At 63.5% G+C, this 40,814-nt stretch carries 39 protein-coding genes; 28 read left to right on the top strand and 11 right to left on the bottom strand.

The genetic code is table 11. The features are described 5' to 3' along the window. Positions 1-40 precede the first annotated feature (40 nt). Complete coding sequence (locus tag PYV00_RS22445) at positions 41-367, bottom strand: GntR family transcriptional regulator (protein ID WP_275230561.1); 327 nt, start codon at positions 365-367, stop codon at positions 41-43. A 366-nt stretch (positions 368-733) separates the two neighbouring features. On the opposite strand from PYV00_RS22445, the gene PYV00_RS22450 reads away from it, so the two are divergent. The 3 genes from PYV00_RS22450 (at position 734) to PYV00_RS22460 (ending at position 2,770) form a co-directional block, all read left to right on the top strand. After that, complete coding sequence (locus tag PYV00_RS22450; RefSeq protein ID WP_275230562.1) at positions 734-1,111, top strand: hypothetical protein; 378 nt, start codon at positions 734-736, stop codon at positions 1,109-1,111. Positions 1,112-1,317: 206 nt separating this feature from the next. After that, a complete protein-coding gene (locus PYV00_RS22455; RefSeq protein WP_275230563.1) occupies positions 1,318-2,442 on the top strand; it encodes an alpha/beta fold hydrolase in 1,125 nt (374 codons plus the stop codon). A 37-nt stretch (positions 2,443-2,479) separates the two neighbouring features. Continuing rightward, the gene (locus PYV00_RS22460; RefSeq protein WP_275230564.1) at positions 2,480-2,770 is read left to right on the top strand and encodes a putative quinol monooxygenase; all 291 of its coding nucleotides are present in this window, start codon (positions 2,480-2,482) and stop codon (positions 2,768-2,770) included. Between the two features lie 153 nt (positions 2,771-2,923). On the opposite strand, the gene PYV00_RS22465 is transcribed toward PYV00_RS22460, so the two are convergent. Then, positions 2,924-3,610 (bottom strand): SDR family oxidoreductase, encoded by a 687-nt coding sequence (locus tag PYV00_RS22465; protein ID WP_275230565.1) that lies wholly within the window; start codon positions 3,608-3,610, stop codon positions 2,924-2,926. A gap of 661 nt (positions 3,611-4,271) precedes the next feature. Beyond that, on the bottom strand, positions 4,272-4,622 hold the full coding sequence (locus tag PYV00_RS22470) for a transcriptional regulator (RefSeq protein ID WP_275230566.1): 351 nt from the start codon (positions 4,620-4,622) through the stop codon (positions 4,272-4,274). Between the two features lie 482 nt (positions 4,623-5,104). Between PYV00_RS22470 and PYV00_RS22475 the strand changes: the two genes are divergently transcribed. The 15 genes from PYV00_RS22475 to traN all read left to right on the top strand — a co-directional run bounded on the left by PYV00_RS22475 (position 5,105) and on the right by traN (position 18,962). After that, positions 5,105-5,404 (top strand): hypothetical protein, encoded by a 300-nt coding sequence (locus tag PYV00_RS22475; RefSeq protein ID WP_275230567.1) that lies wholly within the window; start codon positions 5,105-5,107, stop codon positions 5,402-5,404. Beyond that, a complete protein-coding gene (locus PYV00_RS22480) occupies positions 5,401-6,234 on the top strand; it encodes a DsbC family protein (protein WP_275230568.1) in 834 nt (277 codons plus the stop codon). Before PYV00_RS22475 ends, PYV00_RS22480 begins: the two co-directional genes overlap by 4 nt. Before the next feature lie 196 nt (positions 6,235-6,430). Beyond that, positions 6,431-6,745 carry a hypothetical protein gene (locus PYV00_RS22485; protein WP_428981676.1) on the top strand — a complete coding sequence of 105 codons (315 nt, stop codon included), beginning with the start codon at positions 6,431-6,433 and terminating at the stop codon, positions 6,743-6,745. A gap of 123 nt (positions 6,746-6,868) precedes the next feature. Continuing rightward, complete coding sequence (locus tag PYV00_RS22490) at positions 6,869-7,135, top strand: type IV conjugative transfer system protein TraL (protein ID WP_275230570.1); 267 nt, start codon at positions 6,869-6,871, stop codon at positions 7,133-7,135. A 9-nt stretch (positions 7,136-7,144) separates the two neighbouring features. After that, a complete protein-coding gene (locus PYV00_RS22495) occupies positions 7,145-7,783 on the top strand; it encodes a TraE/TraK family type IV conjugative transfer system protein (protein WP_275230571.1) in 639 nt (212 codons plus the stop codon). After that, the gene (locus tag PYV00_RS22500; protein WP_275230572.1) at positions 7,767-8,594 is read left to right on the top strand and encodes a type-F conjugative transfer system secretin TraK; all 828 of its coding nucleotides are present in this window, start codon (positions 7,767-7,769) and stop codon (positions 8,592-8,594) included. Before PYV00_RS22495 ends, PYV00_RS22500 begins: the two co-directional genes overlap by 17 nt. Then, positions 8,591-9,997 (top strand): TraB/VirB10 family protein, encoded by a 1,407-nt coding sequence (locus tag PYV00_RS22505; RefSeq protein ID WP_275230573.1) that lies wholly within the window; start codon positions 8,591-8,593, stop codon positions 9,995-9,997. The genes PYV00_RS22500 and PYV00_RS22505 overlap by 4 nt, the downstream gene beginning before the upstream one ends. A 38-nt stretch (positions 9,998-10,035) precedes the next feature. Continuing rightward, entirely contained in the window at positions 10,036-10,683 is a 648-nt protein-coding gene (locus tag PYV00_RS22510) for a TraV family lipoprotein (protein WP_275230574.1), read from the top strand. After that, positions 10,680-13,190 (top strand): TraC family protein, encoded by a 2,511-nt coding sequence (locus PYV00_RS22515; RefSeq protein ID WP_275230575.1) that lies wholly within the window; start codon positions 10,680-10,682, stop codon positions 13,188-13,190. The genes PYV00_RS22510 and PYV00_RS22515 overlap by 4 nt, the downstream gene beginning before the upstream one ends. A gap of 34 nt (positions 13,191-13,224) precedes the next feature. Further along, on the top strand, positions 13,225-13,539 hold the full coding sequence (locus PYV00_RS22520) for a hypothetical protein (RefSeq protein ID WP_275230576.1): 315 nt from the start codon (positions 13,225-13,227) through the stop codon (positions 13,537-13,539). Then, complete coding sequence (locus PYV00_RS22525; RefSeq protein WP_275230577.1) at positions 13,536-13,958, top strand: hypothetical protein; 423 nt, start codon at positions 13,536-13,538, stop codon at positions 13,956-13,958. Before PYV00_RS22520 ends, PYV00_RS22525 begins: the two co-directional genes overlap by 4 nt. Beyond that, the gene (locus tag PYV00_RS22530; protein ID WP_428981674.1) at positions 13,951-14,580 is read left to right on the top strand and encodes a conjugal transfer protein TraW; all 630 of its coding nucleotides are present in this window, start codon (positions 13,951-13,953) and stop codon (positions 14,578-14,580) included. Before PYV00_RS22525 ends, PYV00_RS22530 begins: the two co-directional genes overlap by 8 nt. 56 nt (positions 14,581-14,636) lie before the next feature. Next, positions 14,637-15,590 carry a TraU family protein gene (locus tag PYV00_RS22535; RefSeq protein ID WP_428981677.1) on the top strand — a complete coding sequence of 318 codons (954 nt, stop codon included), beginning with the start codon at positions 14,637-14,639 and terminating at the stop codon, positions 15,588-15,590. Positions 15,591-15,918: 328 nt separating this feature from the next. Further along, the gene (locus PYV00_RS22540; RefSeq protein ID WP_275230580.1) at positions 15,919-17,859 is read left to right on the top strand and encodes a hypothetical protein; all 1,941 of its coding nucleotides are present in this window, start codon (positions 15,919-15,921) and stop codon (positions 17,857-17,859) included. Then, positions 17,859-18,962 carry a conjugal transfer protein TraN gene (gene traN / locus PYV00_RS22545; RefSeq protein WP_428981675.1) on the top strand — a complete coding sequence of 368 codons (1,104 nt, stop codon included), beginning with the start codon at positions 17,859-17,861 and terminating at the stop codon, positions 18,960-18,962. Before PYV00_RS22540 ends, traN begins: the two co-directional genes overlap by 1 nt. Here traN and PYV00_RS22550 read toward each other — a convergent pair. Then, on the bottom strand, positions 18,952-19,209 hold the full coding sequence (locus PYV00_RS22550; protein WP_275230599.1) for a hypothetical protein: 258 nt from the start codon (positions 19,207-19,209) through the stop codon (positions 18,952-18,954). The genes traN and PYV00_RS22550 overlap by 11 nt on opposite strands. Positions 19,210-19,230: 21 nt before the next feature. Between PYV00_RS22550 and PYV00_RS22555 the strand changes: the two genes are divergently transcribed. The 6 genes from PYV00_RS22555 (at position 19,231) to PYV00_RS22580 (ending at position 27,155) form a co-directional block, all read left to right on the top strand. Then, complete coding sequence (locus tag PYV00_RS22555) at positions 19,231-19,827, top strand: type-F conjugative transfer system pilin assembly protein TrbC (RefSeq protein ID WP_342803834.1); 597 nt, start codon at positions 19,231-19,233, stop codon at positions 19,825-19,827. Continuing rightward, positions 19,799-20,410 (top strand): S26 family signal peptidase, encoded by a 612-nt coding sequence (locus PYV00_RS22560; RefSeq protein ID WP_275230581.1) that lies wholly within the window; start codon positions 19,799-19,801, stop codon positions 20,408-20,410. The genes PYV00_RS22555 and PYV00_RS22560 overlap by 29 nt, the downstream gene beginning before the upstream one ends. A gap of 26 nt (positions 20,411-20,436) precedes the next feature. Further along, a complete protein-coding gene (locus PYV00_RS22565) occupies positions 20,437-21,294 on the top strand; it encodes a conjugal transfer protein TraF (protein ID WP_275230582.1) in 858 nt (285 codons plus the stop codon). Next, positions 21,291-21,866 carry a hypothetical protein gene (locus PYV00_RS22570; RefSeq protein ID WP_275230583.1) on the top strand — a complete coding sequence of 192 codons (576 nt, stop codon included), beginning with the start codon at positions 21,291-21,293 and terminating at the stop codon, positions 21,864-21,866. The genes PYV00_RS22565 and PYV00_RS22570 overlap by 4 nt, the downstream gene beginning before the upstream one ends. An 85-nt stretch (positions 21,867-21,951) precedes the next feature. After that, on the top strand, positions 21,952-23,373 hold the full coding sequence (locus tag PYV00_RS22575) for a conjugal transfer protein TraH (protein WP_275230584.1): 1,422 nt from the start codon (positions 21,952-21,954) through the stop codon (positions 23,371-23,373). A gap of 17 nt (positions 23,374-23,390) precedes the next feature. Continuing rightward, entirely contained in the window at positions 23,391-27,155 is a 3,765-nt protein-coding gene (locus tag PYV00_RS22580) for a conjugal transfer protein TraG N-terminal domain-containing protein (RefSeq protein ID WP_275230598.1), read from the top strand. Positions 27,156-27,157: 2 nt separating this feature from the next. Here PYV00_RS22580 and PYV00_RS22585 read toward each other — a convergent pair whose 3' ends face one another. From PYV00_RS22585 to PYV00_RS22600, 4 genes are all read right to left on the bottom strand, one after another. Next, positions 27,158-27,583 carry a hypothetical protein gene (locus PYV00_RS22585; protein WP_275230585.1) on the bottom strand — a complete coding sequence of 142 codons (426 nt, stop codon included), beginning with the start codon at positions 27,581-27,583 and terminating at the stop codon, positions 27,158-27,160. Between the two features lie 670 nt (positions 27,584-28,253). Further along, positions 28,254-29,276 (bottom strand): phosphonate ABC transporter, permease protein PhnE, encoded by a 1,023-nt coding sequence (phnE, locus tag PYV00_RS22590; RefSeq protein WP_275230586.1) that lies wholly within the window; start codon positions 29,274-29,276, stop codon positions 28,254-28,256. Beyond that, positions 29,273-30,046, bottom strand: coding sequence for a phosphonate ABC transporter ATP-binding protein (locus tag PYV00_RS22595; protein WP_275230587.1), 774 nt, complete (start codon positions 30,044-30,046; stop codon positions 29,273-29,275). Before PYV00_RS22595 ends, phnE begins: the two co-directional genes overlap by 4 nt. Further along, on the bottom strand, positions 30,043-30,933 hold the full coding sequence (locus PYV00_RS22600; RefSeq protein ID WP_275230588.1) for a phosphate/phosphite/phosphonate ABC transporter substrate-binding protein: 891 nt from the start codon (positions 30,931-30,933) through the stop codon (positions 30,043-30,045). The genes PYV00_RS22595 and PYV00_RS22600 overlap by 4 nt, the downstream gene beginning before the upstream one ends. A gap of 150 nt (positions 30,934-31,083) precedes the next feature. Between PYV00_RS22600 and PYV00_RS22605 the strand changes: the two genes are divergently transcribed. Further along, positions 31,084-31,923: an HAD-IIA family hydrolase gene (locus PYV00_RS22605; protein WP_275230589.1), complete on the top strand. Its 840-nt coding sequence runs from the start codon at positions 31,084-31,086 to the stop codon at positions 31,921-31,923. Here the strand turns inward: PYV00_RS22605 and PYV00_RS22610 are convergent. Further along, positions 31,917-32,792 carry a MurR/RpiR family transcriptional regulator gene (locus PYV00_RS22610; RefSeq protein ID WP_275230590.1) on the bottom strand — a complete coding sequence of 292 codons (876 nt, stop codon included), beginning with the start codon at positions 32,790-32,792 and terminating at the stop codon, positions 31,917-31,919. The genes PYV00_RS22605 and PYV00_RS22610 overlap by 7 nt on opposite strands. Positions 32,793-33,043: 251 nt before the next feature. On the opposite strand from PYV00_RS22610, the gene PYV00_RS22615 reads away from it, so the two are divergent. Together PYV00_RS22615 and PYV00_RS22620 are read left to right on the top strand one after the other, a co-directional pair. After that, complete coding sequence (locus tag PYV00_RS22615) at positions 33,044-35,902, top strand: TonB-dependent receptor plug domain-containing protein (RefSeq protein WP_275230591.1); 2,859 nt, start codon at positions 33,044-33,046, stop codon at positions 35,900-35,902. A gap of 182 nt (positions 35,903-36,084) precedes the next feature. Next, on the top strand, positions 36,085-38,178 hold the full coding sequence (locus PYV00_RS22620) for a phosphocholine-specific phospholipase C (RefSeq protein WP_275230592.1): 2,094 nt from the start codon (positions 36,085-36,087) through the stop codon (positions 38,176-38,178). Between the two features lie 111 nt (positions 38,179-38,289). Here the strand turns inward: PYV00_RS22620 and PYV00_RS22625 are convergent, their stop codons facing one another. Beyond that, complete coding sequence (locus PYV00_RS22625; protein ID WP_275230593.1) at positions 38,290-38,475, bottom strand: hypothetical protein; 186 nt, start codon at positions 38,473-38,475, stop codon at positions 38,290-38,292. 70 nt (positions 38,476-38,545) lie between these two features. On the opposite strand from PYV00_RS22625, the gene PYV00_RS22630 reads away from it, so the two are divergent. Beyond that, positions 38,546-39,592 carry a phosphoesterase gene (locus PYV00_RS22630; protein ID WP_275230594.1) on the top strand — a complete coding sequence of 349 codons (1,047 nt, stop codon included), beginning with the start codon at positions 38,546-38,548 and terminating at the stop codon, positions 39,590-39,592. A gap of 117 nt (positions 39,593-39,709) precedes the next feature. On the opposite strand, the gene PYV00_RS22635 is transcribed toward PYV00_RS22630, so the two are convergent. Then, on the bottom strand, positions 39,710-40,621 hold the full coding sequence (locus PYV00_RS22635) for a fructose bisphosphate aldolase (RefSeq protein ID WP_275230595.1): 912 nt from the start codon (positions 40,619-40,621) through the stop codon (positions 39,710-39,712). Positions 40,622-40,814 lie beyond the last annotated feature (193 nt).

Here is a 40,814-nt window from a genome sequence, read left to right on the forward strand (position 1 = left end):
CATGCCCCACCACCTGCGGCACCTCAATCTACACCGGAAATTACACCACGACCGCGGACGCTAACATGAGCTCGGCAAGGCGCGGTTCAAGCAACCACTTGACCTCGAAGCAGCGAGTAATGTCTTGTGTAGTGATTGATGGTGCTGCGAAGCCCCGTTCGATATCGACCAGCATACCGTCACGGCTCAGTTGCACCAACGCCTGTCGCACAGGCGTGCGGGAAACCTGATAACGCGCCGCCAGTTCCTGCTCGACGAGGCGTTCGCCGGGCTCAAACTCTCCGCAAAGCAAATCATTTCGAAGCAGGCTATAGACCTGGTCGCTCAGTCGATCGGCATGGATAATGGCTCGAGAGGCCGTGGCCATGAAAGATTCTCCTTCTAGTCATATCGGCGAACCTCTCCACGGACCTGCCCATTTTTTAGGCAACAAATGCACGAGTGATGATAATTTGGGCGGATAAAAGCTGCAAGCCTCCGTTCCAGTCCTTGACAAAATTGAATGAGCGCCATCCAGACCCACAGCCCCTAGCCTGCTGCGACAGCACTATGAGGCGCTTTGCCACCACTGAACCACGAAAAACTTCTATCGGGCCAGCAAACCTGGCTTCTATTAATCAAAATCGATCGAATAGAAACGAGGGCTCGCAGGAAAAATTTGGCTTAGACAACTAGAGAGATAAGGAAATAATCAAGCGCGATTCGACATCGAAACTCTTTCAAGGATGAGGAAATGACCGAGACCATTGACCTTGCGATATTTGCCGCTTCCGCTCCATTGAACGGCGCAATCCCGCCAATAGCCCGAATAAATGACCTGGAAGCTTATGTCTGGCGTTTTTCAGAGCTTCCACGCTGGGAGGTCAATCCTCAAAGTGATAAGTTGCTCCTTGTGATTGGCGGCACCATGAGGATCAAAATCCAGAGTGCAGATGGCCTGGATGTTCACATGGTCGGGCCCGGCCAGATGATCAGAATACCGCGAGACCATTGGCATTCTCCCGAACCGCTGGGCGAGGTTTCAACGCTCACCATCGCGAATTATGAGGGCACGAAGACCGCAGACGCGCCGGATCGCGCCAACCCAAAGGATGAGCCGACTGACCAATAAGGCGATGAAGTGGACCTCTCCCGCTTCTTGAGCCTCCCGCCCGCGTGAGCCACAGCCTCCCTTTTGTCGAAGCAAATTGGCCTTAGCGAGTGAATTGATAATGTCCGACCGTCATTGCCAGTTAAGATTGACGCGGAGTTATGTACCCCGTATCCAGTAACGCTGCGGGCTGTTCTGACGGCCGCTTCAACATAGGGAGGCATCGGGTGAAACAATTTCATTTCGCCGCAGGTAACTGGACTCGCTGGCGCAGACGCTCGAAATCAGGTTTGGCAACAGCACTGGGCGCCTTGTGCCTTGTGATGCCTGTGACTTCAGGCCTTGCCCAGGACTTCAAGGACCTGCAGCAACCTGACAGGCCCCTGTCGCTTCGAGCCCGGGGGTCATTCTATGTGGGTGGGAAAGATGTCCCTCAGACTCCGACGCAGCAAGGAGGCTTTGCAAGCGGCCGGACAGACCAGCCCGGAAATGTGGCGATCGACCAAACCTACGTTGAATATATGATCCCAACCGGGCGTTTGCAAACGCCGCTGGTCCTTATCCATGGCTCCACCCTTACAGGCAAGACATGGGACACGACGCCTGACGGGCGGATGGGTTGGTATGAATATCTGGTCCGGCGCGGCTATCCTACTTATGTCGTTGACTATGTCGGTCGTGGCCGCTCGGGGTTCGATCAATCCATCTTCAATGATGTTCGTGCCGGCGTCACGACGCCACAATCCTTGCCTGAAATCCGACGCTTCAGCGATGCCGTCGGCTGGACCAATTTTCGGTTCGGGCCGCAGCTTGGGACCGCTTTCCCCGGTGAACGATTCCCGGTCCAATATGCAAATCGCCTTGCCAAACAAAGCATCGCCGATCTCGACGCGGCTTATCAAACCACCAACTTCACCATCCAGACCGAGGGGCTGGCCAGGCTAGCAGGCGATCTCGGCGGCGCTGTGCTGATCGGCCACTCCCAGGGAGCATTGTTTCCGACGGAGGTTGCACTGAAAAACCCGGCAGGTGTCAAAGCGATCGTGCTGCTGGAAAGCTGTTCAAACGAATATTCCGATGCGCAAATCAAGGTTCTGGCAAAGATCCCTCTTCTCTCGATCTGGGGAGACAATCTCGACAACCCGACCGGCATTGCCGGGTGGAGTTGGCGCTTTGCATACGATCAATGCCAGGCGTTGACCAAGCGGCTCAAAGCAGCTGGCGGCGTTGCTGAAAATATCTATTTGCCCGATCAGGGTATCCACGGAAACAGCCACATGCTGATGATGGACGACAACAGCCTGGGCCTGGCCGACATGGTCATCAAATGGCTCAAGAACAACGTGAAATAGAAAAACCTGTGAATTCGCTCAACCGAGGAAAATAGAATTGATCATCTACAGCTACGAAATGACCGCCCAAGTGGGCAAGGCATCCGATTTGGTTCAGGCTCTGCGAGACATGCGTTCCGCAATGTCGGGGTACAATGGCCTGCACAGCTGCAAGATCTTGCGCAAATCCAAGAACGAGAATGAATTTCGTTTCACCGAAGATTGGCAATCGATAGATGATCATGACAAAAGCAGCGGATCGGTGCCGAAAGAGGTGATGGAACGCCTCAGGGCCGCGCTTGCCGGAAAGCCACAACTGAACATTTTTGAAGTTCTGGAAGAGGCGTAGGCACTCAATCAGAACCTTATCCGGTGCCTGCGTGAGAGCTGCATCGTTTATCACGAGGCAGCTCTCCGTTTCACCCTTCTATCTCGCCAGAAATGATCGGCATCCGACAGGTAGCTCTCGTTCATCCATTTCGGGGCCGGCACCTGGCAGCGTTCAAGCTGATCCACCTCCGCGAGACACGGGGATAAGGGCACCGGAAATGGCACGGGCGGCCGGTGATGCGAGGAACAGGATAATCTGCGCCAGCGCCTCTGGCCGCACCCACTGAGAAAAGTCGGCCTGCGGCATGTCGACCCGATTTGCCGGCGTGTCTATAACGCTCGGCAGCACGGCGTTGATGGTGCAATCCGAGCCGTTCAACTCCGCGGCGAGACTTTCGGTCAACCTGTGTATTGCACTCTTTGCCGCCGCATAGGCCCCCATGCCTGCGCCTGCCACAAGAGCGCCCCCGGCGCCAATGTTGATGATCGCCGCCCGCTTCGTAGATGACAATGTCGGAAGTGCGGCTTTGGTGATAGCAACGCATGTCGCTACGTTCATTGAATACATGCGCGACCAGACGTCCGGACCGCCGTCCTCGAGCGTCTGCCAGGCGAAACCACCCGCCGCGTTTACAAGCACATCGATTCCGCCAAACGTATCGAGAATCCTGGCGACTGCCGCATCGGCCATTAGAAAATCGCTTAGATCAACTCCACCCAGATCCAGACCCCCGGGATTGGAATCCGGGGCCTGGGGAGAAAAATCAACCCTGGCGACACGGCCACCGGCACTTCGAAAGGCATCGCTGACGGCCTTCCCAAGAATCCCGAAGCCTCCAGTAACGACGACATTTCGCATTAAGTTCCACTCCTCATATGGCTGAAATTAAAACAAATCATAGCAACTCCCTCAATTCAATGGCCCTCGTGCCAAGCATAAATCTAGGAATACGGGAACTTACGTCACCATCCACAAAAGGGCTAACGCACTAACCATAGATACACGGAAACATGTTTGAACCTTGGGCACTGCATACGGTATGGTGAACTGGTAGTGGTGCAAGCACATGCTTGCAAATTTTTTCTCTGTCGGCGGTTCCGAAAGGAACATTGAATGTCCAACAGAAGGCCCAAGTCAGAAGGGATCGTCGACAAGCTGCGAGAAGTTCAGATCGAGTTGGCGCAGGGAGGCACGATGGCCGAAGCGCAATGTCGTACCTGCCACTTGACGCATTCGATCGAAATGGCGAGCTTTTGGCTCGACAGACTAATGATGACGATATCGCAGGGCTTGAGTCCGGAGATGAGCGCCTACGTGACGTTGTGCCCCCGCCGCGCGATCCGTCGCATAGACCTGAAAGCTGCGCTTCGTCAGGCTGATCGACAGCATATACATGTTCGCCATCTCCTCCTCCTTCGCGCGCCACCGCGGTGCTGGTCCGCACCATACGATGCCGGTCGAAGGGACGCATCCACCGCATCAATTGGAAACTACACCCGACAAGAATTCCGACCGCGATTCACACCGGTCCAAAGCGTTCAATCAACTCCCCTTCTATCTCGTGCATGTGATCAATGAAAAACATCGAGGGAATGGGTTTTTCATGCTCGAGAAGCAATAGTGGAATGAATACCTGCCCTGATGATAGTCCAACGCCATGAGCACAGCGTAGATAGTCATCAAGGCGCGCGCGAGTCCCTCCCATCTCAATTTCACGCAGCCAGCGGACGCCGATCCCGACTTTGGCGGCGAGCTTTGCTTGTGTCATGCGCTGAAGCAACCGTTGATCCTCGATCCGTCGACCGACAATCTTCTTCAGCTCAGCGATGACAGCGGCATGATCAACCGGAGTATTGCTCTGAGAGGTCATCACCAGGGTCTCCCCGTAGTTTTCTCAAAGCTCCCAAAAACCACATTCCAGCGTTCCAAATCTGGCATGCTCTTCCACGCGCCATCAACAGCTTTCGTTCTCATTTTGAGAAGTAGAGGGGCAATTTGAAACCTCGACTACATGTACGTGATGGAAGTTTTGGAAGCTCGTTCGCGTGGAATCACCCGCCTCAAGAGATCACCCAGTCGAGCAAAAAACGAATCGTCATCGAGATTCGATTTTGATCAAATCGGCACTTCGATGCCGACTTCCGGCATGACAAGTATTGCGATCGTCACGTCAGGGATTCCCTCCGGCACGTCGCTGCCCTACCTGTTGTAACATTTCCGAAGACATGCCCATCCCTTGTCCATCGCGATGAGGGTTGGCCCATTTCCGGCATCCACCCGACAGGGCTCCCGGCCTGATCCTCGTCGCACCAGCAGCCATTTCGGTGGCGGTTTCGATGAGGACTTGCAGCAATGCGATACGCACAAGCGCCAACTTTCACTTTGCTGACATTGCTGGCAACTGGCCCCGCGATCGCGAGCATATCGTCACCTTCTGTGACCGAAAGCTCCACTGAAGTTCTCGCTGTCGTCAATGAAGGCGCGGATTTCGTCATCGTCAAACGCATGGCGCAGGAAACCCCATCGCCCACGCCGGTTAAGCAGGCCGCCATGCAGCGCATCGGATCCAGCGTCCAACTCGACGCTGCCGTCGCCTACCTGGCTACCCTCCCCTCAGCACTTCCGACAGAACGCAAGGATCATGCACAATGAAAACCGTTTCTTCATCCCGAAGCCTGTTTGCGGGCGCATTGCTCCTTGCTATTCCCGGACTTGCCAGCGCGCAAACCGCCAATGCCGGGCAGGCCGATGCAGATGTGCTCGGCATCGCCGCTGCGGAGGCGGAAAGCCAACTCCACCAGACCTTCACAAACCTGAAGTTCGAGGATTTCGGCCCGTCGCCGGTAAAGGGGCCGATCTATCAGGCCAGCGCAGGCGGGCGGATCGTCTATTACGCGCCGAAGAGCGAACATATCCTGTTCGCCACCGTCTATGACAAGAACGGCATCAACGTCACCGCACTGGCGCAAAGCACGCGGGCGCAAAAGCAGCTATCCGCGATCGACCCTGCAAAGGCGCTGGTGATCGGACCGGCAGGCGCACCGACGGTAATCGAGTTCACCGATCCCGATTGCCCCTATTGCCGCGCGCTCGACCGCTTCTGGGCCGCCAAAGCGGCGGAGGGCAAACCGGTACGCCGTCTCGTCTATTTCGTGTCGGGCACCCATCCGACCGCCGCCGCCAAGGCCGAGCATATCTTGTGCTCGCCCGATCCCGCCGCCGCCTTCAAGGCGATCTACAGCGGGATGGCGCCGGCCAAACTTGTCGTCTGCGATAAGGGTCGCGCCAAAGTCGAGGCCGACGCCGCGCTGGTCGCTAAAGTGGGCGTCTCCGGAACCCCGACCCTTATCGTGGATGGCAAGCTCATCTCAGGCTTCCAGCAGGGTGAACTCGAAGAGTTCCTCGTCGAGCATTCGGCGCCTGCTGTCAAACCGGTTGCGGTCATAGCGCCCGCGACCGGACACCAGCCCCGTGGGCTTTGACCTCCCTTTCTCATTTCTGGCGGCCACCGGGCTCCAAGCGGTCGATCCCGCTGCCCCGGTGGATCAGAACGCCGACGCCCGCGGCCCTCTGGAGCCGTCCGACACGGGCACCGGCCGCCAACGGGACACCTCGACGGCAAGCGCTTGCGGACGGCTTCATTCTCGACGGAGTACATCCATGATCAAGATTCTCGACATGAACCCTTTTGGTCGCAAGGCGCTGGTAGCGTCCGACTATGCGGTAGGGGCGCTGGTCGCTCTCGTCGCCATGACCAGCGCCGCGCACGCCTTCCAGGCCCCGGCGCAGGGCGACCTTGGCTACGACATTTACGACATCGTCGTGAACAAGGGCGTCAAGGGACCGCTGGGCTTTGTGGGCGGCGTCGCTGCCTTCCTGTTCGGCGTGTCGCGCCTGTTTTCCAACATCATGATCGGCATCCCGACGATCGTGGCGGCGGTCTGCCTGATCAAGGCGGATTCGATCCTCCAGACCTTCGGCATGGTCATCTGACACGTCTGCCCTGTCGGGGCTGACCGGCCCCGAAACGGCATCACGAGAAACCGGCCCTCGCGCATGGGGACCGGTCAACCCCCGGGCTTTGCCTGGGTTGGAAGCGGGAAGGAGAAGAGACCCGTGGACGAACGCCTGCCCCAGTATCTCCACCGCCCGGTGCAGATCCTCTGGTTTGCCTCGGACGAATTCGTGCTGGTGCTATCGACCGTGTTCGTTGCCGCGATCGTCGGCGGCATGCTCGGTTGGGGCCTCGTCGCGGCTCTTCTCCTTTTCATCCCCTGGAAGCGCTCGAAGCCGCGCGGCTTCCTGCCGCACCTCGCCTGGCGCTGGGGACTGATCGCCTTCCGTCATTATCCGGGTCCGACCCAGACCCGTTTCTTCGAGTGAGGTAAACCCATGTCGTTCCTCAAGCGTAAGTCTGGCAGCGAGGCCGATCCGCTGATCGGCAAACCCGGCAGCTTCGGCATCCATCGCTATCTGCAGGGCTCGGCGAACCTCTTCGAGGAAAACCGGCTCCTCAAGTTCGCGATTCTGGGCCTGTTTGGCATCACCGCGGTGCTTGGCGCCGAGATATATTCCTCCGACCAGAACCGGCGCACGGTGATCGTGCCCTTCGGTGCGGGCGGCGACCTCTATGTGACCGGCACCAAGCCGTCGGTCGGTTACATGAGCGCGATGACGCGCAATGTGGTCGCTCTCGCGGGCACCTATTCGGCCTATTCGGCCGACCAGCAATTCCAGGCGCTGCTCGGTATCGCGCATCCGTCCGCCTACAACGCGATGCGCGACAGCCTCAACGCGATCCTCGACGAACTCGCCGACAATCCGACGCTGTCGATCGCGACCTATATCCGGGGCGATCAGCCCGTCACCTGGACCAACACCGAGATCACCGTGCCGGTCGAGAAGGTCCGCGTGATCGGCGGTGTCATCCGCAAGTTCCGCGGCAATCTTCGCATTGGCTACGCCATCGAGAACGGCCGCTTCTGGCTCACCCATCTCATCGAGGACAAGTTCGATGGCGAAAACCGCTGACCGCGCGCCCACGGCGCGCGCCTGCCTCCATGGCCTCATCGCCTCCATCATGCTGACCGGAACAGGCGCCAGCCTCGCCCAGGCGCAAACCCAAGCCGGGGCCCAGAGCTTCAGCACGTCAGCGATCACGGCATTGCCCGATCAGACCAGCGCGATCCGGCTGTCGAACCGCGACGTCAACCATGTGATCTGCGTCGGCGGCGAAATCGAGGACGTGAAGTTCTCTGCGGAAAAGGCGATCGCCGTCGAGAAGGCGGGCTCGGACGCCTGGATCAAGTTCCTGGTCAGGGAAAGCGACGACGCGGGCCAAGTGACGCGCAGCTACGTCACCGTGCCGTCGGAGTTTTTCATCTCGTGCAACGGCGCGATCTATCCGCTCTATGCCGAGCCCTCCAACATTCCCGCCCAGACCGTGACGCTGGCGCCGGGCAAGGCGCAGCGCGCCAAGGCCAACGACGATCTCCTGGGACCGCTGGTCGAAGAGGAGCGCGCCGTCTCGGTGACCCTCGCCATGCTGCAGGATCGGATTCCGGCGAGCTTCACCGTCGTTGCGCCGCGGCTCGGCACGATCCCCCTCACTGGCCTGCCCGCTGCGTATGTCAGCGAACGGCGCCGCGTGGCCATCGAGGGGTCAGGCCTCTCGGCTTCCGAATATCGGGTGGACGTCACCGCCGACACCATGATCGACGAACGCGCCTTTCTCGACCGCACCCTGGGCGCACGCATTTTCGCGGTGAGCGCCGACCGACTGTCGCTCAAGGCCGGAGAAGCCGCGCGCGTCATCGTCGTGCGCCGGGAGACGGGAGAATGAGCCCCGCCGACACCCCGATCGATTCCTCCATGGATCCCATGCACGAGAGCAGCGAGCCGCAGCGATCGGCATCGGCCGGCGCGGGCGATCCCAGCCCCTATCAGGCGCACCTCAATCGGGTCGCCGATGCGGAACGCCAGGCCGAGGCGAAGGAGCGGATGGTCCGCCCGTCCTCGCTGCTCGACGTCAAGGCCTGGTGGCGCGCGCTTTCGGCCAAGCAGCAGCTGCGCTGCAAACAGGCCGGCATCGGCCTCGCCATCGCGCTGCTGGGCTATGGTCTTTACACCGCCTCGTCCGCTTCGAAAAGTCCCGATGCCACGCCCGCCGGCACGACCAAGCTCGACATGGGCGCTGGCCTGCGCGGCGACAGCCTCGAGACCAAGCTGCACGGCGACCTGCAGGCGATCCGCGACGGCCAGCAGCAGATCGCCGATCGCGTGACCGCGATCGAAGAAGGCAAGGTCACACCCGGCTCGAAGGCAGGGAGCACACCGCAAGACATGGGCGAATTGCCCGCGGCACTTCCCGATCCGGACATTCCCGGATCCCCGCCGGTTTCCACGCGCGACCATCGCCGTTCGGGCGACAGCGAAATCGACAGCCTGCCCGTGCCGCCGACCGGCGCCAGTGCAGCGGCGCCCGCCGCGCCCCCTGCTCCTCCGGTCGAAAAGACCGTCGGCGCGATCGGCGCGGCGACCAGCAGCGTGGCCATGGCGGCCGGCGGCAAGGACAGCCCGCCCGACTCCAAAAAAAAGATCAGGACGATCTTTTTGCCGCCTGGTTTCATGAAGGCGCGGCTGCTGACCGGGATCGACGCGCTCGCCAGCAAGGACGCGACGCAGAACCCGGAACCCTTGATCGCCCGCGTGCAGGCGCCCGCCGTGCTGCCCAATGACGTGAAGGCGAACCTCGCCGGCTGCTTCGTCATCGGCAACGCCACCGGCAGCCTCGCCAAGGAGCGCGTCGAGGTCCAGCTCGTGTCGCTTTCCTGTGTCGATTTCGACGAGCATTCGGTGGTCGATCAACCGATCAAGGGCTTCTTCGTCGATACCGACGGCAAGAAGGGGCTTTCGGGCAAGGTCGTCACCCGAGCCGGAGCCGCGCTGGCCCGCTCTTTCATCGCCGGCACCGTCTCCGGCTTCGCCAGTGCGGTTGAAGGCAGTTTCGGGTCGACCTCGACCTCGGCGCTGGGCTCGGTGCGCACGCTCGATGCCGGCGACGCCGCCAAGACCAGCATCGCTGGCGGGCTCTCCAAATCCTCCGACAAACTCACCGACTTCTACCTCGATCTTGCCCGCCAGGCTGGCCCCATCGTCGAGGTCGGCGCGGCCAAGGATGTCGTAGTGGTGATCCAGGAGGGCGTGACGCTCGAGATCAAGCCCACTGCGGGCGTGAAGTTCTGATGCCCCGTGCTTCGCTTCCCCAACCAGGAGATCGTCCCATGTCGCATGCCGCTCATTCCGCACGGCGGATAGCAAGACGCCTTGCCGCCCCTTGTCTTTCCGTCGCTGCCCTGGCCCTGCTGTCAGGCTGCGCGACGCTCGGCTCGATGATGTCGCCTTACAGCGAGAAATTCTCCTGCAAGAACCGCGACCACGGGCAATGCATCCATCCCGAGGAGGCCTATGCCGATGCGGTCGCCGGCGTGCCCTCGCATTCCGACCCCGCCGTCACCCATGACAAGGCGATGCTCAAGGGCACTCCGGACGGCACGCCGGCACCCAGGGACGCGAAGTCCGCAAAGCAGGCGGCGTCGCCCTATTACGCCTATCGCGACAGTGTCTATCGCGAGATGCAGGGGCTGATCGACGCGCCAACGACGCCGATGCTGCGCGCAGGGCGCACCGTGCGTACGCTCATCATGCCCTATGCCGACCGCGAGCGGCCCGACCGGCTCTACATGCCGCGCTACGTTTATTCGATTCTCGAGCGGCCGCAGTGGGTGGTGGGCGACTATCTCGTGAACCCGGTCGAGCCCGCTGGCCGCGTGCCGGTGCTCGAGCAGATGAAGGACAAGGGCCACGCCGATCCGGCGGTCGATGGCGAGCCCGCGCCGGTCCCGGCCATGCCTGAGGAGCGCCGCAAATGAGCCTGCCTGGCCATGAAGGCGCGGGCGGCCTCAGCTTCGCCCGCCTCCAGCGCGCCGTCGCCCGCGACGCCTATTCCGAATATCTCCCGCTGGTCGCCTGGGACGCGGAGGAAGAAGGTTTCCTCTGCATCGACGATGGCTGGGGCTACGCCTGGGAGCTGGTGCCGGCGGCCTATATGTTCCTCCATGTCCATCAGGCGCTGACCGGGCTCCTCAACATCCATTTCCCCGAAGGCACGGTGCTGCAGCTTCATTGCTTCGCCGATCCCATCATCGACGCGGCGCTCGACGCCTTCCTCGATCTCAAAACCCGGCCCGATCCGCTGATCCAGGCCTCGGCGCGGCGCATGGCCGACTATCTGCGCGCCGGCACGGCCGGACTCGCGGCCATGCACGATATTCCCTTGCGCGATTTCCGGCTGTTCCTCTCGGTCAAGACGCGCGTACCGCTCGGGCAGGACCTGCGCCGCCAGGTCGAGGAGCAGCTCGCCAAGCTCGCGATCCGGCGCATGGAGCCCGAAGAGGTCGTGGCTTTCTACCGGCGCGTGTTCAACGGCCTGTTTCACCCCGCATCCGGCCATTTTGCCGACGGCAGCGATGGCACGCGGGCGCGGCCGATCCGCAAGCAGATCATCGATGCCGGGCCGGACCTGCTGTTCGAAGGGCCGGAAGTCTTCCTGGGCGACCAGGTCGCTCGCTGCCTGACACCGCGCAGCCCGGCCCGACGTATCACCGCCGAGCGTGCCAACCGGCTGCTTGGCGGCATGCGCGGCAGCGCCGAGGACAGTGACCAGATCGGCGGACCGTTTCTCGTCACCCTGAACGTCCTGTTCGATCACTCGCAGTTCGAGATCCACCGCCGCGCGCAGATCCTCTCCGCGCAGAAGGCCGCGGGCTCGTTCGCGGTCGAGGTCGGCAAGCAGATCGACGAGATCAGCTGGGTGCTCGACGAGGTCGGCAACAGCCGGTTTCTGACGATCATCCCCTGCGTCTGGGTGTTCGCCCAGACGCGGTCCCAGGCGCGCGAGATGGCCGCGCGCGCCAAGCGGCTATGGGAATCGGAGCCCCTCCCCTGGATGATGCAGGAGGAAAGCTACCTCAATCCGGTCTTGCTGCCGATGAGCCTGCCTTTCGGGCTCTATCCTGAAAAGCGCACCCTGCGCCTGCTCGAACGCGATTTTCGCATGCCGGCCAAGGCCGCCGTGCTGCTCAGCCCGGTCCAGACCGACTTTCGCGGGGGCGGGCGCCCTGCCCTGCTCTATGCCGGGCGCAAGGGCCAGCTCGTCACCCTCGACCTCTTCGATCCGCGCATCAACAATTACAATTTCATCGTCTCCGCCGAGAGCGGCGCGGGCAAGAGTTTCCTCCTCAACAATCTCTGCCAGCAATATTATGCCCAAGGCGCGCTGATCCGCGTGATCGATATCGGCGGCTCCTACCGCAAGCTCTGCACGCTGTGCTCGGGCCGCTATATCGACATCGGCGAAGAGCGGCTCGTCCTCAACCCGTTCGACATGGGCTTCGCGCTCGATGGCGAGGACAAGCAGTCGGCGATCTCGATGGCGGTCGCCATCGTCGCCGAGATGGCCAATGCCGCGACGAGGAAGGGCGTCTCCACCTCGGAGTGGAATCTGCTCAAGTCCGCGGTGCAGTGGACGATCGACACCGGCCGCGCCGAACTAGGCATCGATGCCGTGCGCGAATGGCTGGGCAGTTATCCCGCCGGCGCGGTGACCGATCTCGACCGGGTCGAACATCTGGTGCCGGTGGCGCGCGAGTTGGCGTTCAACCTGCGGGATTTTGGGTCGGACGGCGCATACGGCCATTTCTTCAACGGGCCGTCGAGCTTCGACATCTCCCGCGACGAATTCGTCGTGCTCGAACTCGAGCGCCTCAAGGCCATGCCCGACCTGTTCAACGTCATCGTCATGGTGGTGGTGAACGCGGTGACGCAGGAACTCTACCTCTCGGCGCGTGACAAGCCCCGCTTCGTCCTCTGCGACGAAGCCGCCCAGTTCATGACCCGCACCGATGGGCAGGACCTCTCGCGGCTCGCCGAAGCCTTCGGCCAGGGCTATCGCCGTGCGCGCAAATATCAGGGCAGCTTCGGCGTCGTGCTGCAGAGCATGAACGACCTGCTGCTGTTCGGCGGCACCGGCCAGGTCATCCTCGAAAACGCCGCGACCCGCTTCCTGCTGCAGGGTTCGACCTACGAGCAGGCCGCGCAGAACAAGATCCTCGATTATTCGCCCTTCGTCCTCGACCTCGTGAAGTCGGTGCGCAACGCCAAGCCGCATTACAGCGAGGTCTTCATCGACAGCCCGCTCGGGATCGGCATCGCCCGACTCGTCGTCGATCCTTTCTCCTACTGGATCAACACCTCGGCCCCCAACGAGGTCGCCGCCTTCGAGGCGCTGCTGCGCCAGGGCGCGAGCCCGCTCGAAGCGGTGTGCTGGCTCGCCGGTGTCGATCCCGCCACCATCCTTCCCCAGCCCCAGGAGTCCTGACCCCATGAACAGGCATAGTTCCGACCAAAATCCGGTGCCGATCGTCTTCGGCCAGAACGAGGCCACCGAGCGCATGATCGAGGCGCGCGTCGCGATCCGCGCCGAGAATGAAGCTGTCCGTTGGCGTCTGCGTCTGATCGTCACCGAAAGCATCCTGATGACCGCGCTGGTGCTCGGTGGGGGTCTGGCGATGAATCTGCCGACCCTCGTCGCGGTGCGCAGCAGCGCGCTCATCGGCATCGCCTGCCTTGCCACCGGCGTTCTGCTGATCGGGCTTTCCGTGGTGGCCGGCCATCTCATCTCCCGCGTCAGAGTGAAGCTCACCCAGTGGCGGGGGCAGCGCTCATGAGCGACTGCGCAAGTCCGTTCGACCGCGAACTCGGCGCTTGGCCGGACGATGCGGATTGGCCCGATCATCGTGTGCGTGTCACCCGGGACTGGGACCGGGAGCCGTGGCGGCTGCTCTACGACCGCACCCGGCATGGCAGCCACGACGGCCCCACCTATCACGACGACCTCGACAACCGGATGATCGTCGAGATTACCAGCGCCGGCGGCTTCGACCTGCTGGTGCCTCGGCATCTCGAGGCCATTTCCCTGTTCGCAGGATTCGCCGCGGCGCTGCTTTGCACCGCGCAGCAACTGCCACCGATCGTCGCGGCCTGCGGCGGAATGATTTCCGCCTGCTTGGTCGGCTTCGCCGGCGTGGAGCGCGTGCTTCAGCGGCGGATCAACTATCGCACGCATCGGGATGACATTTATGGCTAGGGCAGCGCTCATTCCCTTGGCTCTGCTTGCCGCCCTGCCGGCGGCTGCACAGGCCGGACCTTCGACCGCGGGCCACGCATCAACGATTGGCCGAACCTGGCCGATCGCCGAGCCCGATGCCCTCGCGGAAATCGAGGCGCGCGTCGCCGGTCAGCCTACCAGCATCAGCGGCAAATTCGGTCCGCGCCAGAACTGGACCGCCATGCGCTCGGCAACGCTTACGCGCGCGGCCGTAACCCGGACGCGCTATGTCGTGCCCTTCTATACGCTGGATCAGGACATCAGCCTCCCCGGCGGCAGATTGCTCTACGCCAAAGGCTATACCTTCAACCCGCTGAGCTACGTTACGCTCCCCCAGCGGCTGATCGTCGTTCAACCGCGCGATCTTGATTGGGCACTGCGGCAGGCGCGCTCCGCCGACTTCATCCTGCTGGCCGCGGGCGGTCCCCGCGATGCCGACGCGATCACGCTCGGCGAGCGGCATGCCCGCGCGCTCTTCATCCTCGAGGATCGGGTCAAGGATCGTCTTGGCCTCACCGCCGCGCCGGTCATCGTCCATCAGGTCGGCCAGCGGCTTCAGCTGGACGAGGTCCGCCTCGATAGCGGGAGGCCCCGGTCATGAAGGTCCTAAAGCTCGCCCGCATCGGCGCCGCCACCCTCCTCGCCGCGCTTTGCGCCATGGCGAGCCCCGCCCATGCATCGAAGTGCGAAGCGGGGACGATATTCAACCCCATCACCAAGGTTCGATGGAACTGCATCTTCCCGATCACCATCGGCGGCGTGCGGGTCGGATCCTACGACAAGCTCGACAAGGCGCTCGACGCCGAGAGCGCATCGAAGCCGCTATGCGCCTGCCGCAAGGGCGCGACGTTCTGGTTCGGCGTCAAGGTCAGCTTCTGGTCGCCCAACCGCATGGTCGACGTGGTGACCGAGCCAGGTTGCATGATGGCATTGGGCGCCGATCTCATGTCCACCGGCGGCAAGCTCCAGGGCAGCCAGTCCTCCATCGCCGACGGCACCAACACCAGGAAAATGTTCGCGCAGACCCATTATTACATCTCGCCGGTCTGGAAGATGCTCGACATGTTCACCGATCTGCCGTGCATCGAGGACAACGGCTTCGATGTCGCGATGATCACCGAGGTGCTGCCGACCTGGCAGTCGGGCACTCTAGGCGCGATCATCCAGCCCGAGGGCATCCTGTTTGGCAATCCCGCCGCCGGTCTTGCCTGCATGGCCGACAGCGCCGCGGCCGCCGCTGGCAAGACGCTCGATCCGCTGTTCTGGTGCATGGGCTCCTGGGGCGCGACCTATCCGGTCGCCGGCGACATCCATTTCGACGACAGTGTAGAAGCCTGGGCGGGCCTTGCCGCGCGCTCGACCTTCATGATGGGACGCCTCGGCCTTCTCACCATCAGCTCGGTCGACGGCTGCTCATTCAAGCCGCAGCCGATCTGGACCAAGAGCCGCTACAAGTTCCAGATCATGGAGCCCGTCAAGGGCGGCAAATGCGTCAACGTAGGCCGTCCGGGGGTACTCTGGTCCAGCGCCAAACATGCGCCGGGCAAGGACAACGCCCAGTTCATGCTTTTCGAGAAGGTGATCTGCTGCGCGGGCGTATCCGTGCCATGAGCAACCTTACTCCCCCATTCTCCGCGTCAAAACCGGACGACGCACGGTCTGCCCGCCACAGTACCCATGGCGACCCGGTTAGGCGCGGAGACGGAGCGACGCCGCCACCCCCTCCCCGCGGCGTCGCTCCAACCTCGGTCAGCGCGGTCGCATTGCCCCCGCCGGAACAGGCATTCGCCCCAATTGCCACGGCTCCGGTCGCGGCCGCGCTGACCACCTTCGAAGGACAGGCCGTATTTCGCGTGGCTGCACCCGGCACGGCAGCGTTCAGAGCCGGTGCATTGTTCCGGCTGCGGATCGGCTCGCGCACCATCGAGGAGCGCCCATCATGAAGCTTCGCCTCCTTCTCCTTCTGGCCGCCGCGTGTTTGCCGGCAGCCGCCCAGGCGCAGAGCGTCGAAGACCGCGCCCGTGCCGCTGCCGCAGCCTCGCGCGCCAAGACCTCGGACAGCGATGCGCTGCAGCAGAACTACCTGACGCCGGGCCTTGCCGGAGAGCCGATCACCACGATCGACAACAAGACTTCGTTCAATCCCAATATCGCCTGCCAGAAGACCGCAACGCTGCTCGAACTGCTGGCGCAGCCCGCCGGCACCGGCGACATCGGTACGCTTCGCATCTTGCGCGACAAGGATCTCGACGGCGCGGTCGACCAGACACTCACCCTGCCATTCGCGGTATCGGGCATCTGCGCCAACGGGGTGATCGGCTGTCAGCCGGGCACCTGGAACCAGTGCCATTTCTACAAATGGGATGTGGGCTCGTCCGGCGATCTCAAGCTCAGCGAAGTCAGCCAGACCGAAGTTTCGGGCTGCTACTGCATCAACAACAGCTGCGGCTCCAACCTCGCCTGGGGCAACCTCGGCTCGTTGCTGACGGATCTGGGCGGCGGCGTGATCGGTGCGCTCACCACCGCCGATCCGCGCATCGGCGTGGCGCAGGCGGTGATCGACGGCCCGGTCATCCGCTATACCGGCGCGCAAAGCACCGCCTGTTCCTCCAGCCCCGCGCTGCCGCAGACGGCCTATCGCGGCAATCCAACCGCGCTCGCCGGTGACGCCAGCGTCGCGGCCGCGTCGAGCAGCATCTTCCAGACATTGAAAAGCTCGCCCGCAGGCGTCGGCAAGGCCGTGCAGACCCGTTCCTGCTCGATCACCCGCGAGGTGTCGCTGAATGCGGTCAAAGCCGAGGATGTCATCGCGCGCAGCGCGGGCGGCTACGCCACCTATGACTATGGCAACGGCACGGTCGCCTTCCTGATGGGCTCACCCGCCGACAACAGCCTGGGCGGCAGCTGCACCTTCTTCGACTATCGCATGACGCTCCATGTCGAGGATCCCGACCGGCTCACCGATGTGCGGCTTCCCTATTGGTTCGCCGACGACTGGGGGCAGGTCCGCATCGACGGCGAGCTGATATCCTCCGGCCCGTCGACATGGACCGGGACGGGCTATCCGCCGGGCAACTGCGAGCGCAAGGGCACCTTCTACGCCTATCCGAACCTCGACCTCAAACCCTGGCTGACCAAGGGCGATCATGAGATCTGGCTGCGCGTGGCCGTGTCGGGCGGCGGGGAAGCCTTCGCGATGGTGCAGGCGAGCGTCGATCTGTCGTGCAAGCCGACCGAGAAGCTGCTCGATCTGTGCGCCGCCAATGCCGCCGACAGCAAGTGCCAACTCTATGACGAAACAGTCGATGGCGTCACCACCGTTACATCCGGTTTGGCGACCGGGCTCACGCCCTTGCCGCAGACCCGGCTGTTCAAGAGCGGGACCTGTTCGCTGAGCCTCACCCGGCCGTGGTTCGAGCGGCAGCGGCGCTATCGCTGCACGTTCGACAATGGCGCGCTGCCCGAGCCCGACCTCAGCCGCGGTGCCTATATCATCGACCATTCGACCGAGACGCTGCTGGCCGACCGGGTGACCAACAAGGACGGCAGCACGTCGACCTCGAGCCGGAGCTTCACGCTCCCTGATCGTGGCTCCGTCCCGGCCTGCGAGGCGATCTGCAAGACCCGTGCGCCCAAGGCCAACAGCGAGGCCGCGATCGATGGCGTCGTCGGCGCCAAGCAGAATGCGCCGGTCGGCTACGACACCTTCTATCATAGCTGCACCACGACCAGCGGGGGCATCAGCCAATGTCCGCTGGGCGCAGGCGAGGAACTGGTCTCCGATTGCGGCTGCCTCGACGATTTTCCCGAAGCCGTGGTGATGATGCAGACCGTGCGGCTCGGGGGCGCGGACATGATCTGCACTTCGGAGGTACGCTGATGGCCGTCCGTTCTCCCCAAAGCCGCCTGTGGCGAGGGCTTCCGCTCGCTGCTCTAGCCTTCCTCACCCTGGCCAGCACCGCGCAAGCGCAATCGATGTGCGCCGCCGATCTCAACGGCAATGGCGACGCCTCCGAGGCCGGCGAGACGGCGAGTTGCACGCTTGCCGCCGACGCGACCTGGCAATGCCCGCTCCAGACGGTCGCCTGCACGGGTGATGCGACAGCGGGTTATAGCTGCCCGCTCGGGACCAGCTATGCCTGCAAGGCGCCCGCGAGCGGCGGCACGCCCACCTGTTCGCCGAACGCCTGCACCGATCCGGTCGCAACGCCGATCGAGGACGAACCCGTGACCGACGATCCGGGCGTTCCCGCCGATGGCGCGGTGGACACGACCGGCGCATGCCTTGGCAATATCGAGATCTTCTCCGGCCGCGCGATGCGCTGCCGTCCGCCGGGCCTCAAGACGACGTTCTCGAACTGCTGCAAGGACAAGGGCAAGATCGTTAAGGACGGCATGGGCGGATCGATCTCGTCGATCGGCACCAAGATCGCCGTCACCAAGGGCGTCTTCACCGGCATGAAGGCGGCTTACACCGCGTTCAAGGCGGGGGCGACCGCAAGCCAGGCGGCGAGCGCCGGGGCCAATGCGATCATCGTCGGCATCGATCCCACCTCGATCGCGATCAGCCTCGCCATCAATTTCATGATGGATTTCCTGCTGTCGGGTTGTGACCAACAGGACATGGAAGTGGGCATGCTCAAGGGTTCGGGCATGTGCCATGAGGTCGGCAGCTATTGCAGCTCGAAGATTCTGGGCATCTGCATCCAGAAATCGCGCGGCCATTGCTGTTTCAACACCAAGCTTGGCCGCATCATCCAGGAGCAGGGCCGCCCGCAATTGAAGTCGTTCAACGGCATGGGCTGGGGAACGCCGAAGAACCCCTATTGCCGCGGTTTCACGCCTGAAGAATTCCAGGCGCTCGACTTCAGCAAGATGGACCTCTCCGAATACTATGCGGAGGTCGAGGCCCGCACCCAATCCGACATCCAGATCGACATGAAGGGAAAGATCGATGCCTATATGCAGACGATCAAGCCTTGAGCGCCCGCTCCTCCTGGCCGCCGTGTGCCTCGCAGCGTGCCCGGTACTGGCGCAGGACAACGCTCCGCCCGCGGCAAAACCCGCCGACGCGCGCACCGCGGCACAGGGCCAGGGCGACGCAGCCATGGAGCGCCTCAAAGCCGCCATTGCTGCGCAGCAAAAGCAGGATGGGAAAGCCGCCGAGGTGACGCCGACCCTGCCAGATCTCCCCGATGCGCAGCGCCGCCGGGCCTTCGAAGGCCTGCATCGCCGCGCTCCGGCACCCGCGATGGAAGCGCGTGCCCGCAAGGCGCTCAACAAGGGCCAGGTCGGGCTTGCCGAGCAGCGCGAGGCGATGGCCAAGCGCGTCGCGCAGGCGCTAGGCCTGGAAGCGCCCGACACCGCAGCCCTTGCTGGCGCTGCCGCGCCCGCAACGCCGAAGACCCGCGTACCGGTGATCTTCGCGTCCTCCTCGATGCCGCTCGATGAGCTGCGCGCCTATGCCGTCCAGTTGGAGCCGGTCGGCGGCGTCATCGCCTTTCGCGGGGTTCCGGGCGGGATGACGAAGATCGGCCCGATGGCGAAGCTGACCGCGCAGATGCTGCGGCTCGATCCCGGCTGCGAAGGACCGGCCTGCATGATGCGCAAGGTCCAGATCATCGTCGATCCGCTGGTGTTCCGCCAGCACGGCGTCACGCGCGTACCCGCGCTGACGCTGATCCCCGGCGATCCCACCCAGCCCTATTGCGAGCGCGACGATGACGCCCCGCACGGGAGCCACGTCGTCTATGGCGACGCCGCGCTCTCCGGATTGCTCGAAGAATATGCCCGCCTCGGCGGGAAAGAGGAGGTGCGCGATGTTCAGACTCGCCTGGAACGCCGCTAGGGCCGCCTGGCCCGAGGTGAAGCTGCTGCCACTCAAAGCCGCCGTCGCCCTCGGCAGCGCGGGTCTCGGCAGCCCGCCGAGACCCGAACAGCTGTGGAAGGCGTTCGGCATCGTGCTGCCAATCGGCCTGCTCACCTTCTGGGCCATCCCGCAGGTGACGCTGGTCGCCAGCCCGTCGATCGACGCCTGGCTGGTGCGCGCCGCGCCCGGTCCTATCGCGCGCGGCAATCTCGTCTCGTTCAAGCTCTCGCATCCGCTCGCCGGGCCCAAGCCCGTCGATGTCACCAAATATGCGCTGTGCCTGCCCGGCGACCGGATCGACATGATCGAGAAGCCGTCGTCAGCATCTGGACCGATGCGGCCCGGCTCCTGGGATGGCTGGTACTATTGCAACGACAAGCTCGTCGGCGTGAGCAAGCCCATCGGACGCGGCGGCCAGAAACTCGATCACTGGCGCCCTGACCTGGCCGTCATTCCCGCAGGCTACGCCTATGTCGGCTCGTCGCATACCGACAGCTTCGACAGCCGCTATTATGGCCCGGTCGCGATCGCGCGGCTGCGCCGGATGGAGAAGGTGCTGTGAGGCGGCCCGCGCTTGCTGCGCTCGCCATGCTGATCGCATTCCCGCCTGCCGCCCATGCACAGGATGGCGCCTTCTCGCCTCCCAGCGACGGCCGGCAAGGCTACTGGTGGTATCAGGCCCCGCCCAAACCCGCCGACGACAAGCCCGATCCCGATGCACTGGTCAAACCCGCGATCCCGCCGATGGCCGAGCTGGCGACGTGGACACCGCCCAAAATCCGTAAGCTGATCGAGGCCCAGCGCGACTATGCCGCCACGGTGCTGACCGTCGATGCGGTCGCCAATTTCTGGAAGCTCGAGGATTTCGCGCGGCGCAAGGCCCGCGCTTTCGCCGGCGTGACCCAGATCGCCATGCTCCAGCATCCCGAACTCAATTCCAGATCCGCCAATCCGATGGTTGGCGACGCGCGCGACCAGTTGCTGGCTCAGAAGGATGCGGTGCGGCGGCAATATCTGCGCGCCCATGCCGGAGAATTCGCGCTCGTCATGTTCGGCCGCCAGACCTGCGGCTATTGCCGCGTGCAATGGCCGATCGTCCAGCGCTTCCAGGACGAGATGGGCTGGCAGGTAACCCTGATGGACCTCGACCGGCGCCCCGATCTCGGCCAGCGTTTCGGGGTCGAGGTGACGCCGACCACCATGCTCATCCGCCGCAATTCACAGCAGCGCATGGTCATCGCCAATGGCGTCGAAGCGTACCCTAACCTTATCCAGACCGCCTATAACGCGGTCCGGCTGCTGTCGGGCGATATCCGGCCCGAGCAGTTCCTCACCGGCGCGGGCGAGGAGGACGGTTTCTTCGACGCGCTCGCCAACGGACCGGTCTCTTCCACCGACCCGCGTGTGATCGGCGGCGATCTCGTCAATACGGGAGGGCGGCCATGAAGAGCAGCCTGGCTTCCGTCATCGTGATCGCCATGGCCGTTGTGCCACTCGCAGCGTCGGCCCGGCCCGCCACCCGCGAGGACGCGGCACGCGCCGCCATCCATCCGGTTGCGACCAGCGAAGACATGCGGACCTGGCTCGCGCGCGTTCCCATGACCCGCGAGTTTCCACCGGACTTTGCCGAAACGCTGACCAGCGCCGCGCCCTACAGCGTAATCGAGATGACCACGGCGCCAGGCTGTGTGCCTTGCGCCGATCTCTGGACCAAGCTTGCCGTCTTCCGCGCCCGCTATCACTGGCAGATCCGCACTATCAGCGGCGAGGAAGCCCTGCTGCGTTCGGGCCGTCTCGGCCTGCCCTGGGTCGGCCATCCGGTCGCCTGGGTGCGGCCGGCCAGCGACCAGGGTCGCACGATCCCGATCGCCGTCGGCACCGACCATTTCGTCAATATCGCGCGCAATACCTATCTCGGCGCCAAGATGCTGGGCGGTGTCAGGCCCGAGGTAGGATTGCGCGCCATGGCCAAATATACCGGCATCGTCGGCTCGGCGCTAAGGCGGCCGCGCTCATGATCCCCTCCCCTAATCCTTTCCCCACGAAGCTGCCGCGCATGGCGGGCCGGCGGTTTCGTCTCCTTGTCCCAAGAAGAGGCCTGCCATGCCCAAGCTCTCCCGTGCGCTGAACCTGCCCGCCATCGCCCTGATCGCCACCTGCGCGAGCACCGAGCCCGCCCATGCCCAGAGCTGGGCGGAAAGCTGGTTCGACAATGTCACCTATACCTCGCCCGGCAGCTTCTCCGATCAGACCCGCGGCTATGTGACCGCAGGGGGCATGTCGGGGCGCGTTGATGTCCACGACGACTATCTGATGTCGCTGTCACTGCCCAAGGTGAAGGCGGGCTGCGGCGGGATCGACATGTTCCTCGGCGGCATGTCGTTCCTCGATCCCGACTATCTCGTCCAGAAGCTCGAGAGCATCCTCCAGGCCGCGCCGGCAGTGGCCTTTCAATACCTGCTCGAAACGCTCGACGAGAAGATGGGCAACATCATCTCGAAGATGGAAGCGGCCACCAATTACCTGAACTCGATCCAGGTCAACGACTGCCGGCTCGCCAACCGCATGGTCCAGATCGCCAAGGGCGACGACAATATGTCGGGCGTCATCGAGGAGATGACCGGCTCCAAATCGGTGAAGGAAGGCTTCGCCAAGAGCTATCAGCAGAGCCGCGAGAAGATCCAGTCGAACAAGGGCAACCCGACCGAGGATCTCAAGGAGGCTCTGGAAAACTGCCCGTCGGAAGTGACCGACATCTTCCGCACCGGTTCGCTCCTCGCCCATGCCGCGAGCCGCGTCGGCGCGGGCGACTGGGCCGGTGTGATGCGCGCCCGTGTCGGCGACGTCTATATGCGCTGGGATTCCACCGACAAGGTGCCGATCTTCTCGGCGATCCCAGCCTGCCCGCATCAGGACACCGAGTCCTCCGACGATTTCCTGACCGGCCGGGTCCAGACCCGCGCGCTCAACGTACCGCCGACCGCAGCCGACTGCGCGAAGGATAATGGCAAGGGCGCGCTCGAACTGGCGCGCACGCGCATGCAGTCGATCACCACCAAGATCCGCACCCGCTCGGCGCTCTCGGCCGAAGAAAAGCAGTTCGTCGCCAATGTGCGGACCATGCCCGTCTATCGCCTGCTCGAATGGGGCGTGCGCCAGGGCGTGCCGGATTCGGTGATCGGCGATACCGACGAACTGGTGGCATTGAGCCTCGGCTATCAGATGCTGAACGACCTCACGCGCTCGATCGACTTCGCGGTGACCAATGCGGAGCGCGGAGCGACCGTCGCCGGCGCTGCCAGTGCCGACAGCTCCAATATCTGCCAGACCAGAATCCTCACCAAGGGCATCGAGCAGCTTCGCGATCTGCGCGAGGAAGTGCTGCGCCAGCGCGCGCAGATGCGCCAGTCCTATATGGCCGCGCTCACCCAGGCCAATCTCTCGGCAAACTATGCGGGGCTCTTGCGCCAGCGCGACCGCGATGCGCGCGATGCCGCCGGCGCCGCCGCTTACCGCAACCACTGATCATCGAGGCCACCACTATGCCTATCGCTGTCCCGCGCATTCTCCGTTCGTTCCTCGCCTTCCTCACTGCGGGTCCGCTCGCGCTCGGCGCCACCCCCGCGCTGGCGGTCGATACCAGCTATTATACCTATGACGGCTTCGCCGAGACGGTGGACGCCTTCCACCTCATCGCGCTGATCTTCGCCGACGCGCGCTACGAGACGCTGGTGGTGATCTGCGCGGTGGCGGGCATTGCATTGGGCGCGGTGCTCGCGAGCGTGCGCGGACAAGGAATGGGTCTGGTCGCCTTCGGCTTCCAGATGCTGATCGGCATCGGTCTCTTCGTCGGGCTGGTCTCCACCACGGGCACGGTCCATGTCTATGACAAGGTGCGCAACGCCTATCAGCCGGTCGGCGGCGTCCCCAATCTCATCGTCGTGGTGGCAGGCGCGACCAATCTCATGGAACGCGCGCTCGCCGAGGTGATCGACGACAACACCACCGACCCCAATGCTAAGCTGGAATTCGGTGCGGGGGGACATGCGTTCGACCTCTTCCTCAACGCCGTTAGCCCACGCGGCCCGATGACCGACACCTTCCTCGATGCGACGACCAAGGATTATGTCCGCCAGTGCTACCCAGTGGCGCGGACCTCGGCCGCCTACAATGTCGATGACGACCAACTCTTCCGCACCTCGACCGACCTGCCCGCGACATTCGCGGCGATGGCGGGGCCGGCAACCTATTCCACCGTCTATACCGCTGCCGACAAGGCCGGGACGACGATGACCTGTTCGGAAAGCTGGGACGCCATCCAGACACGGCTCTCCGATCCCACCCTGTTCGACGACTATGCCAAACAGGTCTGCCAGCGCACCGGCTATGACGTCGCCGATGCGAACCAGCTCTCGCGCTGCCGCAGCCGGCTTGGGGATATGGGCGACATGATGACCGGCGCGCCGCTGACGATGCAGGCTTTCCTCACCGACGTCATGCTCGGTAATGCCGTGGGGGACGTGCTGTTCGAGGACAGCCCAGCCACCGCCTCAAGGGTCATGGCGAATCGGGCGGTGATCTCAGGCGGGCTCGCCACGATGTCGGTCGCCAACGAATGGATGCCGACGATCCGCGCCACCGTCTTCGGTATCATGCTGTTCATGACGACGGTCGCGCTTCTGTTCATCCTGACACCGATCAACTTGCGTGTGGCAAGTTTCGCCTTCGGGCTCTTCGTCTTCGTCGCGCTCTGGGGGGTGATCGACGCCGGCATCTACCAGCTGACCCTCGGCCGGGCGATGGATGCCCTCGCCGAGATGCGATCCAACCATGTCGCCGCCAATGCCTGGATGCTCGCGTCTTCCTCGGCGATGAAGGCGCTCGCCATCTTCGGCTCGTTCCGCACCGCCGCCGCCGGGCTTGCCGGGGCGTTCGTGTTCACGGTGTTCCGCTTCTCGGGCAACGTCTTCACCGCTTTCACCGGCGAAGCCTTGCAGACGCAGGGCCTCGGCACGGCCGCCGCCGCTCCGCTGATGACGAAGGAAGGCTATGCCTCGGCATTGGAAGCCCAGGCTTCGGCGACCGGCACAATGGCGCGGGGCAGTGCATCCGCAAGCTTCGGAGACTTTGGCGAACGCAGCAATTTCGCGGCCAATCGCGGCTTCGGTATGGCGGGCAGCGTAATCGGTGAACATGGCGGCGGGCCTGCCGGGCAATCGGCCTTCGCGCTGGGCGGCATTGATGCCGCGCGCGAATTGGGAGGCCTCTCGGCGGCGCTCACCGGGCGCGATCTCAGCGATCCCGCGGTCGCGCAGGCGGTGCGGGCCAACGCCACGACCAGCGCGATCCACAACTTCGCCGAAAAGGACGCGCTCCGCACGCTCGGCACCAGCTATTTCGGACAGGGTCAGGCTGGCGAGCGCGCCTTTGCCGCCTTCAGCCAGAACATGGTGCAGTGGAAGGCCTTCGGCGACACCCGCGCCTACGACATGATGCTGTCGGGTGCGCAGCGGCACTTCGAGCGCAGCGGCTATGACGCCAAGGACGCGGCGCTCAAGGCCTCGACCGTCATCGCCCAGGCCGCGGTGGACCCGACCTTCGCCAAGCTGACGGCAAACGCCTTCGATCAGGAGCAGATGCTGCGAAACGACATCACCGGCGCCGAGGTACAGGTCGGCGCCATGGAGGGGCGCCGCGACTTTGCCGGAAACCACGTCGCCGCGACCGAACGCGGCAACGTTGCGACCGAACAGGCCTGGCGCACCGGCAGCAACGCCGGTCAGCGTCATGCCGCCGCCATGCTGGGGCTCTCGCTCGGCGAGACCAGCAAGCGCATCTCCTTCATCAATGGCCTCTCCGGCGAGGCGCGTTCTTCCGCGATCACGCAATTGTCCCGATCGACTGGGCGCAACGAAGCGCAGGTCATGCGCGCCCTCGAGACCTACAACGCTGCCAGCCAGGTCGGCACTGCCGATGGCGCAACTGCGGAAGCAGGCCGTGAGCACACCAGCGTCTATGGCCGCACGCGCGAGGCCGCCGGCTACGATTTTGCCGAAAGATCGGGCAAACTCGACGCTCAGCGCGAGGTCGGCACCGCTGGCACCCGTGCCTCCGCGCGCATCGGCGAGCAGCGGCGCCAGGCCGACAATGCCGGATTTGCCGAAGGTGCGGCGGCGGCCGGCGTCTCGGTGCGCGAGGCGGCGCAGCTCGACAGCTTCATGCAGGCCCTCACCCATACCGTCGGCAACCAGACAGACATGGCCGAAGGCGGCGCGGCCGGAGTTGCCGATCGTGCCCGCAACGAGCGGATCGGCCGGATCGTCGAGAACGAGCGGCTGACCCGCATGCAGGAGCTGCTCGCCGACCATGGCGTCAACCTGTCGAAGCGGCAGATCGCCATGGATCAGAATGGCGACCTCAATCTCAACCTGACGCCGGCGACCGCCGCGGCCTTGTGGAAAGGCGGGCTCATCAACGAAAGCCAGCTCGGCGCTGTCGCAAATGGTGGGCACGCACGGTTCTCGTTCGCCCACAACGACCTGCTCGTCTCGAGCAGCACCGGCTACAGCCAGTCGGCGCGCTCGGACACCAGCACGCGGTTCGAGGCGGGCAAGCAGGCCGGACCCGATACCGTCGAGCATTTCCTGGGCGGTGGTCAGCAGGGCCAGGCGATGATGGCGAACTGGCTCCGGGGCGGGTTCGAGATGGACCGCAAGGGACACTGGCGGCTGAAGCCACAGGTCGCCGATACGCTACAGCGCGATGTGCAGGCGATCATGACCCAGACTGGATGGACGCGAAACCTCTCGCGTTTGGCACAGGATCAGACGTCGATGGGCACCGACATCGATGCCGGAATTTCTGCATCCGCTAGCAGTCAGGGAAGCGGCAAGTCTAACAAGTCAGGTGGAAAGCCTTCGAGAAGTTCTGCCTCTGCGGGGATCAGCGGCGGCCTTGCCTTTCAAAGTTCAGATCGAGGGATGACCTCTGAAAATGCTGAGGCAAGCTTGGACATCGTAAACTACGACGTGCGCAATGCCATTGCCGCAGCCGAGCGCAAAGCTGCCCATTCCCACAACCCCGCCCAAACATTTACGCAGGAGCTGCATAACCAGATCCTCGGCCAAGATGGGTTGCGTAACCGCTACCTCGACCAGGCGGATTCAGGACGAGGAACGTTCGATATCACCGGCCCACTGACATCGATCGAGCAACACTCGGTTCTGAAGTCCGGCACATTCTCCACAGATCCCGATCATGGTTCAGGCGATGGGGACAGCAGCGTTAAAAATCGTAGCGACAAATAGCATCATTTGCGGTGACGGTGATGACGCAGCAATCGCCAATGGAGCACGCCAGAACGCGGATCCAGGGGGTCGGAGGCGGGATCGTGCATCCCGCCCACGGACCGGGGCGGAAACATCTGTTCATGTGTCGGCGCGGTCATCACCCAGTCGCTGCGATCCAGTTTGGCCCGGGCGAACGACACGCCGAGCACCGCGACGATGGTCATCGGGTAGAACAGGACGTTGAGGTAACCCGCGGTCGCCGTCTCGTAGAATTCGAGAAGCCAGCCGGTTTGCTGCGCAAGGGCGAAACCGGCCCACCAGACGAGCGATCCGGTCCACCAGATTTTGGCGATCCGGGGACGCCAGAGATAGTCGCGCAGGCGAACGCACGGCGCGGAAAAAGCAGCGTCGATCTGCGGGTCCTCTGGCTCATCGACCGCGCTCATTACCCTATCCTTTCTGGTTCTGATGTAGCCTTTTTCACAGCGTGCGGAAATGCAGTTCTGGCGAAGCAACGAAGAATTGCTCGGTCGATCGTCGCCCCCGCTTTCCTCCTGACCCTCTTCCCTCCCCCAACTTCAAAGGAGACATTTTCTGATCGCATCGGATAATTCCGACCATGGCTCGCGGCATTGAAAGAACGAACTGGGAAGCAAGCAGCGCCACAGGACCGATAGGATTCTGAACCTGCTTGGCCCATGCCACGAAACTTCGATACGCGCGTCGAACCGGAATTTTGTGACCGTGCACCAAGAGTGGTTGGTTGGACGAACCGGAATGCGTGCAGTGCTACATGCTCCGAGCGGGGTATTTGAACCTGCATGATGACGTGCCTACGTCTTCCGCCATCCTTGACGTTGGACGGGAAAACTCGACGGGCAGCTTCGAGCGACTCGAATCCGCCACGGAAATTTCCGCACCGCACCTTCACGCCGCGTCCCTGAACGCGGCGCGAAAACGCGCAATCAACTGCCGAGCTTCAAGCGTCGGGATTAGGAAGAAGTTCGAAATGTAGTCTATCTCGCCGACCATTTCTCGTTCAGGACAGGCCCGGTTCCGGCATCAAGCCGGGAAAAGCGGCGATCGCGTTCCGTCGCGGCGCGATGGGCCTGAGCTTCAGATCAAACGGCGGCGGAACCAGCTCGAAAGCTGGTCGAGCGCGAACACGAGGATGAAGATCGCGATCAGGATCGTGCCGACATGGGCATACTGATAGAGGTCATAGCGTCCCTTCAGTTCCAGCCCGATACCGCCGGCACCGACCAGGCCGATGACGGTCGCCATCCGCACGTTGCGGTCGAGAATGTAGAGGGTGTAGGCCACGTATTGCGGCAGCACTTGCGGCAGGATGGCATAGCGCAGCAGTTTCAGCCGATTGGCGCCAATCGCCCGCAGCGCTTCCTGCGGGCCGGGATCGGCATTCTCGATGTCCTCCGCATAGAACTTGCCGAGGAAGCCGGCGGCGTGGAGCGCCAGCGCCAGCACGCCCGCGGCGGGTCCGAAACCATAAGCGAGCACGAAGAAGAGCGCGCTGATCAGTTCGGGAATCGCGCGCAGCAGGCTGACCATGCCGCGGCTCAGCGCGACCAGCAGCGGATGAGGCGAGAGGTTGCGCGCGCCGAAAAAGGCCAGCGGCGCGCCGATCAGCACCGCGAGCAGCGTGCCCCAGAGCGCGATCTCGAGCGTCTCGACAAGCTTGGCCACAACCTGCCGCAGATAGCCGAACGGTTCGACCAGCACCTCGCGTTGCGTGGTGCTGGCGACCATGCGCATGGTTTCGGGGTCCAGCGACTGAACCGTTACCGTTTGCATCTCCACATGCGCGAACCAGGGCAGCCGGTCGCGGTCGAAGCCCGCGATTCGCCCGGTCTCGGTGACTTCGGCCAGTTGCGGCGGAAACATCCTGCCCAGTATCGCCCCGAAGCCGCGCGCCACTTGCGAATCCTCGGCAAGGCCGGCCCCGGCCGCGATGCCCTTCCCCGATTGCAGCAGGGCCCGGCCGATCTCGACATCGGCGCCCGTGCGAAACAGGATCAGGAACGCGACGATGGCGACAAGCACGCCGCGCCATCCGAACGCCGTGGGAAAGCGCCATTCGCCGGACGGGCCGCCGACGGTCCGGTTGGCAATGCCGCTCACGCGCCGACCGCCTCTGGCAGCGGACAGGGTTCGGGCCAGCTTGCGTCATAGATGCGGCCAAGCCGGCTCTGCGCGAGCGCATCCGGCGCGCCATCGAACACGATCCGCCCGTCCCTCAGCGCGAGCACGCGGTCCGCGAAGCGCATGGTCAGATCGATCTGGTGAAGGCTGCACAGCACGGCCGCGCCGCGTTCCTTCGCTTCGCGCCGGATCAGCGTGAGGATGTCCGCGCTCGTTTGCGGATCGAGGCTGGCGACGGGCTCGTCCGCCAGCACATAGGCGGGATCGAGCATGAAGGCGCGGGCAATGCCGACGCGCTGCTGCTGTCCGCCCGACAGGGCCGCGACCCGGCGCGGCAGATGTTCCTGGCCAAGGCCGACATCGGCGATGAGCGCGCACGCCTTGTCACGCAGTGCCCGGGGAAACAGGCCCAGCAACGCGCGGCCGGTCGAGACCGCCGGCAGCGCGCCGGCGATGACATTGGCCGCGACGCTGGCGCGCGGCACCAGATTGAAGGACTGGTGGATCATGCCGATGCGCGGACGCAGTTGCCGCAGCGTTGCCGGCGTCACTTCCACGCCGTCCACCACCACGCGCCCGCTGCTGGGGCTGGCAAGACCGTTCACGCAGCGCAAAAGCGTCGATTTGCCCGCTCCCGAGCGGCCGAGGATGACGCAGAACTGGCCGGGCGGCACTTCGAAGCTGACATCGCCCAGGGCGATCGTTCCGTCCGGGTAACGCTTGCCGACATGCTCGAACCGCAAGCTCACCGTTCCGACGCCTTCTTGAGAATGGCTTCCTTGAGGCCATCGTCGAGCTTTGCCATGACAGCGCCGGCCACGTTGAACTGTTCGGGCGCGAACGCGGTATCGTAGCGGTCAATCTTCTTGCCGCCGTAGCCGCGAATCATATCGGGAGTGACGCCCGGCGCCTTGTCCACCCGGGCGAAGGCATCGCGCAGCCGGGCCTTGAGGCCGGGGGCCAGCCGGGCGTTCATGATGAGCGGCGGATAGGGAATCGGCGGGCTCTTGGCGATGACGCGGATGGTCGCGGGATCGACCGCATGTTCGCCCACCGCCTTTTCGAAGCTGTCGAAGGACAAGGCGGCGGCATCGGCCTGACCGTGCACGAGCGCGGCCAGGCTGTCGGCATGGCTGCCGGTCATGCGGATCGCGCCCAGATCGCGCACCGGATCAAGGCCGGCATCGACGATCATCGCCATCGGATAGATGAAGGACGACGTCGAGTTGACATCGCCGAACGCCACCCGCTTGCCCTTGAGATCGGCGATGGTGCGGATCGGCGATCCCGCGCGGGTGAAGATGCCCGAATGATAGATCGACTGCTGCTTCTCGACGCCCACGGCGAGCAGATCGGCGCAGCCCCGGTCGCGTGCCTGGATATAAGTGACGGGTCCGACGAAAGCGATGTCGGCGCCGTTGCTGCACAGCGCCTCGACCACCGCCGCATAGGACTGGCCGACCTTGATGTCGAAATCGAGCCCGGTCATGCGCGAGACGGCCCCGAAAATCGGCTGGTAGTCAGCCTTGGTGCCATCCTCGGTCCCGCCATCGGCCGGAATCAGGATCACGCGCAGCGTCTCGCGCTTCGGCGCGGCGGCCGGCGAGCAGCCGGACAGCACGAACAGAAGTGCCAAAAACCCCCAAAGCGATCGCATGTTCGTCTCCTGTCGCCGCGACGGCTCGAATCCCGCCAGCCAAGCAACGCCATAGGGCAGTGATATGACATATCCGCGAATACATCTCAACTTGCAAAGGATTATTATTGAGATTATCGCATCACCTCCATGAGTATCGAACCGAGCAGCGCGCGTCGCGCCGTCCTTCTGAACGACCATCACGTCAAACCGTCGGCAACCCGCCGGCGCGCGGACGATGACGACGCGATCGCGGCGGGTGATCATTTCATCCTCGATCTCGACGGCACGCTGCTGCGCGGCGGCGCCGCCACCGAAGGCGCCAGGGATTTCCTGCGCGCGGTCGAGGGCCGGTTCGCGCTGGTATCGAACAATTCGCGCGAAACCGGCCGATCGCTCAGCTCCCGGCTGCGCCGCGTCGGGTTCGACATTCCGGCCGACCGCATCGTGCTCGCCGGCGAGGAAGCCGTGGGTTTCGTCGCCCGCGAATATCCCGGCGCGCGCTGCCTGGTCGCCACTTCGACGGTGCTGCGCCATTGCGCGCGCCGCCATGGCCTGGTGCCCGTGGCCGAGAAGGCCGATGTCGTGCTGCTGGGGCGCGACACGCGCTGGAGCTATGGCAAGCTCGCGCTGCTCGCCAACGAAGTGCGGCGCGGCGCGGTGCTGGTCGCCGCCAATCCCGACCTGACCCATCCGGGCAACGATGGCCTGATCGTGCCCGAGACGGGCTCGCTGCTCGCGGCGGTCGAGGCGGCGGCGGGCATCGCGGCGACGCATGTGATCGGCAAGCCGGCCGCGATGCTGTTCGTCGCCGCGCTCGAACGCCTGGGATCAAGCCGCGCCGGCACGATCGTGATCGGCGACAATCCGCTGACCGACCGCGCCGGTGCCAGCGCGCTGGGCCTGCGCTCGCTGATCGTCCACGCCGATCGGCAAGACGGCCATCCCAATCTGGCAGACCTGTGCGATCGGCTCGCGGACACTCAATAGCGCTTGAGCGACAATATCTCGAAAGAGCGCCGCAGCACCTCGCTGGACGCTTCATAATCCTCCAGCGCGAGGCAGGCGATCAGCGTATCCAGCACCGCGAGCTGGCCGATCCGGCTGGTCATCGCCTCGGTGCGGAAATTGGTCTCGCGCGCCACGGTGAACAGCACGATGTCGGCATAAGCCAGGATCGGCGACTTGCCGTAATTGGTGACGACGATCGTCCGGGCGCCCGCCTCGCGCGCAAGCCGCGTCGCCGTGAGCGTCTCCTGGCTCGCGCCCGAATGCGAGATGGTGAGCGTCGCCACGTCGGGCCCGGTGAGGCTGGCGCCGATCGCCTGGATGTGGCTGTCGACCAGCACCCTGGCCTCGATGCCGATTCGCATGAGCCGGTAGCCGGCATCCTCGGCCACCGACGCCGCCGAACCGATGCCGTAGACCTCCACGCGCCGCGCGGCCCGGATCGCTTCCACCGCCCGGTTGAGCGCATGGACATCGAGGCTGGCGCGCGTGTCCTGCAAGGCCTGGATATGGCTCGCGAAGACCTTGCGCACCACCGTGTCGGGATGATCGCCGGGCTCCAGATCCTCATGGATGAACTGGACCGGCGTGACCAGATCCTGGGCCAGCGCGATCTTGAGCTGCTGGAAGCCGGTATAGCCAAGCGTCTTGGCGAGGCCGACGACGCTGCCTTCCGACGACTCGGTCTTCTCCGCCAGCTCCGTCACCGACATGTGGACGACCTCGCCGACATTATCGAGCACGAACTGGGCGATACGCCGGCTGGTCGCCGGCAAGCTCGCCGCCATGCTCTGGAGCCGGGCGGCGGCGGGCTGGAAATCCTGTCCGTTGCTTTTTGTCTGTCGCGTCATGCCGGCAGGCATATCCCGCCAAGTGGCTGGCGGAAAGCGCATGTGTGGGCATGGATTGAGAAAGTCGCCGGACAGTGCTGGCGACATGCCGGGCCCGACGCAGGCTGGAATATCCATATCTCATGATTTCTAACCACTGAATTGAGATTAGTTCATTTCCCTGTAACAATCCCTCCCTATCGCCCGGCCATCGGATCATCCGGACGCGCTGCGCTTTGGGCCAGGCGTCCATTCACAGAGGGGCAAAGGGAATGACCACCTTCAAAACACTGCTGCTTGCCGGGCTGGCCAGTTCGGCGCTGGCTATCTCGACCGCCAGTGCGCAGGATATCCCACCGCCGGACGCCGCAAGCCCGAAGGATGAACCGCAAGATGCCGACGGGATCGTCGTCACCGGCTCGCGCATCGCGCGGCCCGAGCTGGAATCGCCGATGCCGGTCAGCGTCACGAAGATGGAGGATTCCTTCAACCTGGGCATCATCAATGCCTATGATGCCTTGCGCCGCGATCCGGCGCTGGGCAACGGGCTGGATTCCTCGGTAGGCTGCGTTGACTGCAACACCGGCACCGATACCGGGCTGGGCGCGCTCAACCTGCGCAACCTGGGCGTCAACCGCACGCTGACGCTGGTCGACGGCCAGCGCCGGGTGTCGGTGCTGGCGGGGGCCTCCGCGGTCGATCCCAACATGATCCCGGTCGGCATGATCGACCGCTTCGAAGTGGTGACGGGCGGCGCGGCCGCGGTCTATGGCGCCGACGCGGTGACAGGCGCGGTGAACATCATCACCAAGAAGAGCATCGAGGGCCTCAATCTGCGCGTCACGGGCGGCATTGCCGAGAAAGGCGATGCCACGCGGTTCATGGCCTCGCTTGCGACTGGCGGCAAGTTCGCCGACGATCGCGGTTCGTTCGCCATCGGCGGCACCTATTCCGGCACCAATCCCTTTTTCTTCAAGGATCGCATCGGCATCGGCAACCAGCTGGCCTATGTGGCGAACCCCAAGAACACCGGCCCCAACGACGGCATTCCCGACAACATCGTTTCACACAACTTCCGGTATATCTATCTCGACTGGAAGCCGAGCATCTGGATCAACAACGCCAACTACAACAACGCTGAATTCTATATCGAAAATGGCGGCCTGCGCCGGGCGCAGTACGATACACAGTGGGTCTACGCGCAGACCTCGAATGGCGATGGCGGCGATGGCCGCTCCCTGATCGACGTCGGCCAGTTCCAGGCCCGCACCCGCACCGCATCGCTGATGGGCCGCCTCAACTACAAGTTGACCGATACCATCGAATATGGCGCCAACTTCTCCTACGCCCACGTCGATTGGCAATCGGATTCGCTCTACTTCCGGGTCGATAACCGCAGCGCCAATTATCCCAAGGCCAATTTCGAGAACCCCTACACGCCGCAGGCGGTCAGGGATTTCATGACCGAGAACGGCCTGACCGAGATCGGCGTGCGCCGCGCCTATGACAACTTTCCGGTCAAGGTGCTCAATCGCGAGCAGGAAGACGTCACGATCGCCCAGAACATCAGCGGCAAGCTGGGCAGCAAGCTGAACTGGCAGGCGTTCTGGCAATACGGCAGGGCGCGCCTGGATGCCATCAGCCGCAACAACGTGGCCTATTCCCTGTGGATCAACGCGATCGATGTCGTTGCCGACGCCAATGGCAATCCGATGTGCCGCAGCGCCGCGGCCCGAGCCGATGGCTGCCTTCCGATCAACGTCTTCAGCACCGATGCGGTCGATCCGGCAGTCTACAAGTATTTCCAGCGGGATCGGCATGAGATCAAGATCAACACGCAGGAGATCTATGGCGGCAACATCAATGGCCAGATCTTCTCCCTGCCTTATGGTGATGTCTCCATCGCGGCCGGTATCGAGCACCGCAAGGATGCGATCGACACCAAGGATGATCCCGCCGCCTATCTGATCACCAGCGGTTCGGAACCGCCGCACCCGAACGTCAAGGCTTCGATGAACGTGACCGAGTTCTACGGCGAAGTCGTGGTGCCCGTCCTCAAGGACATACCCTTTATCAAGAGCCTGGAAGTGGAAGGCGCCTATCGCTATTCCGACTATTCCACCTTTGGCGGGACCGAGGCGTGGAAAGGCGGCGTGACCTGGTCGCCGGTCGACTGGCTGACCTTCCGCGGGGTGCGGTCGCGCAGCGTGCGCGCGCCCAACTTCTCGGAACTCTATACGCCGCAGTCCCAGGCCGGCGCGGGCACCACGCCCGATGCCTGCGACGTCCAGCGCTACAACCTCACCCCGACACGCGCGGCGAACTGCAAGGCGCTGGGGATCAACACGCCGCTTCCGCTCAACTTCGACACCTATATCGTCAGCGGCGGCAACCCCGATCTCCAGCCGGAAGTGTCGAACAGCCTGACGCTGGGCGCGATTTTCCAGCCCCGCTTCATTCCGGGCCTGGACGTGACGGCCGACTATTGGGACATCGACATCAAGAACGTGATCGCGTCCTTCTCCAACACCAAGACCATCGAGCTATGCGTCGATTTGCCGACCATCGACAATGCGTTCTGCGACGCGGTCGTGCGCCGGCCGACCGACCATTCGGTCGATTACGTGAAATCGGTCCTGATCAATGCTTCGCGCCAGCGGGCACGCGGCATCGACTTCGGCCTCGATTATCACCGTCCGCTGGGCGCCGGGACGCTGAGCCTGGCCTTCAAGGGCACCTATCTGATCTCGAACCTGCTGGAATCGACGCCGGGTATCGTCGCGGGCAATGTCCGCTACGATGGCGACAGCGGCAATCCGCGCTTCCGGGCCACTCTCCTGACCGCTTACCACATCGGCAAGTTCGGCGTTTCGTTCGACACGCAGTTCAGAAGCGCGACCAACGTCAACGTGAATTCCACTTCCGACGAACAATACGATGACTACAGCATCCCCGCCTATGTCCTGAACAACCTGGCGCTTCAGTTCGATATCACCGACGAGTACCAGATCGGCTTCGGGGTGAACAATATCTTCGGCGTCAAGGCGCCCAATTACCCCGGCACTTATGCCAGCACCATTTTCGATCAGGTCGGCCGGTATTTCTATGGATCGATCAGCCTGAAGCTTTGACGCGGCTGGATGCGGCGGCGGAGAACTGCCAGGCTTCGGTTTGCGGCTGATGGCCTGGCCTCACAGACGAAGCCCCATCGCATTTGCGAGGGGCCAGGCAATTTCGGAGAGCCGACGGCGTCGGCTCTCCGCTCCGCGGTTCCTCAACGACCGATATTTGCAAGCATATGGAGCAAAGGACGATGACAGACCGCAGGAGTGTTCTTACCCTCGGCGCCGGCCTGGCGGCTGCGGTGGCTTTGCCCGGCAGCATCCGAAGAGCCTTGGCGATTCCGGCGGACAGCCGCACCGGCACCATCCGGGATGTGCAGCATGTCGTCATCCTGATGCAGGAAAACCGCAGTTTCGATCACTATTTCGGAACGATGCGCGGGGTTCGCGGATTTGGCGATCGCCATCTGGTGCCGCTGGCAAGCGGCAAGCCCACCTGGTTCCAGTCCGACGGCAAGCGGGAAATCCCCCCGTATCACCTGAACACGGCCACCACGAGCGCGCTGCGCGTGCCCGATACCCCGCACAGCTACAACGACACGCAAGCGCCGTGGAACCAGGGCAAATTCGGCTTCTGGCCGAAATACAAGACCGAGTTCTCCATGGGCCATTATCAGCGGGCAGACATTCCGTTCCAGTTCGCGCTCGCCGAGGCTTTCACCATTTGCGACGGATATCATTGTTCCGTCACCGCCGGCACCGATCCCAACCGCATCGTGTTCTGGTCGGGCTCGAGCGCCAATCCGCGCCTCAGGGCGCAAGGCATCAATTGCACCGACGCGGACTCCGAGCCGGACAATCTGCGTTGCTGGGTCAAGGGAACGATGCCCGACCCCGGCTATACCTATAACGGTACGGCGCTGACCTGGCCGACCATCCCGGATGTCCTGGAAGCGGCCGGGATAAGCTGGCGCATCTATCAGGACCCCAATGACAATTTCACCGGGGCCATGCACGGCTGCCTGGCCTTTGACAGCTTCCGCACGGCCAAGCCGGGCTCGCCCATCTATGAAAAGGGTATGCGGCACTGGTCGCTGGAAGACCTGGCCGAGGATGCCCGCAAGGGCACCTTGCCCCAGGTATCCTGGGTGCTGCCGCCCGACAGGTGGTCCGAACATCCCGGTCCGTCCAGCCCCGCCCAGGGCGCGGAGTTCACCGCGCAGATTCTCGATGCCCTGACGGCGAATCCGGAAACCTGGAGCCGGACGGTCTTCTTCCTGACATTCGATGAGAATGACGGCTTCTTCGACCACGTGCCCGCGCCGGCACCCCCTTCCTTCAATATCGACGGCTCGGTGGCCGGTGGGGCGACGTTCAATCTTGATGGGGAATATTTCTCCGATCCGGAGCGCAAGCATCTCTACCCGGAAGACATTATCACCGGCACGGTACGCCCCTTCGGCCTGGGGCCGCGCGTGCCGATGTATGTCGTCTCCCCCTGGAGCAAGGGTGGCTGGGTCTCCAGCCAGGTGTTCGATCACACTTCGGTGGGGCAGTTCCTGGAGAAGCGCTTCGGCGTCACCATTCCCGGCATCAGCCGCTGGCACCGCGCGATGTGCGGCGACATGCTGTCGGCTTTCGATTTCGCGTCGCCGAACGATCCGGCCGTGCCGCCCCTGCCGGATACGCGCGGTTCCGTTGCGCTGGTCAAGCAGGCCATGACCCGCCCCCGTCCGGTATCGCCGAACGAGCCGGAGAAGCTGTTCCAGGAAGCCGGCACTCGCCTGTCGCGCGCGCTGCCTTACGTGCTCCATGTCGATGCCCGGACGCAAGCTGGCGTGGCGACGCTGCACTTCGTGAATGAAGGCACTGTCGGCGTGACTTTCCACGTCTATGACAAGCACCACCTCGATCGCATCCCGCGCCGTTATGCCGTGGAAGCCGGCAAGAGCCTGGATGACCATTGGACCATCGACCGCGAGCGCGGCCTCGACCTCGTGGTGCTCGGCCCCAACGGCTTCATGCGATCCTTGACCGCCGATGCCGGCGTGCCGCTGCCCACGCTCATCGCCCGCTACGACGCCCCGCGGAAAGTCATCGAGCTTGCGCTGGAAAACCACACCGATGCGCCGGTCCATCTTGCCCTTGGCAAAGATGCCTATGGCCTGAATGCGACACGGCGGGTTCCCGTCATTCCGGGCGGCAGCGCCAAGGCGCGCTGGCTGACCGCGAAAAGTCATGGCTGGTATGATTTCACGGTGGAGACTGACGGGCTGGCCATGGGTTTCGCCGGCCGGCTGGAAGACGGCAAGCCCACCTTGAGCGATCCGCTGATGCACACCTGAACGGCGGATCGGTTCGGACCAAGCCATATCTTCGGCGTCAGCCCTCCTGATTTTCCCGAATTCTTTGCCGAAATATTTCGATCATGGTGAGGCGGTATTTCTATCTCCGCATCAAGCCGAAGCTGTGAAGCAGATATTTTTCTTAATATTGCGCAAATCCTTCCAAATCTCCACCGAAAGGAAATATTGGATCATGAACAAAGCTTGCACCATAGCTTTGGCGGTAAAGAGCAGCCTGATCGCCTTGCTGATGGCCACGGCTCCGGCATCGGCTGAAACATTCACCGTTGCGGTCATTCCCGACCCGCAAGGCTACAACAACGTTCTTTCCCCGCAGCCCAGTTCTTCGGATGTCTTTGTCCAGCAGATGCAATATGTGGTGGACCAGCGCGAGAAAAAGAACATCGTCTTCACCGCCTTCGTCGGCGACATCGTCGAGCATGGCGACGGCGTCTTCTATGCCAAGGATGGCGCCAGGACGGTCGGCTCCATTCTGGTCAACCCGTCGCAGACGTCGGGAGACTATCGCCTGCTCGACACGCGAGCGGAATGGGATAGCGCCAATCGCGCCATCTCCATCCTCAGCCGCTCTTCCATCCCCTTCGGCATGTCGCCCGGCAACCACGATTACGATGACGGCTATTGGACCTATACGGACGCCGGGTGGACCCAGCAGGGGACGACCATTCCCAGCGCCACGCCCCGCGATCACGTTTCCGGGCGGGTGTGGGATCTCTATTTCGGCCCGCAGTCACGCCATTTCGTGCACAAGCCCTGGTATGGCGGCTCGTTCAACCAGGGGCTGAACAGCTACCAGTTCTTCACCGGCGGCGGGAAGCGCTTCCTGCACTTCGCCTTCGAGATGCAGCCGTCGCAGGCGGTGCTGAACTGGGCGCAGGGCGTGATCGACGCCAATCCGGGCCTGCCGGTCATCCTCAGCACCCATGACTGGCTGAACCCCCGCTACAAGGACAAGAAGCGGTCCGATGATTACGATGTCTATTTTCACGACAGCGCCCATTTGACGCCCGACCAGATCTGGGACCGCTTCGTCCGCAAGAATCCGGCGATCTTCCTGGTCCTGTGCGGTCATTTGTGGACCGAACCCAGGAACGGTGTCTCGCAGGGCGAGGATATCCGCATCGACAAGAACGATGCGGGCTATCCGGTCTATCAGGTGCTCCAGGACTATCAGGCCAACTCGGTCGGCCCCGATGGCAAGGCCGGTTCGGTCCCCGGAGGCGCCGGCTGGCTGCGGTTCATCGCGTTCGATACCGAAAAGCGCAAGATGCATTTCTACACTTATTCCACGCTGATCGGCCGCTATGCGGGCCGGGATGGCTACCTGCCCTTCGGCATCCCCGCCGAGTATTCGGATTTCGAGCTCGATTTCCCGCCACAGTTGCTGAAATGAAGCAACCGGGGGGGGCGGACACTGACGAAGTGTCCGCCCCCCGGCTCTCATCGCGACCGGAAAGAAAAAGGGCGGCGCCCGCAGGCACCGCCCTCTTCCCATTCCGGGCCTGTCCGCTCAGGCAGCGGCGGCGGATTCGGCCTTCTGGGTCGAGCCCTTGTAGATTTCGTCGATCGCTTCGCCCAGCGAGGCGTCGAATTCCGCATCGCTCATCTGCGCGCGCAAGTCGTTGAGCAGCGCGCGGCTGAAGCTGGCGATGATGCCCCGGTTCTTCGCCAGTTCGACGCAGGCCTCGGGGCGCGCATAGCCGCCCGAAAGCGCGACGACGCGCAGCACCTTGGGATGATCGACCAGCGGATCGAACGTGCCCGGCACCACCGGCAGCGAGAGCTTGAGCATCACCTGCTTGCCATCGTCCAACGCATCGAGGTTCTTGAGGATCTCGGCCAGCAGGATCGTGTCGCAAGCGGCGCGGGTCTCGCTCTTGATGTTCACTTCAGGCTCGATGATCGGCATCATGCCATGGGCGAGAACCTGCGCGCCGATCTCGAACTGCTGCTTGACGACGGCGGCGATGCCGGCCTCGTTCGCCGAGTTGATCACCGAGCGTTCCTTGGTGCCGAACACGCCGAGCGCGTGCGAACGCTCCAGCAGCGCGTCGAGATCGGGCATCGGCTTCATCAGCTGGACGCCGTTCGCCTCGTCCTCAAGCCCCTTGTCGATCTTGATGAACGGCACGATGCCCTTGGCGATCAGCGCCTGCGGCGTGGGCACGCCTTCCACCTGGCCATCCATGGTCCGTTCGAACAGGATCGCGCCGATCACCTTGTCGCCCGTGAAGGCGGGCGAGGAGATGATCCGGCTGCGCATGTCGTGGATCAGGCCGAACATTTCCTCTTCGGTGCTCCAGGCGCTTTCATCGATGCCGTAGCCCTTGAGCGCCTTGGGCGTTGAGCCGCCGCTCTGATCGAGCGCGGCGATGAAGCCGTTGCCCTGGGCCATCTTGGCGGTCATTTCCGGGATCTGCATGGCACTTCCTCTGCTTGCTGAAGGGGAGATCACGAGGTCGCTTATCGTCATGCCCCTGATCCCGCAATGCGGTAGATCAAGATCGGCGGCGATGCGACATGGCTGGAAGTTGGTTTGGTGATGCGCGGTAGCACTACTTTGGCAGAAGTGCGTTGGAATGTCTGGCGAGGGTGCATCTACAGTGAGGGCAATG

The sequence above is a fragment of the Novosphingobium album (ex Liu et al. 2023) genome, from assembly GCF_029076845.1.
GTDB lineage: Bacteria > Pseudomonadota > Alphaproteobacteria > Sphingomonadales > Sphingomonadaceae > Novosphingobium.

Coding starts and splice junctions, on each gene's coding strand:
- PYV00_RS22445 (WP_275230561.1), bottom strand. CDS start 367: ATGGCCACGGCCTCTCGAGCCATTATCCATGCCGATCGACTGAGCGAC.
- PYV00_RS22450 (WP_275230562.1), top strand. CDS start 734: ATGACCGAGACCATTGACCTTGCGATATTTGCCGCTTCCGCTCCATTG.
- PYV00_RS22465 (WP_275230565.1), bottom strand. CDS start 3,610: ATGCGAAATGTCGTCGTTACTGGAGGCTTCGGGATTCTTGGGAAGGCC.
- PYV00_RS22470 (WP_275230566.1), bottom strand. CDS start 4,622: ATGACCTCTCAGAGCAATACTCCGGTTGATCATGCCGCTGTCATCGCT.
- PYV00_RS22475 (WP_275230567.1), top strand. CDS start 5,105: ATGCGATACGCACAAGCGCCAACTTTCACTTTGCTGACATTGCTGGCA.
- PYV00_RS22480 (WP_275230568.1), top strand. CDS start 5,401: ATGAAAACCGTTTCTTCATCCCGAAGCCTGTTTGCGGGCGCATTGCTC.
- PYV00_RS22485 (WP_428981676.1), top strand. CDS start 6,431: ATGAACCCTTTTGGTCGCAAGGCGCTGGTAGCGTCCGACTATGCGGTA.
- PYV00_RS22495 (WP_275230571.1), top strand. CDS start 7,145: ATGTCGTTCCTCAAGCGTAAGTCTGGCAGCGAGGCCGATCCGCTGATC.
- PYV00_RS22500 (WP_275230572.1), top strand. CDS start 7,767: ATGGCGAAAACCGCTGACCGCGCGCCCACGGCGCGCGCCTGCCTCCAT.
- PYV00_RS22505 (WP_275230573.1), top strand. CDS start 8,591: ATGAGCCCCGCCGACACCCCGATCGATTCCTCCATGGATCCCATGCAC.
- PYV00_RS22510 (WP_275230574.1), top strand. CDS start 10,036: ATGTCGCATGCCGCTCATTCCGCACGGCGGATAGCAAGACGCCTTGCC.
- PYV00_RS22515 (WP_275230575.1), top strand. CDS start 10,680: ATGAGCCTGCCTGGCCATGAAGGCGCGGGCGGCCTCAGCTTCGCCCGC.
- PYV00_RS22525 (WP_275230577.1), top strand. CDS start 13,536: ATGAGCGACTGCGCAAGTCCGTTCGACCGCGAACTCGGCGCTTGGCCG.
- PYV00_RS22530 (WP_428981674.1), top strand. CDS start 13,951: ATGGCTAGGGCAGCGCTCATTCCCTTGGCTCTGCTTGCCGCCCTGCCG.
- PYV00_RS22535 (WP_428981677.1), top strand. CDS start 14,637: ATGGCGAGCCCCGCCCATGCATCGAAGTGCGAAGCGGGGACGATATTC.
- PYV00_RS22540 (WP_275230580.1), top strand. CDS start 15,919: ATGAAGCTTCGCCTCCTTCTCCTTCTGGCCGCCGCGTGTTTGCCGGCA.
- traN (WP_428981675.1), top strand. CDS start 17,859: ATGGCCGTCCGTTCTCCCCAAAGCCGCCTGTGGCGAGGGCTTCCGCTC.
- PYV00_RS22550 (WP_275230599.1), bottom strand. CDS start 19,209: ATGCAGGCCTTCGAAGGCCCGGCGGCGCTGCGCATCGGGGAGATCTGG.
- PYV00_RS22555 (WP_342803834.1), top strand. CDS start 19,231: ATGGAAGCGCGTGCCCGCAAGGCGCTCAACAAGGGCCAGGTCGGGCTT.
- PYV00_RS22560 (WP_275230581.1), top strand. CDS start 19,799: ATGTTCAGACTCGCCTGGAACGCCGCTAGGGCCGCCTGGCCCGAGGTG.
- PYV00_RS22565 (WP_275230582.1), top strand. CDS start 20,437: ATGCTGATCGCATTCCCGCCTGCCGCCCATGCACAGGATGGCGCCTTC.
- PYV00_RS22570 (WP_275230583.1), top strand. CDS start 21,291: ATGAAGAGCAGCCTGGCTTCCGTCATCGTGATCGCCATGGCCGTTGTG.
- PYV00_RS22575 (WP_275230584.1), top strand. CDS start 21,952: ATGCCCAAGCTCTCCCGTGCGCTGAACCTGCCCGCCATCGCCCTGATC.
- PYV00_RS22580 (WP_275230598.1), top strand. CDS start 23,391: ATGCCTATCGCTGTCCCGCGCATTCTCCGTTCGTTCCTCGCCTTCCTC.
- PYV00_RS22585 (WP_275230585.1), bottom strand. CDS start 27,583: ATGAGCGCGGTCGATGAGCCAGAGGACCCGCAGATCGACGCTGCTTTT.
- PYV00_RS22605 (WP_275230589.1), top strand. CDS start 31,084: ATGAGTATCGAACCGAGCAGCGCGCGTCGCGCCGTCCTTCTGAACGAC.
- PYV00_RS22610 (WP_275230590.1), bottom strand. CDS start 32,792: ATGACGCGACAGACAAAAAGCAACGGACAGGATTTCCAGCCCGCCGCC.
- PYV00_RS22615 (WP_275230591.1), top strand. CDS start 33,044: ATGACCACCTTCAAAACACTGCTGCTTGCCGGGCTGGCCAGTTCGGCG.
- PYV00_RS22620 (WP_275230592.1), top strand. CDS start 36,085: ATGACAGACCGCAGGAGTGTTCTTACCCTCGGCGCCGGCCTGGCGGCT.
- PYV00_RS22625 (WP_275230593.1), bottom strand. CDS start 38,475: ATGACCGCAACGGTGAATGTTTCAGCCGATGCCGGAGCCGTGGCCATC.
- PYV00_RS22630 (WP_275230594.1), top strand. CDS start 38,546: ATGCAATATGTGGTGGACCAGCGCGAGAAAAAGAACATCGTCTTCACC.
- PYV00_RS22635 (WP_275230595.1), bottom strand. CDS start 40,621: ATGCAGATCCCGGAAATGACCGCCAAGATGGCCCAGGGCAACGGCTTC.